Genomic DNA, 46,990 nt, shown 5'->3' with positions numbered 1-46,990 from the left:
GTCTTCACACCGAGGTGTGCGACCTGACCGACGAAGGCGCCGTCACGGCCCTCGCCGAGCGCGTGCACGCCACCGAGGGCGCCGTCGACGGCGTGCTGCACCTCGTCGGCGGCTGGCGCGGCGGTGGCGGCCTCCCCGGCCAGACCGACGCCGACTACCGCTTCCTCGAGGGGTCGCTCACCGCCCTGCGCCACGTGAGCCGCGCCTTCGATGCCGACCTGCGCACCTCCGAGGCCGCGCGACTCGCGGTCGTGTCGTCGACCGCGGTCGCCCGTCCGCTCGCCGGCGGCGCGAACTACGCCGCCGTCAAGGCCGCGACCGAGGCGTGGACGCGCGCGGTCGCGCAGGGCTTCGCCAAAGACGCCCGGGATGCCGGACGACCGCTGTCGGCGGCATCCACCGTCTTCCGCGTCAAGTCCCTCGCCGGCCTGGAGGACGCGCTCGCCCGCGCCTACGTCGGCCTGTGGGATGCGGATGCCGCATCCGTCAACGACACCGTCATCGACCTGACGGCGCGCTAACTCCTCAGATCCCGGCGGCGACCTCGTCGCCACGGGACAGACCTCGGCCGAGAGCGCCTTCCTGAGGAGTTCGTGCCGGCCGGACCGAACTAGATTGGACCTTCGTGACCACGATCCACGACCCGAACCTGCGCGGCTTCGCCTCCGACAACTACTCCGGCATCCACCCCGAGGTGCTCGCGGCGATCGCCGCCGCCAACGACGGCCACCAGGTCGCCTACGGCGACGACGTGTACACCGAGCGCCTGCAGGAGGTGATGGCCCGCCACTTCGGCGAGGGCGTCGAAGCGTACCCGGTGTTCAACGGCACCGGCGCCAACGTCGTCGGCCTGCAGTCGATGCTCCCCCGCTGGGGCGCCGTGGTCGCGGCAGGCACCGCGCACATCAACGTCGACGAGGGCGGGGCGCCCGAGCGGGTCGCCGGCATCAAGCTGCTCACCGTGCCCACCGACGACGGCAAGCTCACCCCCGAGCTCATCGACCGCGAGGCATGGGGCTGGGGCGACGAGCACCGTGCCCAGCCGCTGGTCGTGTCGATCACGCAGTCGACCGAGCTCGGCACGCTGTACACGCCGGACGAGATCACCACGATCGCCGACCACGCGCACAGCCTCGGCATGCACGTCCACATGGACGGCTCGCGCATCTCGAACGCGGCCGCGTCGCTCGGCGTGCCGTTCCGCGCGTTCACGCGCGACGCCGGCGTCGACGTGCTGAGCTTCGGCGGCACCAAGAACGGCGCGATGCTCGGCGAGGCCGTCGTGGTGCTCAACCCCGAGGCGTCGACGGGCCTGAAGTTCCTGCGCAAGCTCGACATGCAGCTCGCCTCGAAGATGCGCTTCGTGTCGGCCCAGCTGCTCGCGCTCCTGGAGGGCGACCTGTGGCACCGCAACGCTTCGCACTCCAACGCCATGGCGCAGCGCCTGCGCTCGGGCATCGAGAAGGGGCTGGCCGACGGCTCGATCCAGGGCGTCGCGTTCACGCAGCCGACCCAGGCGAACGGCGTGTTCGCCACGCTGCCCGACGGCGTCGCCGACCGGCTGCGGACGTCGTTCCGCTTCTACGACTGGGATGCCGCGAAGAACGAGGTGCGCTGGATGTGCTCGTTCGACACGTCCGAGAACGATATCGACGCCTTCCTCGCCGCGATCGCCCGCGAGACCTCCGCGGGCTGACCCGGACCCCTGCACGATCGGTCGGTTGTGCAGGGTGAGGCGGCGCTTTCGTCGCCTCACACCCTGCACGACTTCCGACGAGAAACGCCTGGACCTTTCGCAAGGTCCAGGCGTTTCGTCTGCGGGCGCCGGAGCCCCCTTCGCTCAACGACCGGGTCAGTCCTCGTCGGCCTCGGAGGCGTCGGATGCCTCGGCCTCACCGCCGGTCTCGGCCTCAGCCTCGGGCTCGTCCGACGCGGCTGCGTCGGCGCCGACCGCGGCGGACTCGACGGCTTCGACGGTCTCGTCGGCGGCATCCACCGGGGACTCGACGTCTGCGGCTCCCTCGGCGGACTCGCTCGCCGAGGCGGCCGCCAGCACGCCCTCGGGACGGATGAGCTCCTTGACCTCGGCCATGAAGCTCATGAGCTGGTGCTGCTGCCAGCGCAGCTGGCGCGTGCGGTCCTCGGCGTCGCGCAGCACCGAGTCGGAATGCGTCGTCACGAGCGACATGATGCGCTCGGCCTTCACGTGCGCCTGCTCGAGGTGCTCGCGGGCGCGCAGCTGCGCGTCGGCCTCGATCTGCTGCGACTGGGCGCGCATGAGGCGCTCGAAGTCCTCCGCCTTCACCGACACGCGCTGCGCGTGGTCGAGCGATGCGGCGACCTGCTCGTTGGCGTCCTGGGTGATGCGCTCGGCGTGCGCGACGGCCTGGTTGTGCAGCACCAGGAACTCCTGGTGTGCGTCGTCCTGGCGACGGGTGAGGGATGCCTCGAACTCGAGCGCGCGCAGACGCAGCTCGCGCACCGCCTCCTCGGCCTCGGAGCGGTCGCGGGCCGTCTCGCGGGCGACGGTCGAACGCAGGATCGCGGCGCCCTTCTCGGCCTCGGAGCGGATGGCGGCCGCCTCGCGCTCGGCCTGCGACACCTTCTCGGCGGCGTGCGCGGTCTCGCGCTCGATCCGCGCCTCGTGGGCGGTCGACTCGGTGTCGATCTTCAGCCGCACCTGCTGCGCGTCGTGCTGCGCCTGCGACACGATCGCCTCGGCCTCGGCGACGGCCGACGCGCGGCGGCTGGCGTTCTCTTCGCGGGCGGCTTCGAGCAGACGGTCGCCCTGCACGCTCGCGTTGCGGATGAGCAGGCTCGCCTGGTCTTCCGCGACGCGCAGCACCTCTTCGAACTTCTGGCGGTTGGGCGATTCGGTGGTAGCACCGACGAGCTCGTCGGTGAGGGCCTGGATGCGCTGCTCCGCGTCGTTCAGGCGGGTGGTGACCACCTCGAGCTCTCCGGCCAGACGCTCGGCCTCGCCTCCTTCTTCGGCACGCGCCGCGGCGGCCTTGTCGGCCGCCTGCTGCAGCTCGTCGCGGTGGCGGGCGTCGACTTCGTCGAGCTCGGCCTCGAGACGCTCGATCTCCGCCTCGCGCGCGGCGATCTTCGCGTCGAGCTCGGCCTGACGCTCGGCGATCGCCGCGTCGACTTCGGCCTGCCGTCGCTCGGCGGCCGCCTGCAGCTCCGCCTCCAGCCGCTCGGCCTTGGCGCGGCTCTGCGCGACCGCCGCGCCTGCGCGACGCTGGTGCTGCTTCAGCTGCGCGACCTCGTCGGAGGCGGCGCGCACGCGCGCATCGAGGCCGGCGATCGCGGCATCCACCTCTTCTTTGTCGTAGCCGCGGAAGGTGGTGGTGAAGCCGGAGCCGAACGCCGTCGTCGCGGGTTCAGTGATGAGGCTGTCGAAGGGGGACGGGTCTTCGGAGCCGGAGCTCTGGACGCCTGCTGCGTTGTCGGACATCTTGTGTCTTCCGCTTCTTTGCTGATCGCTGTGAGGGGTTTTTCGCGGCGTCGGCGAGCGTTCGGCGGAAGCGACGCGGTCACCGCCCACTCGGCGCGCCGGCGACCTCGTCGCCGGCGCGCGAGCAGCGAAGACCGCCTCGCCCTCGACGACACCGGGGGGTTGTGTCGGCAGGGTGACTGCGCATCGGGTAGCTGAACCTTACCCCGCGCGGCTGTGTCCGCGAAACGGGCGCTCCGGTCAGTCGCCGGCGAGCCAGTCGCGGTACGCGTCGAACGTCGACGGACGCCCCAGGAACGCCTCGACGAGGTCGTTCGCATCGCGCTCTCCACCGCGTTCCAGCACCTCCGTGCGGTATCGCAGCGCCGCTTCGGGATCCATGAGCCCGGCGCCGAATCCGCTCAGCAGATCCCGCGCGATCACGAGGCTCCACTGGTAGGTGTAGTAGCACGCGCCGTAGCCGGTGAGGTGGCCGAACCCGGCGTACGGGTGCAGGCCGCGCAGCGGCTGCACGGGACTCGTCGACGCGTACAGTCGCTCGGTCTCGGCCTGCAGATCCGCCGGACGGTCCACGTGCAGGCGGTACGACACGTTCGCGTGCCCGAGCTGGCGTCGCACCTCGAGGCCGCGACCGAACGCGTCGGCCGTCCGCATGCGGGCCACGAGCTCGGCCGGGATCGGCTCGCCCTCGGCGTTCACCGCGAAGGAGGCCAGGACGCCGGCATCCCAGGCCCACTCCTCGAGCAGCTGGCTGGGGGCTTCGACGAAGTCCCACTCGGTGGCGACGCCGCTGAACCGGGCGAAGCGGTGACGACCGCCCAGGATGTCGTGCACCAGGTGACCGAACTCGTGGAAGAACGTGACGACCTCGTCGTGCTCCAGCAGGCCGCGCGAGAAGTTGCAGAGCAGCGCCGCCTCGGGAAGCACCCGGTCGGTGACCCCGGGGGCGATCGGGAAGCACGCCGCGTGGCTGAACTTGCCCTCGCGCGGGTGCAGGTCGAGGTGGATGCGGCCGAGGCGGTCGCCGCCGCGCACGACGTCGTAGGTGCGCACGTCGTCGTGCCACGCCGGTGCCTCGACGGGCACGTACTCGACGTCGAAGAGGCGCCCGGTCACGTCGAGCACGCCGGCGGCGACGCGCTCGAACGGCAGGTACGAGCGCACCAGCTGCGCGTCCACGTCGTACTGCTCGTGCTTGATGGCCCCGAGCACGTGCCAGAAATCGGCGATGGTGACCTCGCCGGCGTCGGGCACGTCGCGTCGCAGGCGCTCCAGCAGCACCGGGTACTCCGCCTCGGCGGCGGGGAGGGATGCCGCATCCAGCCGATCCAGGAACTCCGGGATCGCCGAGCCCGAGCCGATCATGCGCGTCTCGGTCTCGTAGTCGGCCCAGTCCGCGTAGCCGAGCAGGCGGGCGCGCTCGGCACGCACCTCGAGCAGCTCCGCGAGCACGGCGTCGTTCTCGGGCCACGCGAGGTCGTTGTAGGCGCCCACGAGCGCGAGCCGGGTGGACCGGTCGGTGGCGTACTCGCGCACGGGCATGAGGTCGGGGTAGTCGGTCGACAGCGTGACCATCCCGTCGTCGTCGACCGGATGAGCGTCGACGAAGTCCTGCGGCAGGCCCGTCAGGCCCGCCGCGGGCACCCGGATCTGCCGACGTCCGTCGCGGATGTTGCGCGAGAACGTCAGCGACAGCTCGGTGTCGCGGTCGGCGAGCTGCCGCACGCGCTCGCGCTCGGCATCCGCCAGCTCCACGCCACCGCGGCGGAAGTCGCGCAGCACATGATGGAGCAGCCGCGCCTGGTCGTCGTCGAGGCGCTGCCCTGCGGCATCCGCGAACCCGCGCCAGAGCTCCCGGTCGAGCAGGCGCGCCGACGACAGCGACTCGACCGCCTGCACCTGCTGCTCGGCGACATCGCGCACGCCGGCATCGGGGTGCGCCTCGCTCACGATGTACGCCTCGTTCATGGCCTCGCTCAGCGCGATGTCGGCGTCGTTCCACAGATCGAGGCGCTCGGCGGCGGTCAGATCGGCCTCGGAGCGCAGGCGCTGGTCGACCTCGTGGACGAGGGCGATCCTGGCGGCGGGGCGCTCGGTGGCGAAGGCCGTCCACCCGTCGGCGTCGGCGGGGAAGGGAAGGGGTTCGGGGGTCACCCTGCGAGCCTAGGGCGCCGCCCCGACGATGCGCGAGGGATCGGGGCGGATGCTCAGCGCAGGGCGCCCACGCTGGCGAGCGCGAGCCGGACGAGCGTGCCGCGGCCGCCCTCCATCTCGGCGGCGAGGGCATCGGACGACGCCTCCTCGGGGGTCAGCCACGTCACCTCGAGCGCGTCCTGGCGCGGCTCGCACGTGCCCGTCACCGGCACGACGAACGCGAGCGACACGGCGTGCTGACGGTCGTCGTGGTAGGCGCTCACACCGGGCAGCGGGAAGTACTCGGCCACCGTGAAGGGCGTGGGCTGCGGCGGCAGCAGCGGGAACGCCATCGGTCCGAGGTCGTTCTCGAGGTGCCGGAACAGCGCGTCGCGCACCGTCTCGCCGTAGCGAACGCGGCCCGACACGATCGTGCGGCTGATCTCGCCGAGCGGCGAAGCCCGCAGCAGTAGGCCCACGGAGGTCACCTGCCCCATGCCGTCGGTGCGCACCGGCACGCCCTCGACGTACAGCATCGGCAGGCGGCGACGAGCCTCTTCGAGCTCGATGTCGCTCAGCCAGGCAGGGTTGGAGATGTTGCCGGCGGGCGGGCCGAACGGCTCGTCGCCCGCAGGTTCGGGGTCGGGAGTGCGCACGGACATGCCTCCTGTATACCCCGCGGAGCGCTCCCGTGCCGACCCCACCGCCGTGTGCGCGCGGATGGGAGGATGTCGGCATGACGGAAGCGCTCGTGCTCGATGCCGACGCCGTCCTGTGGTCGGCCGATCGTGAGGCCCTCGCGGGGCGGCACCTTCTGCTCCTGCTCCACGGCTACGGCGCCGACGAGCACGACCTCTACCCGCTGCGCGCGTACCTGCCCGAGGAGTTCGCCGTCGCGAGCCTGGCGGCCCCGCTCGTGCCGCCGTGGCCGGCGCCGGGGCGCTCGTGGTACCCGATCGACGGGCTCGACGGCCGCGACCCCTCACACGTCACCCGTGCGGCCGAGGCCGTCATCGCGTGGGCCGACGCGCACGCGGCGGGTGCGGCATCCATCGGTCTCCTCGGGTTCTCGCAGGGCGGCGCGGTCTCGCTGCAGGCGATGCGGCTCGAGCCGTCGCGGTTCGCGTTCGCGGTCAACCTCTCGGGGTACGTCACGCCGGGCGGACTGCCCCGGGATGCCGAGCTCGCCGAGCTGCGTCCCCCGGTGTTCTGGGGGCGCGGGACGAACGACGACGTGATCCCCGGGTTCCTGGTGGAGCACACGACCCAGTGGCTGCCCGAGCGCGTCGACCTCAGCGGCCGCGTCTACCAGGGCCTCACGCACAGCGTGTCGGAGGCGGAGCTCGCCGACGTGCGCACGTTCCTGGACAAGCGTCTCGACGACCTCGCGAAGGACGCCGGGGACTAGTCGTCGGCTGGACGCTGGTCGTCCGCGCCCGTCGGGGCGGAGCGTCGCTTCGCGGCAGCCGCCCCGAACACCGCGGCGAACGCCGCGCCCAGCCCGACACCGAGCGCGATGCCCACGCCGATGTTGCCGAGCGCGACGCCCAGCGAGGTGCCGACGGCGACACCGACGCCGATGCCACCCGCCAGGCCGGTGGCGTACGCGCGTGCGGCGGGGTGAGGAGCATCCGGGGGCGTGGGAGCGGTCATGTCCTCAGCCTAGGAACGGGCGGCCGCGGCCGTATCCCCCGCAGGACGGAGATCACGGAGGGCCCGGGCGATCGCCCGGGCCCTCCGCCCGCGCCTACTTGGTGACCTTGACCGTCACCGGCGCCGACGCCGTCTCGCCGTTGGCGTTGGTGAACACCGCGACCAGCGTGTGCGTGCCGACCGGCACGCCGGTGAGTGCGACGGACGCCTTCTGCGCGCTCGGTGTGGCCGCCGCGAGCGATCCGCTGCCGACGACCGCGCCGTCGAGCTCGAACCGGTAGGCGGTGGCGTTGGTGCCCCACCACAGGTTCGCGGTCGCCGTGAACGTGCCGTCGCCGTCGTGGTTGTCGTGGCTGACCACCGGCTTGCCCGGGGCCGCGGCCGTGACGATGACGCTGGTCGACGAGGTCTGCGTCACGCCCTTCGCGTTGATCAGCTCGGCCGTGTAGACGTACGTGCCGTTCGGCTTGCCGGTGAACGACAGCCCCGTCGTCTGCGACGTGCCCGTCGCGGTGAGCACCTTGGTCGCGACCAGCGTCCCGTTCTCGTAGAGACGGAAGATGCTGCCCGGGATGCCCCACCACAGGTTCATCACGACGTCGTAGTTCCCGTCGTGCAGGCCGTACTCCCAGCCGCTCGTGTTCGACAGGGTGCCCGCGCCCGGCTTCGCCTTGGCGGAGTCGGCCGGCACGACGAGGATCGTCGACGACGCCTCAGTCACCAGGCCCGCGTGGCTGGTCGCCTTCACGGCCACCACGACGTCGCCGGCGAGGCCGGAGAGGTCGACCGCCGCGTCGGGCTCCACCGACGTGCCGGCGACCGTGACCTCGAGCGAGCGGATGCCGCTCTCGGGGTCGTCGGCCGTGATGGCGAGCTGCAGCGGCTTGTCGGCCACCACGGTGCCCTGCGGCAGGCCCGAGACGACCGGAGCCGTCTCGTCGCCCGCCGGCGCCGCCGTGTATGCGATGCTCGCCTGCGGCACCTCGCCCATGCCGGCGCCCAGGTAGTAGCTGGTGTGCGGCGGCTGGTTGTAGGCGCTGTTCTGCGATGCGATCGACTGGCGGTACTGCGAGTCGTGCATCAGCGTCGGGATGCGCTCCTCGGTCACGTCGGTCGTCGTGAAGACACGCAGGGCGTCACCCGCGTCGGTGCGCACGATCAGCTCCTCGCGCCAGTCGCCCAGGATGTCGGCCTGCAGCGACGGGTTGCCCTTCGTCGTGTTGTTGGTCAGCGTGCCGTCGAGACGCGCGAGCAGCTCCTCCTGCTTGGTGGCGGGGTTCCACTTCGAGATCGTCGGCACACCCGTCGCCGTCGCATCGGTGTAGTCGTGGTCGAAGATCTCCTGCGACAGATCGCCGTCCCAGTTGATGACGAAGTTCGCCGCCGGGATGTCGGCCGACAGCAGGTCGCCGTGCTCGGACTTGAGCGAACCCGTCGGCGAGTTCCACACGTTGCTGCCGATGTTCCACGCCTCGGCACCCGGGCTCGTGGGATCGATGTCGCCGGCCGCGCCGCGGCCGGTGTCGGTCGTGGCCGCCGTCTTCCAGATGACCTCGCCGGTCTCGGCATCCCGCATCGTCGCACCGATGCCGCCGTTGCCCGAGACGTCCTCGTGCACCGCGAAGACCTCCAGCCCCGGGCGATCGGTGACGAAGTCGCCGACGTGCAGCGCATCGCCGTGACCGAGACGCGTGTTGTAGAGAACCGTGCCGTCGTCGTCGATGGTCATCGACCCGAACACGATCTCGTCGAGGCCGTCGCGGTCGACATCGGCCGTCACGAGCTGGTGGTTGCCCTGGCCCTCGTACTGCTTGCCGGCTACGTCGGAGTCGAACTTCCACCGTTCGACGAGTTCGCCGTCCTTCAGGTCCCATGTCGTGATGACGGTGCGGGTGTAGTAGCCGCGGCTGAACACGAGGCTCGGGTGCTCGCCGTCGAAGTAGCCCACACCGGCGAGGAACCGGTCGACGCGGTTGCCGTAGGCGTCGCCCCACGCGCTGACGCTGCCGCGCGGCGGGTCGTACGACACGGTGTCGATGACGCCGCCGGTGCGGCCGTCGAACACGCTGAGGTACTCGGGTCCGCTGAGGATGTAGCCGGACGAGTTGCGGTAGTCCGCGTTCGCGTCGCCGATGACCTTGCCGGTGCCGTCGGTCGTGCCGTCGGCCGTCTTGAACGACACCTCGGCGCGTCCGTCGCCGTCGAGGTCGAACACGATGAACTGCGTGTAGTGCGCGCCGGCACGGATGTTCACCCCGAGGTCCATGCGCCACAGGCGCGTGCCGTCGAGCTCGACCGCGTCCATGTACACGCGGCCCGTGTAGCCGGACTGCGAGTTGTCCTTGGAGATCGAGGGCGCCCACAGGAAGACGACCTCGTACTGCCCGTCGCCGTCGAGGTCGCCGACGCTCGCGTCGCCGGGGGCGTACGCGACGGTCTGCCCGTCCGGCAGCGTGACCGGCGCCGGCTTGTCGAGCGGGATGTCGAAGAACTGGTCGGCCCGAACGCCGAACTCGTCGGTGACGGTGACCTCGCGGTCGCCGACGAGGGCGGTCACGAAGTACGTCGAGGCGGCCGTGCCGTCGGCGTCGACGAAGTTGGTCGAGCCGGTGATGGGCTGGTCGGTGATGCGCACGCCGTCGCGGTACACCTGGAACCCGAGGTCGCGGTCGTCCAGGCCGAGCAGGCGCCAGCCGAGGTAGACCCCCTGGTCGACCTTCACGGCCACCGGTGCACGGTCGAGGTATTCGACCTGGCGGACGAGCGTGGTCGCGACGGCCGTGCTGTACACGGCGGACTCGGCCGACGCCCCACCGGCGTTGAGCGCGACGAGCTTGTACAGGTACGGGCGGGTGGTGAGCACGTCGCCGTCGGTGTAGGTCGGCCGGTCGACGGTCGCGACGAGCTGGAACGGCAGGTCGGCACGCGTCGAGCGGTACACCTTCCACAGCTCGGCGTCGCCCGGGTCGGTCCACGCGAGGGTGAGCGAGTTCCGCTCGATCGCGGCCGTCGCCACGCCGCTCGGCGTCGCGGGCTCGGCGACGGACTCGTCGACGACTGCGGCGGCGACCCGGCCGGATTGCCGCGACGTGCGGGCGTCCTTGACCGTCGCGACGGCGTACTCGTACGACTCGCCGAGCGCGACGCCCGTGTCGGTGAAGGCGGTGTCGCCGGTCGTGCGTCCGATCTCGGCGAGGTCGCCGCCCGGCGTCGCGCGAGACACGACGTAGCCGGTCGCGTCATCGACGGCGTTCCAGGCGAGCGAGACCGAGAGGTCGCCGGTCGCATGGACGCCGGTCACCGCAAGTCCCGCCGGCGCGGCGAGCTGGGACTGGACCCGGATGCCGTTGATGCGCCCGTCGCCCCCGGTCACCCGGATGTTCAGCTGGCCGTCGGCGACCGTGACCGCCGGGAAGTAGTGCTCGTCGATCACGCCGGTCGTGGTCCGCGGACCCGCGTACGCGGTGCCCTCGACGTCCCACACCGTGTTGTTGCTCGCGATGAGGTCGCCCGCCCACGTGGTCACCTCATAGGTGCCGTCGGGCACGTCGACGGCGAATGCCTGCGTGTTGCCGATGGTGAAGTCGCGGGCGACGACGTTGTCGCCGCCGCGATCGCGGAACCCGTTCGACGCGGGCGCCGTCGTGAAGCCGTAGCCGGTCGCGGCGGAGTACGCGCTGCCAGGGTTGATGCCGATCCAGCCGCTCACGACGGGCGTGGACGGCCCGCCGAAGTCGAACGACAGATCGACCGGCGACGAGGTGGCGGCCGCCGCCGGTGCGGCAGCGGCGAGGAGGCCGACGACGAGCGCGCCGCCGGTGAGGGCGGCGACGCGGCGACGCCAGGGGGAATGGGTGATCGGGAACGCACGGGATCTCCTTCGATCTGTTCGACGACGACGTCGGTGGGGCTCGACGATCCGGGGTCGAGAGGTGGGAAAACGCTTCCCGACTTGAATCGATACAATCCTGCTCGTGAGGACGGTCCGCCGTCAAGGGCGCGAGGAGATGTGACACGGCCGCGAAGACTCACTGGCGGCATCCAGCACCGTCCGCTATGGTGGCGGAGGCCTTGTTCCCTCGGTGAGGAAATCCATTGAAGTACTTCGACGCGACCGCGCTGTAATCGCGCTGATCCGTCGTTGCTCGACGCACCAGCGCTTGAAGATTTCGCGCTGGCCCGTCGATCGGCCGCTTCACCTCCCGCTCCGGCATGCCCGGTGACGAACGAGGATTCCGCGGTCCCCGGTGTCAGCGCACGACTGACACAGGAGGCTTCATGCCCGCCAACACCCTCACTCCCGCGGTCGTCCTCGACCGCGTCTCCTTCACCTGGGCGGACGGCACCGCCGCGCTCTCGGATGTCTCGGGCTCGTTCGGCACCGGCCGCACCGGCCTCGTCGGACGCAACGGCTCCGGAAAGTCCACGCTGCTGCGCCTCATCGCCGGCGACCTCACGTCGTCTGCAGGGCACATCACACGGACCGCGGATGCCGCCTACCTGCCCCAGCGACTGACCCTCGACGTCGACCGGCCCGTGGCCGATCTGCTCGGGGTGGGTGAGACGCTGCGCTCCCTCCGGGCCATCGAGTCCGGCGACGTCGACCCGCGCCACTTCGACGCGGTCGGCTCGGACTGGGACGTCGAGGCGCGCGCCCACGTGGCGCTCGCCGAGGCGGGCCTGTCCCCCGACATGCTCGACCGCCGCGTCGGTCAGCTGTCGGGCGGCGAGGCCGTGCTGACCGCGATCGCCGGCATCCGCCTGCGAGGCGCACCCATCGCTCTGCTGGACGAGCCGACGAACAACCTCGACCGCGAGGCGCGGGCGCGCCTGCACGACATGGTCCGTTCCTGGCGCGGGGCGCTGGTCGTCGTGAGCCACGACACCGCGCTGCTGGAGCTCATGGACGACACCGCCGAGCTGTACGCGAACGAGCTGTCGGTCTTCGGCGGCCCGTACTCGGAATGGCGTGCCTGGCTGGATGCCGAGCAGGATGCCGCCCGTGACGCCGAGCGCGCCGCGAAGCAGTCCCTCAAGCGCGAGAAGCGCCAGCGCATCGAGGCCGAGACGACGATCTCGCGCCGTAAGGCCATGGGCGACAAGGCGTTCGTGGAGAAGCGCGTGCCGAAGATCGTGGCCAACGGCCGGCGGATGGCCGCCGAGGTCTCGGCGGGCAAGCTGCGCGGCGAGAAGGCCGACCGCGAGGCATCCGCCCGCGAAGCGCTCGACGCTGCCGGGCGTCGGGTCCGCGACGACGCGTCGATGAAGATCGACCTGCCCGACCCCGGTGTGCCCGCGGGCCGCCGCATCGCCACCCTCGGCGACGGCGAGCGCTCGTGGGTGGTCCAGGGCCCCGAGCGGGTCGCGCTGATCGGCCCGAACGGCGCGGGCAAGACGACGCTGCTGGAACGTCTGCTCGACGCTGCGGTGAAGGATTCAGGAGACACGCCGGGTGGCACGCCCGAGCGCCGCGGCGATGGCCCGGATCTCCTGAATTCGGCACGGGGCGCCCTGCACACCGACCGCGTCGGCTACCTGCCGCAGCGGGTCGACGGGCTCATCGACGAGGAGTCCGTCCTCGACAACGTGGCGCCGGCGGCGCCGCAGGTCGGGATGGTCGAGCTGCGCAACCGGCTGGCCCGGTTCCTCATCCGAGGTGCCGCGGTCGAACGGCCGGTGGCGACACTGTCGGGCGGCGAGCGGTTCCGCGTGGCGCTGGCGCGGCTCATGCTCGCCGATCCGCCTCCCCAGCTGCTCGTGTTCGACGAGCCGACGAACAACCTCGACCTCGACACGGTCGACCAGCTCGTCGACGCCATCGCCGCCTACCGCGGCGCGGTGCTCGTCGTCAGCCACGACGACGCGTTCCTCGAGCGCATCGGCGTCACCCTGACGCTGGAGCTCGACCGCGAAGGCCACCTCACCGAGCGGTGACACGGGTCGCGGCATCCATTCGCTGAACGGATGGATGCCGCGGCCTGCGCCCCGGAGGATCTGGGGGTTCTCCCCCATGTGCGGACGGCCCCGGGCGGCCAGGATGGAAGACATGAACGCACTCATGAGACCCCGCCAGGGACGACTGATCGCCGGCGTCTGCGCCGCCGTCGCGAACCGCTTCGGCTGGAATGTGACCCTGGTGCGCATCCTCACCGCGATCGCCGTGATCTTCTTCGGCCTGTCGCTGTGGGCCTACATCATCCTCTGGATCCTCATCCCGAACGAGGGCTGAGCGGAGCGGGTCACGGGCTGACGAAGACGTCCGCGAAGATCGCGGCGAGCTCCTGAGGATCGCGTCCGCGTCGTTCGCCGCCTCATCCCCGGCTCACAACGATTCGGACACGTCAGGGCTTCTTGTTGTGACCCGGGGCGTTCCCGCTGTTGCCGGGCGCCGTCGGCGTCGGTGTGGGTTCGGGTTCGGGGTCGGGAGTGGGGGCGGGCACCTGGGTCTCCGGCGGCGCCGGCTCGGCGTCGGCGCCGGGTGCGGCATCCGCTTCGTCCACCGGCTCGACCGCCGGATCGGTCGTCGGCGTCGGCGCGGGCGTGGAGCGCGTGGGCGTGGGCGTGGGCGTCGCGACACGCTCCTCAGAGACGGGCGCCGGGTCGTCGGGCAGCATCTCGGGGCGCTGCGACACGGCGAAGATCGTCGTCACGACGACGATCAGCGACAGCGCGAGTGCGCCGCACAGCGCGCCCAGGCCGAACGTCTGGACGCGGCGCGAGCGCGACAGCTCGCGCACGGTGTGCACGGCGGCGGCACGGCGGGTGGGCGGCGCGACCGGCTCCGACCCGCTCGAAGGCGTCGGCTCCATCACGCTCCTCGGCGGTGAACGCGTGCGGGGGACACGCACGGGGAGTTTACGCGACGAGCCTCCGCGACGCCCTGGCCGGATGTCGGCGCAGGCGACGAAGATGGAGGGATGGGCGACGTCCTCGAGCGATTCGGTCCTGCCACGCAGGACTGGTTCCGCGGCGCCTTCCACGCCCCCACGGAGGCGCAGAAGGGTGCCTGGCAGGCGATCTCGGCGGGCAAGCACGCCCTCGTCGTCGCACCGACCGGGTCGGGCAAGACGCTGTCGGCCTTCCTCTGGGCCATCGACAGGGTGTTCCACGACAAGGCGGCGACGACGGCATCCACCGATCCCTCGCGCAAGAAGAAGCGGGATGCCGCACCGCCGGCCACCCGGATCCTCTACATCTCTCCGCTCAAGGCGCTCGGCGTCGACGTCGAGCGCAACCTGCGGTCGCCGCTGGTGGGGATCGGCCAGTCCGCGCGACGCCTCGGCCTCACCGTCCCCGACGTCACGGTCGGCGTGCGCTCGGGCGACACCCCGGCGGGCGACCGCCGCAAGCTCGTGCAGGCGCCGCCCGACATCCTGATCACGACGCCCGAGTCGCTGTACCTCATGCTCACCAGCCGCGCCGGCGAGACGCTGCGCGACGTGCACACGGTGATCGTCGACGAGGTGCACGCCGTCGCGGCGACCAAGCGCGGCGCGCACCTGGCGGTGAGCCTGGAGAGACTCGACGCGCTGCGGCGGTCGTTCACGCCCGAGGCGCCGCCGGCGCAGCGCATCGGGCTGTCGGCCACGGTGCGGCCGATCGACGAGGTGGCGCGGTTCCTGGGTGGTGCCGAGCCGGTCGAGATCGTCGCTCCGCGCGCGACCAAGGCGTTCGACATGAAGGTCGTCGTGCCGATCGGCGACATGCTCAACCCGCCGCCTCCGCCGAGCGCGTACACGTCGGACGACGGGGATGCCGCCTCGGCGGCCGACGACGAGCCGATCGACGAGGACTGGTTCGCCGACGGATCGTCGGGCCGCCGCGCCTCCGGCGCGGGCGAGACCGAGATGACCGGCTCGGTGTGGCCGCACGTCGAAGAGGCGATCGTCGACCGCATCCTGCAGCACCGGTCGACCATCGTGTTCTGCAACTCGCGGCGCCTCGCCGAGCGGCTGACGGGGCGGCTCAACGAGATCTACTCCGAGCGCCTCGGGCTCGTCCTTCGGCAGGCTCAGGAACCGATCCGGCCCCCGGCCGCGATGATGGCGCAGGCCGGTGCGACGGCGGGTGCGGACCCCGTGCTGGCCAAGGCGCACCACGGCTCAGTGTCGAAAGAGCAGCGCGCGCAGGTCGAGGAGGAGCTGAAGTCGGGCGTCCTGCGCTGCGTCGTCGCGACCTCGAGCCTCGAGCTCGGCATCGACATGGGCGCCGTCGATCTGGTGATCCAGGTCGAGGCTCCGCCGAGCGCGGCGTCGGGCCTGCAGCGCATCGGGCGCGCCGGCCACCAGGTCGGCGAGGTGAGCCGGGCGGCGCTGTTCCCCAAGCACCGCAGCGACGTGCTGCACACCGCGATCGTGACCGAGCGCATGCTGGCCGGGCAGATCGAGGCCATCGCGATCCCCCAGAACCCGCTCGACATCCTGGCCCAGCACACGGTGGCCGCCGCCGCGGTCGGTCCGGTCGATGTCGAGGGCTGGTACGAGACGCTCAAACGGAGTGCGCCGTTCCGCTCGCTCCCCCGCTCGGCATATGAGGCGACGCTCGACCTCATCGCCGGCAAGTTCCCGTCCGACGAGTTCGCCGAGCTGCGGCCGCGCGTCGTGTGGGACCGCGACCTCGGCGTGCTCACCGGGCGTCCGGGCGCGCAGCACATCGCGGTGACCAGCGGCGGCACGATCCCTGACCGCGGCCTGTTCGGGGTGTTCGTGGCGGGCGAGTCGCAGAACGCGCGCGTGGGCGAGCTCGACGAGGAGATGGTCTACGAGTCGCGCGTCAACGACGTGTTCACCCTCGGCACGACGAGCTGGCGCATCGTCGAGATCACCCACGATCGCGTCAACGTGCTGCCCGCGTTCGGCCAGCCGGGCAAGGTGCCGTTCTGGCACGGCGACGGCATCGGCCGCCCCGCCGAGCTGGGCGAGGCGCTCGGCAAGTTCTCGCGCGAGGTCTCGACCGCCAAGCCCGACAAGGCCGAGGCCCGGCTGCGCGAGGCGGGGCTCGACGAGTTCGCGCAGGACAACCTGCTCGCCTACCTCGCAGAGCAGCGCGAGGCCACCGGAACACTGCCCACCGATCGCCAGCTGACCGTCGAGCGCGGGCGCGACGAGGTCGGCGACTGGCGCGTCATCCTGCACTCCCCCTACGGCATGCAGGTGCATGCGCCGTGGGCGCTGGCCGTCAACGCGCGCATCCGCGAGCGGCTCGGTGTCGAGGGGTCGGCGGTCGCGAGCGACGACGGCATCATCGCGCGCATCCCGGATGCCACGGCAGAGCCTCCGGGGGCGGACCTGTTCGTCTTCGACCCAGACGAGCTCGACCAGATCGTCACGGAAGAGGTCGGCGGATCGGCGCTGTTCGCGTCGAGGTTCCGCGAGTGCGCCGCGCGCGCCCTCCTCATGCCCCGTCGCAACCCCGGCAAGCGGACGCCGCTGTGGCAGCAGCGCCAGCGGTCGGCGCAGCTGCTCGAAGTCGCGCGACGCTACCCGACGTTCCCGATCATCCTCGAGACGCTGCGCGAGGTGCTGCAGGACGTCTACGACGTGCCGTCGCTGCTGCGCCTCATGCGCGGCATCGGCGAGCGACGGATCCGCCTCATCGAGACCGAGCCGGCGCAGCCCTCGCCGTTCGCCCGCGACCTGCTGTTCGGCTACGTCGGCGCGTTCATGTACGAGGGCGATTCGCCGCTGGCCGAGCGCCGGGCCGCCGCGCTGTCGGTCGACCCCGCGCTGCTGTCGGAGCTGCTCGGCAAGGTCGAGATGCGCGAGCTGCTCGACCCCGACGTCATCGCCCAGTTCGAGCGCGAGGTGCAGCGCCTCGACCCGGAGCGTCGCGCCGGCGGCGTCGAGGGCGTGGCCGACCTGCTGCGGCAGCTCGGCCCGCTGGACGCCGCCGAGGTCGCTGCCCGCCTGGAGCCCGCCGCCGGTGCCGACGCCGATGCCGATGCCGATGCCGATGCCGACGCCGCGACCGCGGACGCGGCCGGCATTCATCTCGAGGCGCTCATCGCGTCGCGCCGGGCGATCCCGGTGACGATCGCCGGGGTGTCCCGCGTCGCCGCGATCGAGGACGCCGGGCGCCTGCGCGATGCGCTCGGGGTGGCGCTGCCGGTCGGCATCCCGACCGCCTTCCTCGAACCTGTGGCCGACCCGCTCGGCGACGTGATCGCGCGCTACGCCCGCACGCACGGACCCTTCCCGGCGGATGCCGCGGCCGACCGCTTCGGCGTCGGCATCGCCGTGGCGCGCCTGACCCTGCAGCGGCTGGAGGCGCAGGGGCGCGTCGCCTCGGGGTACTTCCTGCCCGAAACCTCGACGACGGCAGCCGCCGACGAGGCGGAGTGGTGCGACAGCGAGGTGCTGCGGCGTCTGAGGATGCGGTCGCTCGCGGCGATCCGCGGCAGCGTCGAGCCGGTGCCGCAGCACGCGTACGGACGGTTCCTGCCGGTGTGGCAGCACGTGACGCGCCCGCTGGAGGGCATCGACGGCGTGGCCGCAGTGGTCGAGCAGCTCGCCGGCGTGCCGATCCCCGCGAGCGCGTGGGAGTCGCTCATCCTCCCTGCCCGGGTGTCGGACTACACGCCGGCGATGCTCGACGAGCTGACCTCGACGGGCGAGGTGGTGTGGTCGGGGCACGGCGGGCTGCCGGGGCGCGACGGCTGGATCGCGCTGCACCCGTCCGACGCGCTGCCCCTGACGCTCGCCGTGCCCGACGACGCCGAGGCGATCGCACCGGGCTCGCTCGACGCACAGCTGCTCGCGGCGCTCGACGGCGGCGGCGCGTACTTCGCCGCACAGCTGCGACAGGCCACCGGCGCCGAGAACGAGCAGTCCGTGAACGAGGCGCTGTGGCGACTGGCGTGGGCGGGACTCGTCACGAACGACACGTTCGCGCCGGTGCGATCCTTGGTGTCGGGTGGGTCTCAGGCACACCGTGTCAGCAGGCGGACGCCGCGTGCCCGGCTGTACCGCGGCACGCCGGGCAGCATGAGCGTGGCGATGCGGTCGGTGTCGGCATCCCTTCCGGCGCGGTCGCCGTCGGCGGGCGGGCGGTGGTCGCTGCTGCCGGCGCCCGAGGCCGACCCGGCGCTGCGGGCCACGGCGACCGCGAGCCTGCTGCTCGACCGCTACGGCGTGGTCACGCGCGGCGCGGTGCAGTCTGAGGGCGTGCCGGGAGGATTCGCCCAGACGTATCGCGTGCTCGCCGGGTTCGAAGAGGCCGGGCACTGCCGCCGCGGCTACGTGATCGAGAAGCTCGGCGCGGCCCAGTTCGCCGCGTCGGCGACCGTCGACCGGCTGCGCGAGTTCGCGGGGCTCAGCGACCCGCCGCCGCTGCGGGCGGTGACTCTCGCGGCGACGGACCCCGCCAACCCGTACGGCGCGGCGCTGGCGTGGCCCGCGCTCGAGGGCGTCGGCCATCGTCCCGGGCGCAAAGCGGGCGCACTGGTGGTGCTCGTCGACGGCGCCCTCGCCCTGTACCTGGAGCGCGGCGGCAAGTCCGCGCTCGCCTTCACGGGCGACGAGGCCGTGCTCGCCGCGGCGACGCGCGACCTGGCCGGCACCGCGCAGGCACGCCGCCTCGACACGCTCACGATCGAGCAGGTCAACGGTGCGTTCGTCCACGGCACGGGGATCGGGCGCACGCTGCGAGAGGCCGGTTTCGTCGAGTCTCCCCGGGGCCTCACCCTGCGCCGCGTGACCGCCGGCGATGCCGTGCGGGGTGCGCGTGCCTGAGGGCGACACCGTCTACCAGGCCGCGCGACGGCTCGATCAGGCGCTCGCGGGCGCCACCGTGACACGGTTCGAGCTGCGCGTGCCGCAGGCGGCGACGGCCGACCTGCGGGGCGAGGTCGTGCACGGCGTGGCGAGCCGCGGCAAGCACCTGCTGCACCGCATCGGAACGTGGACGCTGCATTCGCACCTCAAGATGGAGGGCGAATGGCACGTGTACCGGCGCGGTGAGCGGTGGCGGGCACCCGGATTCCGGGCGCGGGCGGTGATCGGCGCGACGGCGCCCGACGGCACCGAGTGGGAGACGGTCGGCTTCGACCTCGCCGACATCAAGGTCGTGCCGACGGCCGACGAGGACGACCTCGTCGGCTACCTCGGCCCCGACCCGCTGGCCGACGACTGGGACCCCGCCGAGGCGGCCCGTCGCCTCCACGCCGACACCCGCGCGGTCCACGTCGCGATCCAGGACCAGCGCAGCATCGCCGGCTTCGGGAACGAGTACGCGAACGAGATCCTGTTCGTGCGCGGCATCCTCCCCACGACTCCGGCCGACGAGGTGGATGCCGCGGCCGTCGTCGACCTCGGCGCCCGCATGATCCGCGCCAACCGCGACCGCGTCGACCGGACCTTCACGGGCGACACGCGCCGCGGCCTCACCACATGGGTCTACGGGAGGGAAGGACGCCCGTGCCGGCGCTGCGGCACGCTCGTCCGACGCACCGCGCTGGGCGCGGACCCGACGCGCGAGCGCATCGTGTTCTGGTGCCCCAACTGTCAACAGTGACCGGCTCAGGTCACGATGGTGCAACGGACGATCTGTCGTCCGGATCCCCCGCCGACGGCATCCACGACACGACTTCTCGTTGAAACATCGCGGATTCCGCGGGTTCACGCACGCCCGGACGATCTGTCGCGCCGGTACCGCCCGGTGGCTCGGATCGTCCTGTTTCGCGCGTCGACGGATTGCACCCACGCACGCCGCGATATTGAATACCCCCACACCCGATAGGCCGCGCACCGCCGCACGGCCCGCGACACGAAGGACCTCACGAGTGACGACGTCCACAGGCACGGCGCCCGCCTCGGCGGCCATCCCGGCAGACCAGGTCCCCACCGATGGCGATGCGTCGCGCGGGGCGGTGCTGCTCTCGGGCATCACCAAGCGCTACGGCGATCAGCTCGCCGTCGACGACCTCTCGCTGACCATCCAGCCGGGCGAGTTCATCTCGCTGCTGGGTCCGTCGGGCTGCGGCAAGACGACGACACTGCGCATGATCGCGGGATTCGAGCAGCCGGATGCCGGCGACATCCGCATCTCCGGCCAGTCCGTGCTGGGCCAGCCGCCGTACCGCCGCAACGTCAACACGGTGTTCCAGGCGTACGCGCTGTTCCCGCACATGACGGTGGCCGAGAACGTGGCGTACGGCCTGCAGCAGCGCAAGATCCCGAAGGCCGAGATCCGCACCCGCGTGTCGGAGGCGCTCGACCTCGTGCAGATGCGTCAGTTCGCCGACCGCAAGCCCACGCAGCTCTCTGGCGGCCAGCAGCAGCGCATCGCGCTGTCGCGCGCACTCGTGAACCGTCCCGCGGTGCTGCTGTTGGACGAGCCGCTCGGCGCGCTCGACCGACAGCTGCGCGAAGAGATGCAGCTCGAGCTCAAGCTCCTCCAGTCGCGTCTGGGCATCACGTTCGTGTTCGTGACCCACGATCAGGGCGAGGCGCTCTCGATGAGCGACCGGATCGCGATCATGCGCCACGGCCGCATCGAGCAGATCGCCGACGCCGACACCGTCTACGCGCGCCCGGCGTCGGCCTACGTGGCGGCCTTCGTCGGCCAGCAGAACTTCTTCACCGGACAGGTCACCGCCGACGGTGCGGCGGTCGAGGCGCCCGAGGGCGTGGTCCGCGCCGCGTCCGCCGAGCTCGCCGGCGGCTCGCGCGGCCAGGCAGCGGTGCGTCCCGAGTTCGTGCGCATCGCGGCCGAGCAGAGCGCAGACGGCGGCGTGACCGCATCCGACGTCAACTCCGTCCGCGGCACGCTGCTGGGGGTCGCGCACCTGGGCGAGACGATGCAGTACCTGGTGCAGGTCTCGGACGACAAGAGCATCATCGCCCGTCGTCCCACGCCCGACGCGCCGTCGCTGGCCGTCGGCGACGCGGTCGTGTGCTCGTGGGATGCCGCGAACGTGCTGCTCTTCCCCGCCGACGATGCCGCGGCCGACAGCGGCTACGTCGCCCCGCCGGCCGCCTGACCTGACCCCCGCCTTCCGCACCCGAACACCAGGAGACACCGATGCCCGAGTCCCCGATCCGCATCCTCGCCAGCAGCGACGCCGTGCCCACGATCCGCCGTGAGCTGAGCCGTCGCGGGTTCCTCGGCATCGCCGCTGCGGCGGGCGCCGCCGCGATCCTCACCGCCTGCTCGCCCGGCGGCGGCACGTCCGCCGCACCCAAGGCGACGGGCGGCGCGCTGGAGAGCAAGCTGTCGATCTACACGTGGGGCGACTACGACAGCCCCGACGTGATCGACGCGTTCACGAAGGAGCAGGGGCCGACGGTCGAGCTCAGCTCGTTCAACTCCAACGAGGAGATGATCGCGAAGCTCACCGCCGCCAAGGGCACTGGCGGCTACGACATCGTGGTGCCGACGGGCGTCTACATCCAGCAGATGGTGCAGAACGGCCTGCTGCAGAAGCTCAACCTGGAGCTCATCCCCAACTTCAAGAACCTCGACGCGGCGTTCGTCGGCCGCGCCTGGGACCCCGACAACGAGTACTCGATCTGCAAGGACTGGGGCACGACCGGGTTCGTGTACGACAAGACCGTCATCACCCGCGAGCTCTCGACCTGGAGCGACTTCCTCGACGCCGCCCAGAACGAGGCCAGCGGCAAGACCTCGATGCTCGACGACGCGAGCGAGCTCACGGGCGCCTACTTCTGGGCCAACGGCATCCCGTGGACGACGACCGACGAGGGCGACCTGGACGCTGCCGAGGACTTCCTGGTGAACACGCTCGCACCGCACCTCGAGGCGTTCGACTCCTACCCCGGTGGCGGAGCCATCCAGCAGGCTTCTCACGTGCTGATGCAGGCGTACAACGGCGATGTCCGCCTCGCACTCATGGAGACCAGCGAGCCCGACCGCTGGCACTGGGTGCTGGCCGGCCCCAAGACCGAGATCTGGATGGACAACTGGTCGATCCCGACCGGCGCGCCGCATCCTGAGGCCGCGCACGCCTTCATCAACTACGTGCTCGACCCGGCGGCGTCGCTGCAGGAGCTCGACTACATCGGCTACCACACGGGCGTGGCGAACATCGAGCAGGCGGCCGCGGACGCGGGCCTGGAACTGCTGGACATGGTGTTCTTCACGCCCGAGCAGCTGGCCACGATGGAGGAGGGCGAGGTCAACGACTCGCTCGCGCGCGTCGTCGACATCTACAACAAGGTGAAGGCGGCAGCGGGTGCGTAAGAAGGCGGGCATCGCCCTCGCGTTCCCCGCCTGGGCCTGGCTGCTCTTCTTCTTCGTCATCCCGGTCGGCTACGTCGTCTGGTTCAGCTTCGGCTACAAGCCGGGCATCTTCGGCACCCACGCGAACGACGTGCTGTCGTTCGACCGCTACGTCGAGGTGCTCACGCCGACGTTCTTCGCCACGTTCCAGAACACGCTGTGGATCGGCATCCTGGGCACCCTGGCGTGCCTGGCCATCGGGGCTCCGGTGGCGTACTGGATGGCCGTCAAGGCGCCGCCGTCCAAGCGCGGGCTGCTGGTGGCCCTGGTGATGGTGCCGTTCTGGACCAACTTCCTGGTGCGCACGATCGGCTGGCAGATCATCCTCGCCCCCAACGGCTGGGTGTCGGGCGTCATGCAGACGCTCGGCCTCGGTCCGCTCGACATCCTGTACACGCGCCAGGCCGTGCTGCTCGGCGTCATCTACAACTACCTGCCGCTCATGATCCTGCCGCTGTTCGTCGCCTTCGACCGGGTGGGCCCGGCGCTGCGCGAGGCATCGAAGGACCTCGGCGCGGGCCGCTGGACCACGTTCCTGCGGGTCACGCTCCCGATCTCACGCCCCGGCGTCCTGGCGGGCGTGCTGCTCGTGTTCATCCCCCTGATGGGCGACTACATCACCGCGACGATCCTCGGCGGAGCGAAGGGCAACATGATCGGCCAGATGGTCGCGACGCAGTTCCAGACGGCGCAGAACTGGGCGCTGGGCTCGGCGATGGCGATCATGCTGATCCTCATCGTGCTGCTGACGACCGCGGTGGGCCTCGGGCTCGTGTGGCTCGTCGGCGTGCCGATGCGCCTGCGCAACCGTGTGGTGCTCGACCCGACGCCCGCCGCCGCGACGATGGCGGCGCCCGCCCCCTCGGCCGGAGGTGCCGCATGACCGCCACCGACACACGCACGATCCTGTCGGCCCAGAGCGCGGTGACCCCGCGCGCCAAGCGCAACCGCGGCGATCTCGGCTTCACGATCTGGGGCATCGCGGTCCTGGTGTTCCTGTTCCTGCCGATCGCGGTGGTGGTCGTCTACTCGTTCAACGTGGGGCGCCTGCTGACGTCGTTCACGCAGTTCGGCTTCGACTCGTTCGCCGCGATCGTCTCGAACGAGGTCATCCGCAGCGCGGTGCTGATCTCGGTGCAGACCGGCTTCCTCGCGGCGCTGCTCGCGTCGGTGCTCGGCACGCTCGCCGGCATCGCGATGGCTCGTCACCCCGGCAAGTGGGTGTGGTGGTTCCTGGTGCTGCTCCTGCTCGTCTCGGTGACGCCCGAGATCGTCGATGCGGTCGCGCTGCTGCCGTGGCTCGTGACGCTCGGGCAGGACTGGGGCATCGGCTTCTTCAACGACGGCATCTTCCGTCTCGTGATCGGTCACTCGCTGTTCTCGATCGCGGTCGTGTCGTACCTCGTGCGCGCCAGGCTCATCGGCCTCGACGCGCAGCTCGAAGAGGCGTCCGCCGACCTGTACGCGCCGCCGCTCACGACGTTCCGTCGCGTCACGCTGCCGCTCGCGATGCCCGCCGTGCTCGCCGGCTTCCTGCTGTCGTTCACGCTGAGCCTCGACAACACCGTCATCGCGGCGTTCGTCTCGGTCGCGGGCTCCACACCGTGGCCGGTGTACATCCTGGGCGCGGTGCGCACGGGCCTGCGCCCTGAGATCGCCGCGGTGTCGACGATCATGCTCCTGCTGACCCTCATCGCCCTGGCCGTCGTGGCTCTCGTGCTCAAGCGCGCCGGCGACTCGGCCGCAGACATCGCCCGCACCATGGCGGGCGGCTGATCGGGATGCCGCACGCCTAGGCGGACCGTCCGCCGGCGCGTTTGGTCTCGCTCGTCCTCGCTCGCTCAACGACCGGATTGCTCAGGGAGTCCCATGCCGTACGCCGACCTCGTGTTCACGGGCGGTCCCGTGTTCACCGCGAACACCGTGCGCTCGCGCGCGGACGCCGTGGCCGTCTCCGGTGGCCGCATCGTCGCGGTCGGCGGTGACGACGTGCGCGAGCTCGTCGGCCCTTCCACCGAGGTCGTCGACCTCGCAGGGCGGCTGCTGCTGCCCGGGTTCCAGGACGCGCACGTCCACCCGGTGTGGGGCGGGCTCGACATGCTCCGCTGCGACCTGTCCGCCCATGAGTCGGCAGCCGCGTATGTCGACGCCATCGGGCGGTACGCGCAGGATCACCCGGACGACGAGTGGATCCTCGGCGGCGGCTGGAGCATGTCGGCGTTCCCGGGAGGCACGCCGACGGCATCCCTCCTCGACACCGTCACGGGCGACCGCCCGGCGTTCCTGCCCAACCGCGACGGCCACGGCGCCTGGGTGAACTCGGCCGCGCTGCGCCTCGCGGGCATCGACCGTGCCACTCCAGATCCTGCCGACGGCCGCATCGAGCGCGATGCCGACGGCAGTCCGTCCGGCACGCTGCACGAGGGCGCGATGACGCTCGTGAACCGTCTGCTGCCGCCCGAGCCGGCCGAGCGCATGGTCGAGGCGCTGCTGACGGGCCAGCGCTACCTGCACTCGTTCGGCGTGACGGCCTGGCAGGACGCGATCGTCGGCTCGTACGGGGATGCCGGCGACCCGGGTCCCGCGTATCTCGCGGCCGCCGCCGACGGGCGGCTGACGGGCCGCGTCGTCGGTGCGCTGTGGTGGGACCGCACCGCGGGCCTGGAACAGATCCCGTTCCTGATCGAGCGCCGCGAGCAGTACCGCGGCGGCCGTTTCGCGGCGACCAGCATCAAGGTCATGCAGGACGGCGTGGCCGAGAACTTCACGGGCTCGATGCTCGAGCCCTACTTCGACGGTCACGGCCACCCCACCGACAACTCGGGCATCTCTTTCGTGCCGCCCGCGATCCTCAACGAGGCGGTGCCCCTGCTGGACGCCGCGGGATTCCAGGTGCACTTCCACGCGATCGGCGACCGCGCCGTGCGGGAGTGCCTGGATGCCGTCGAGCACGCGATCGCCCGCAACGGCCGCGGTGACAACCGCCACCACATCGCGCACATCCAGGTCGTGCATCCGGAGGACCTCTCGCGCTTCCGCGAGCTCGACGTCGCGGCGAACATGCAGTCGCTCTGGGCGACGTACGAGCCGCAGATGGTGGAGCTCACGCTGCCGTTCTTCGGCCCGGAGCGGTCGGCGTGGCAGTACCCCTTCGGCGATCTGCTGCGCGCGGGCGCGGTGCTGGCCGCCGGGAGCGACTGGTCGGTCTCGACGCCCGACCCGATGGCTGCGATCCACACCGCGGTCAACCGCACGGCCGCGCCGGGCTACGAGGAGGGCGAGTACGACGCGTTCTACCCCGAACAGGCGATCGACCTCGCGACGTCGCTCACCGCCTACACGGCCGGCTCCGCCTGGGTGAACCACTTCGACCACGTCACCGGTACGGTCGAGGTCGGCAAGTACGCCGACCTCGTCGTGCTCGACCGCGATCCGTTCGCCGGGCCCGCCGACCAGATCGGTGCCACCCGCGTGCTGCAGACGTTCGTCGAGGGCGAGCGCGTGTACGCGGCATCCGGCTCCTGAGACCCATCGGCCCCTGAGCCTGTCGAAGGGCACTTCGACAGGCTCAGCGACCGCGCGTGGGCTCAGCGACCGGACGCTCAGACCCTTGCGAGCTCCTGCAGCACGCCCGGGTGCTCGGGGGCCCAGCCGAGGTCGCGCGCCTCGGTGCCGAACGCGGCCTGGTCCAGCAGCAGCGCGTCGGCGAAGGCCGCGCCGAGGCGCGAGCGCGTGGCCTCGACGGACTCCGCGGCTGCGTCGGCCCCGGTGGCCTCGGCGACCTCGCGCACGGTCACCGGCGCGCCGTCGCTCGCGATCAGCCGTCCGACCGCGACGGGATGCGTCACCGCCAGCAGGTACAGCCGGGCGAGGTCGTCGACGTGCACCCACGTCCAGCGCTGCGACCCGTCGCCGACGAGGGTGAGGGCGCCGTCCGCCGTGCGCGGGGCGTCGACGATGACCGACAGCAGCCCCTTGCCGCGGCCGTAGACGACCGCCGGCACGACGATCGTCGCAGCCACATCCGATGCCAGCAGGCGGTCCTCGATCGGCACCCGCCACGCCACGAGGTCGACCGGAGCCGGTGCGTCGGAGCTGCGGATGCCGCCACCCGCGCCGTACTCCCAGATCCCGCTGGTCAGCACGAAGCGCCGATCCGTGCCGCCGTACGCGCGTTCGGCCGCCTCGACCACCGCGAGGTTCAGCCGTTCCGCGTCGTCCGACGCGGCGGTGTGGATCGCGGCATCCGTCCCCTCGAGCACGTCAGCGAGCCAGCCCGAGTCGTGCAGGTCCCCGACGACGGGCGTCGCGCCCTTCGCCGCGACGGTCGCGGCGGCCTGATTGCTGCGCACAGCGGCGATGACGTCGTGCCCGGCGTCGAGGAGGGTGTCGAGGACGGTGGAGCCGATATAGCCGGTCGCGCCGGTCAGTAGGATCTTCATGCCGTTCACGGTAGGGCCGACCCCGTCGGTTACTTCAACGGAACTTCCCCGGAGGTGACCCCGTATGACGACCGTCGAGTGGGACGTGACCAGCCAGGCCTGCCCGAGCCGGGTGATCTTCTCGCGCATCGGCGACCGGTGGACGATGTTCATCGTGCTCGCTCTGTCGGAGCGCACCATGAGGTTCTCCGAGCTCAAGGAGCGCCTCGGCCCGGTCTCGCCGAAGGTGCTCACCGAGACGCTGCGCGCCCTGGAGGCCGACGGCCTCGTCGAACGGCGGTCGTTCCCCGACTCTCCGCCGCGCGTCGAGTACTCGCTCACCGTGCTCGGACGCTCGCTGCTGGAGCCCATCGCGGCGATGAGGTCGTGGGCGGAGGAGCACGTGCCCGAGGTGCTGGAGTCGCGCCGGCGGGCGCTCGGCGCCTGACGGGCGCGACCTATGCTGGATCGGTGACCCGACTGCTCCTCCTCATCGACATCCAGCGCGACTACTTCCCCGGCGGACGTCACCCGCTCGTGGGATCGGATGCCGCCGCCGATGCGGCCGCGCGCCTGCTGGGGGCGTTCCGCACGACCGGTGAGCGGGTCGTCCACGTGCAGCACATCTGGGACGGTCCGGACGCCGCGTTCTTCGAGTCCGAGACGCCCGGCGTCGAGTTCGACCCGCGGGTGGCGCCGGACGGCGAGGAGCACGTGATCGTCAAGCATGAGCCGAACGCGTTCGTCGGCACCGGTCTGGAGTCGCTGCTGCGCGCGACCGAGGCGGACGAGATCGTCGTCGCCGGCATGATGACGAGCATGTGCGTCGACGCGACGGTGCGTGCGGCATCCGATCTCGGCTTCTCGCTCGCCGTCGCACAGGACGCGTGCGCCGCGCCCGACCTGACCCTGGGCGAGGTCACCGTTCCTGGCGCGCAGGTCCACACCGCGTTCCTCGCGGCCCTGCACGGCACATACGCGCGGGTGGCTCCGGTCGACGCGCTGATCGGCGAGCTCACCGCCGCCTGAGCCGCCCGACAATCCGTCCGGACGCCTTCGGAATCTCCGACACCGGCCCTCCCCGTCCGCACCGCCCACGGGCGAGGATGGGAGAAACCAACGCATCGGAGTTGATAACCGTGGGCACGACCGTCTTCGAACGACAGCGGCCGCAGGCATCCGTCATCCGGCACTCGCTCGCCGACACCAGACATTCCGTCTTCTGGCGCGACGACCTGCCCGATTCCCTCATGCCTGACCGCCCGCCGCTCGTGGGAACGCACCGCGCCGACCTCGTCATCGTCGGCGGCGGCTACACCGGCCTGTGGACAGCGCTGCTCGCGAGCGAGCGCACGCCCGGCGCCAAGATCGTCGTCGTCGAGGCGCAGCGCGTCGGGTGGGCGGCGTCGGGACGCAACGGCGGCTTCTGCGAGTCGAGCCTGACCCACGGTCACGAGAACGGCATGGCCCGCTGGCCCAAGGAGATGCCGCTCATCGACCGGCTCGGGCTCGAGAACCTCGACGCGATCGAGGCGTCCGAGGCGACGTACGGCATGGACTTCCAGTTCGAGCGCACCGGCCAGCTCGCTCCCGCCACCGAACCGCACCAGGTCGAGTGGCTCAAGGAGTGGGCCGCCGAAGGCGAGGACGGCGTCGTCTACCTCGATCAGGACGAGGTGCGCGCCTCGGTCGACTCCCCCACCTACCTCGCGGGCGTATGGGAGAAGGACACGTGCGGCATGGTGCACCCGGCCCGCATGGCGGCCGAGCTCGCGCGGGTCTGCGAGGAGCGCGGCGTCGAGATCTTCGAGCGCTCGCACGTGACGGGACTCGACACCTCGGGCCCGGGCGTCGTCGTGATCACCGAGCAGGGCCGGGTCGAGGCATCCCGAGCCGCCCTCGGCACCAACGTCTTCCCGTCGCTGCTCAAGCGGAACCGCCTCATGACGCTGCCGGTGTACGACTACGTGCTGATGACCGAGCCGCTGTCGGCCGAACAGCTGGCATCGATCGGCTGGAACGACCGGCAGGGCATCGGCGACCTGGCCAACCAGTTCCACTACTACCGGATCACCAAGGACAACCGGATCCTCTTCGGCGGGTACGACGCGATCTACCGATACGGCCGCAAGGTCGACCCGGCTCACGAGCACCGCCCGGAGACATGGGAGAAGCTCGCGAGCCACTTCTTCACGACCTTCCCCCAGCTGGAGGGCCTGCGCTTCACGCACCAGTGGGCGGGCGCGATCGACTCGTCGACGCAGTTCACCGCCTTCTTCGGCACCGCCCGCGAGCGCCGCATCGCCTACGCGGCGGGCTTCACCGGTCTCGGCGTGGGGTCGACGCGCTTCGCCGGCGAGGTCATGCTCGACCTGCTCGACGGCGTCTCGAACGAGCGCACGCAGCTCGAGATGGTGCGCAAGCGCCCGATCCCGTTCCCGCCTGAGCCGGCAGCCTCACTCGCGGTGAACACCGTGCGCTGGTCGCTCGATCGCGCCGACCACAACCTGGGCAAGCGCAACGTGCTGCTCAAGACGCTCGACGCGCTCGGACTGGGGTTCGACTCGTGATCTTCCCGGGAGTGGGAGTGGATGCCGCGACCCTCGCGATCCCGCTGCAGCCGCTGCCCGCCGACCAGGTGGTCACCGGCACGCCGTCGACGGGGTTCGTCGAGCTGACCGACACGATCGGCGTGTGGGAGCACACCGCCGGCACCTCGACCGACGTCGAGGCCGACGAGGTGTTCGTGGTCCTGTCGGGCTCCGCGACGCTGTCGTTCACGGACTCCACGCTCGCACCGGTCGACCTGCGCGCAGGTTCGGTCGTGCAGCTCGCCGAGGGCATGCACACGGTGTGGACCGTGCACGAGACCCTCCGCAAGGTCTACGTCGCCGGCTGACCCGCGAGCCATCCGATTGCGGGCACCGCGCTTCGTCTCGCTGGCGCTCGCTCAGCGACCGGGACCCCGGCTCCCGGTCGCTGGGCGAGCGAGGCACGAGCGAGACGAAACGCCCCAGCCGCACCAGCAACCCGACCCGGCCCCCGGTCGCTGGGCGAGCGAGGCACGAGCGAGACGAAACGCCCCGGTCCGAGAGCGACCTCGGCCGCCGGCATCCCCGATCCGGCAGGGCGGCGGGCGCGGCGGTGCGACCATGGAGGCATGCGTGCAGTCGTCTACGACGCCTTCGGCGTCGCGCCGGAGGTCCGTGATGTCGCGAGGCCGGCGGCGCCGGCGGGCGGGGTCGTCGTCGAGGTGCGGGCGACAGGACTGTGCCGCAGCGACTGGCACGGGTGGGCGGGGCACGACGACGACATCTCGCTCCCGCACATACCGGGTCACGAGCTGGCCGGAGTCATCGCCGAAGTTGGGCCCGGCGTGTCGGCGTGGGCGGTCGGCGATCGCGTCACGGTGCCGTTCGTGTGCGGCTGCGGACGGTGCGAGTGGTGCCTGCAGGGCGACGCGCAGGTGTGCCCCGACCAGACGCAGCCGGGGTTCACGCACGACGGCTCGTTCGCCGAGTTCGTCGTGCTGCACGCGGCCGACGCGAACCTCGTGGCGATCCCCGAGGCGGTGAGCTTCGAGGCCGCCGCGGCCCTCGGGTGCCGGTTCGCGACCGCCTACCGCGGCCTCGTCGGACGCGCCCGCCTCGCCGCGGACGAGTGGGTCACGATCGTCGGCGCCGGCGGCGTGGGCCTCAGCGCCGTCATGATCGCCAAGGCCCTCGGCGCGAGGGTGATCATCATCGACCGTCACCGGGCGGCGCTGGATGCGGCATCCCTTCTCGGCGCCGATCACACCGTCCTCGCGGACGGGCGCGACGTGCCCGCCCTCGTGCATGAACTGAGTCACGGCGGGACGCACGTGTCGGTGGATGCCGTCGGCAGCGAGCAGACCTGCGCGGACGCGATCCACAGCCTCCGCCGACGCGGACGCCACGTGCAGATCGGCCTGCTCCCGCCCGTCGAAGGCCACCCCCGGGTGCCGATGTCGCGCGTGATCGGCTGGGAGCTCGACCTGCTCGGCAGCCACGGCATGGCCGCGGGGGACTACCCCGGGATGCTGGCGCTCATCGCGTCCGGCGCGCTGCACCCCGAGTCCCTCGTCGAACGGGTCGTCGGGCTGTCGGAGGCCGCGGCACTGCTGCCCGCTTTCGACCAGGCGACGCCGGCCGGCATGACGATGATCGACCCGCGCCTGCCCTGACCGCGCAGGCACGCGCGATCAGCGCCCGGCGGACCTCCGCACCAGCAGCGCGAGGTGCAGGGCCGTCTGGGTCTCGCCGTCGTCGAGGTCGGAGCCGAGCAGCTCTTCGATCAGCGCGATGCGCTGGTAGAACACCGAGCGCGAGAGGTGCGACGCGGATGCCGCGGCCGTGCGGTTGCCCGGATGCGCCAGCATCGCCTCCAGCACGTCGAGCAGGTCGCCCGAGCGCGACAGGTCGTGCGAGATGAGCGGCGCGAGCATGCGTTCGCCGTGCTCGAGCACGCGGTGGTCGTCGCGCAGCGCGGTGACCAGCTGCACGAGCGGCCGATTCTCGGAGCGTCGCAGGTACGGACCACGACCCGAGCGGCGGCGCCGGCCGCCCGCGAGGTCGACGGCCTCGTGCACCGAGGCCAGCGCCGCGTCGATCCCCTCGGCGGCCCGGCCTACCGACACCACCACCCGCTCGATGTCGGCGGGGTCCACGAGCGCACGCACGAAGCCCAGCACCGCCGCGTCGTCGAAGTCGGCGTCCGGCGGCAGCGACATGAGCATCGTCGCACCGACGCCGCCGGCGGGGGCCGAGCCGGCGAGCGCTCGCCCGCGCAGGGCCCGGGCGGCGGCATCCGCCCGCTCCGTCGCGACGGGGGCACCCGAGATCACCAGGCCGTAGAGGCGCGACCCGCGCAGTGGGAGCCCGGCAGCCTCCAGGCGTGCGGCCGCTCCCCCGATCCCCGCGAACCGGCCGGCCAGCAGGCCGTCGACCAGGCGGCGGCGTCCGATGCGCGCCCACTCGTCGGCGTCGCCGTCGGCCAGGCGGCCCACGGCGAGCGCGATCGCGCCCTGCTCCAGGACGGCGGTGCGCCCGGCGGCGTGATCGGGGCCGGGGAGGGCGATGAGGTTACCCCACCGGACGCCGCGGGCCTCGACCGGCACGATGAGCCAGTCGTCGGCGTCCGGGGCCGCGCCGCGCTCACGACGGGCGGCGACGCGTCGGTGGGCCGAGCGGGACTGGAGCTCCCATTCGGTGAAGAGCTCCTCCTCCAGGGCGAGGGGCACCTCGGCGGCGACGACTTCGAACCCGAGGTTCTCGAGCACGATCGGGGCGCCGAGGGTCTGAGCGAGCTGGTGCACGATGAAGTCGGCGGGCGAGCCGCGCAGCACGAGGGCGGTGAACCGCTCGCGCACCTCGTCCCGGGCACGCAGGGCGTCGGTCTGGCCGGAGATGATGCGGCTGTGGACGGCCTCGGTGAGGGCCACGAACTTCACCTCGCGGTGAAGGACCACCAGGGCCAGGCCCCGCTCGCGAGCGGCCTCGACCACGACCGCGGGCACGTACCGGTAATGCGTGCCGAGCTCCAGCACGAGGCCGGCGAGACCGGCATCTCCGAGCTCGTCGATGAACCGGCGCAGGTCGGCGGGTTCGGCCGGCCAGGACGAGCCCGTCGACAGCAGCAGCTCGCCGCCGTCGAGCAGGCGGGCGACGCCGGCGCTGTCGGACACGTGCAGCCAGCGCACGCGCGCATCCAGCGCGTCATCGCCGACGAGCACCTCGGGAACCCCGTGGGCGACAGCGTCGAGCGAGATCACCTCGCGCACGGTCGGGAGGGTCTCATGTGCGGATCGATCTGTCGGACGATCCGTATGGATCGCTCGATCTTCGCGACGGTCGGGCACCGTTGCCGCCTCTTCTTCTCTGACAGGCTGGGACCCGTCAAGCCTAAGGGATCGTCACACGATCTGTCCGACGCCGAAGGAACCGCCCCGATGACCACCGTCGAAACCACTGCAGCGCCCGCTGTCGAGGCCACTGCCGTCCGCGTGATCCCGCACTGGATCGACGGTGCGGAGCACGCCTCGACGTCCGGCCGCACCGCCCCCGTCTACAACCCCGCGACCGGCGAGGTCACCGCGCACGTCGCGCTCGCCGACCAGGCAGAGATCGACGCCGCGATCGCGTCGGCCGAGCGCGGCTACCAGGAATGGTCGGGCTACTCGATCGCGAAGCGCCAGGCCGTGATCTTCTCGTTCCGCGAGCTGCTGAACTCGCGCAAGCGCGAGCTCGCCGAGATCATCACGTCCGAGCACGGCAAGGTCGTCTCCGACGCGATGGGCGAGATCCTCCGCGGTCAGGAGGTCGTCGAGCTCGCGTGCGGGTTCCCCCACCTCATCAAGGGCGCCTACTCCGAGAACGTGTCGACGGGCATCGACGTCTACTCGACCAAGCAGCCTCTCGGCGTGGTCGGCATCATCTCGCCGTTCAACTTCCCGGCCATGGTGCCGATGTGGTTCTTCCCGATCGCGATCGCCGCCGGCAACGCCGTCGTGCTGAAGCCGTCCGAGAAGGACCCGTCGGCCGCGCTGTGGCTGGCCGCGCTGTGGAAGGAAGCGGGCCTCCCGGACGGCGTGTTCACCGTACTGCAGGGCGACAAGCTCGCCGTCGACGGCCTCCTCACCAGCCCGGTCGTCGAGTCGATCAGCTTCGTCGGGTCGACGCCGATCGCCCAGTACATCTACGAGACCGCATCCCGGCACGGCAAGCGCGTGCAGGCCCTCGGCGGTGCGAAGAACCACATGCTGGTGCTGCCCGACGCCGACCTCGACCTCGTCGCCGACTCCGCCGTCAACGCGGGCTACGGCGCCGCCGGCGAGCGCTGCATGGCCATCTCCGTGGTGCTGGCCGTCGAGCCCGTCGCCGACGACCTCATCGGCAAGATCCAGGACCGCATCGCCCGGCTGCGGATCGGCAACGGCGCGGCCGGACTCGAGCCGGACGGCGTCGAGCCCGACATGGGGCCCCTGATCACCGGCATCCACCGCGCGAAGGTGTCGGAGTACGTCGACATCGCCGAGGCCGACGGCGCCGACATCGTCGTCGACGGGCGCGGGTTCCAGGTCGACGGACACGAGGGCGGGTTCTTCTTCGGCCCGACGCTGCTCGACCGCGTGCCGACCACCAGCCGCGCGTACACCGAGGAGATCTTCGGACCGGTGCTCTCGATCGTTCGCGTCGCGTCGTACGACGAGGGCCTGGAGCTCATCAACTCGGGCCGGTTCGGCAACGGCACCGCGATCTTCACGAACGACGGCGGCGCCGCCCGCCGCTTCCAGAACGAGGTGCAGGTCGGCATGATCGGCATCAACGTGCCGATCCCCGTCCCGGTCGCGTACCACTCGTTCGGCGGCTGGAAGAAGTCGCTGTTCGGCGACGCGAAGGCGTACGGCGTGCACGGCTTCGACTTCTTCACCCGCGAGAAGGCCATCACCAGCCGCTGGCTCGACCCCGCCACCCACGGCGGCATCAACCTCGGCTTCCCCCAGAACAACTGACCGAACCCGGTCGCTGAGCCTGTCGAAGCGCCCCTTCGACAGGCTCAGGGACCGAGTCGCGACCGGACCCCAAGGATCCTCATGACCGACACCCTCCTCACCGGCCCTTCGACGAGCGCAGGGACCGCCGACCTCGAGGCCGACGCGCGCGTGCGCGCGGACGACCGCGGGCACGTTTTCCACTCGTGGAGCGCGCAGGCGCTCATCGACCCGCTGCCCATCGCGGGCGGCGAGGGCTCGACGTTCTGGGACTACGCCGGAAACGCGTACCTCGACTTCAGCTCGCAGCTGGTGAACCTGAACCTGGGCCACCAGCATCCCGATCTCGTCCGCGCGATCCAGCAGCAGGCGGGCCGCCTCGCGACGATCCAGCCGTCGATGGCCAACGACGTGCGCGGCGAGCTCGCCCGCCGCATCGCCGAGGTCGCCGGCGACGGGTTCGAGAAGGTGTTCTTCACGAACGGCGGCGCCGACGCCAACGAGAACGCGGTGCGCATGGCGCGCCTGTTCACGGGACGCCGCAAGGTGCTGTCGATGTACCGCAGTTACCACGGCAACACGTCGACCGCGATCAGCCTGACCGGCGACCCGCGGCGCTGGCCGAACGAGCCCGCCGACGGCTCGATCGTGCACTTCCACGGCCCGTACCCGTACCGTTCGTCGTTCCACTCCGACAGCCCCGAGCAGGAGACCGCGCGCGCCCTCGAGCACCTCGAGCAGACGATCGTCCTGGAGGGTGCGAACACGATCGCCGGCATCCTCCTCGAGACGATCGTCGGCACCAACGGCGTGCTGGTCCCCCCGCCCGGATACCTCGCGGGCGTGCGGGAGCTGTGCGACAAGTACGGCATCGTCTACATCGCCGACGAGGTCATGGTCGGCTTCGGCCGCGTGGGCGAGTGGTTCGCGTTCCAGGCGTTCGACGCGCAGCCCGACCTCATCACCTTCGCCAAGGGCGTCAACTCGGGCTATGTGCCGCTCGGCGGCGTCGTGATCTCGGACCGCATCGCCGCGCACTTCGACACCGTGTCGTTCCCCGGCGGACTCACGTACTCCGGCCACCCGCTGGCGTGCGCGGCCGGTGTCGCGACGTTCGAGGTGTTCGAGCGCGACGGCATCCTCGAGCGCGTGCGCGACCTCGGGGAGCGCGTCGTCGAGCCCCGCCTGCGCGAGATCGCGGAGCGCCACCCGTCCGTGGGCGACGTGCGCGGCCGCGGCCTGTTCTGGGCCATCGAGCTCGTCAAGGATCGCGAGACGCGCGAGCAGCTCGTCCCGTTCAACGCGAGCGGAGCGGATGCCGCACCCGTCGCCGCGGTCGCCGCAGCGTGCAAGCGCGACGGCGTCTGGCCGTTCACGCACTTCAACCGCGTGCACATCGCGCCGCCGCTGGTCATCACGGAGGAGGAGCTGCTGCGCGGCCTCGACGTGATCGACCGGGCGCTCTCAGTGGCCGACGAGTACGTCGCGCGCTGAGCCGACCCGTCTCCGAAGCCCCGCATCCGCACGGATGCGGGGCTTCGGCGTGTGCGCCGAATCGTTCCGATGCGCGGGAATACACGGCCCCCGCCACACGTTGTCTCTATATCCAGCACCATGTGGTGTCGCAGGAGGGGACTGTGGGCAAGAACTACATCGACATCGAGAACGACCAGGGCGAGACGCTGCGCTACCGCAAGCACGTCAATGGTCGTGGCCTCATCGCGCACGGAGCGAAGGTGCACCCGAGCGCCGTCGTCGAAGCGGGGGCGTATGTCGAACCGGGTGTGCAGATCGCGGCCGGCGCGCATGTCGGCCGTGGCGTGTGGGTCGAGACGGACGCCGTCATCGGACCCAACGCCGTCATCGAGCCGCACGCGCACATCGGCCCGCGCGCCGCGATCGGCCCGAAGGCGAAGATCGGCGTCCGCACGCAGGTCGGGCACGACGCCCGCGTCGCCGGCGGGTCCCTCATCGGCGACGACGTGACCATCGCCGACGGCGAGCGCGTCGCCACCGACAGGCGGGGCCTGCGCCTGGCCGCCTGAACCCAGCTGCGCGTCTTGTCGCGTCCGTGGATGCCGCTAGCCTGACGCGATGGCGCGCACCCGGTCACGACGCACAGGGCTCATGCTCGCGGTGCTCCTCGTGCTGCTGACCGGTGTCGGCGTGGCGTGGCTGACCGGGTTCCCGCGGACGCACCCGTCACCGGAACCCGGCGGCCCGGGCGTGCCGTCGGCCACGGCCGCCGGCATCCCCTCGCGTCCCGATGATGCGGTCGCCCTCACCGTCACGTATGTGTTCGACGGCGACACGATCGAGGGCGCTGATCCGTCGACCGGCGAACGCACGCGGGTGCGGCTGATCGGCATCGACACCCCCGAGGGCACGCCCACGCCCGAGTGCTGGGCGGACGAGGCCCGTGCCCATCTCGCCGAGCTGCTCCCCGAGGGCGCCACGGTGTGGACCGCGCCCGATGCCGAGCCACGCGACCGGTACGACCGCTCCCTGCGGTACCTCTGGACCGACGATGGCCGATTCGTCAACTACGAGCTCGTCGCCGCGGGCGACGCCGCGGCGCTGCGCATCGCCCCGAACACGGCCCACGCAGAGCTGTTCGCCGCGGCACAGACGGAGGCCGAGGCATCCCGGGCAGGCCGCTGGGGCGCGTGCTGAGCCTCAGGCGAACGGGAAGAGCACGAACGCGATGAGCGGGAGCGTGCCCTGGATGAGCGCCGGCCGCAGGTACTTCAGGCCCGTCGTGACCAGCACGAGCGCGGCCGCGACCATCGAGCCCAGCGCGAACAGCACAAGGGCGATGCCGCCGCCGGCGTAGAACAGCACGATGCCGATCACCACGCCGATCGCGAGGAACAGGTTGTAGAACCCCTGGTTGTACGCCATGGGCTTCGTGATCTCTGCCGCGGCCTGGTCGGCGACGCCGAATCGCTTCCAGATCTTGGGCTGCGTCCACTGCACGCTCTCCATCACGAAGATGTACACGTGCAGCAGCGCCGCCAGCGCTGCGAAAACCGTCGCGAGAATCCCCACCATGAGCGAACGATATCGCCCCGGCTACGCTGATCGGTATGGCTAAGGGCGGGTCGGGCAAAGGACGTGGGCGGGATGCCGCCTCCCGGCGCTCCTCGGGCGGCTCGGCGTCGGCCGGCAAGGGCAAGCCGAAGCCCTCGCAGCCCCGCAAGGCGAAGCCCGCGCAGCCGCGTGCTCCGAAGCCCCTCCCGGTCGAGCCGCCGATGCCGGCGACATTCGCGCTCGGCGCCATCCCGGGCGCGACGCCCGGTCGCTGGATCGACACGTGGAACGATCGGATGCCGCACACCTCGCTCGATCTGGTCCCCCTCGACGTCGCCGATCAGCGTCGCCCGCTCGTCGATCGCGAGGTCGACGCGGCACTCGTGCGGCTGCCGATCGACAAGGACGGGCTGCATGTCATCCCGCTCTACGACGAGGTGCCCGTCGTCGTGACGGCGAGAGACTCCCACCTGACGGCGGCCGACGAGCTCGACGCCGCCGACCTCGTGGGCGAGGTGCTGGTGGTTCCGCGCGACGACGTGCTCGGCATCCACGTTCCCGGAACCGTCGAACCCCGCTTCGCTCCCCCGGCCGACACCGCTGAGGCGATCGCGACCGTCGCGGCGGGCGTCGGGATCGTCATCGTGCCGATGTCGCTCGCGCGCCTGCACCGTCGAAAAGACGCCGACTACCGGGTGCTGCGCGACGGCCCCACCTCGACGGTCGCCCTGGCGTGGGTGGCAGAGAACACGAGCCCCGCGATCGAGGCGTTCGTCGGGATCGTGCGCGGGCGCACCGCGAACTCGTCACGCGGCTGACGCCCGGGGACCGGTACGAGGGGCGCCGCCAGGTCCCCATGCGACGCCCCTCGAGGAACCGGCACCGAAGACCCGCATCCCCAGGTGCGGCCCCAGACGTCTTCTGCCCACGCGCCCGACCCCCCGGGAGGGCGGCATGAGCGGTTCCGAAGAGCAGGAGCACGCGTCACGCGGCCTGATACATCCGAGCCCGAGAATTCTCCGAGATTCTCAGAAGCCCGCGCCGTGCACCTGGAACGGCGCCACGATCCCGGTGCGTGCCGACGCGTCGGCGAGCGCGACGGACGGAGGGATGCCGGCGGCCAGCCCCTCGTGCATGGCCGCGAGCAGCTCGCACGCGTCGTCGTCGGCGACGACCACGGGCGCCGCGACGACGCAGCGGGCACCCGCGTGGAGCCACACCCGGGTCATGCCGACGGCCTCCTCGCCCCAGCGCACCGAGGAGCGGCCGACCTCGCAGGCGGAGAGCACGATCGTGTCGGGGACGTTCTCGATGAGGTCGATGTCGTAGCCGAAGAGGGTGCCGTCGGCGAGCTCCAGACCCGAGAACATCGGGTTGTCGGCGGAATGCCGCCCATGCGCGGCGATGTGCAGAACGTCGGCTGCGGCTGCTGCGCGCGTGACCTCTTCGATGCGTGCGGGATCGAGCACGACGGGGTCGCGCCAGGCGCCGGAGGCCGCGCTCACCTCCTCTGCCGCCCGAGGCACCCTAGGGCCCGCGGCGAAGGCCGCCGCACCGGGGCGCGGCACATCTCTCGCGAATGAAAGCCAGCGCGATGCCGACGCCGCGAGTGTGAAGACTCGGCCGTGCAACGCCGGCAGCATGGCCCACGGCACTCCGCTGAGAACTCCCGGCGCGGTGATGACAAGGCGACGGTCGTCCACCGCGCGCAGCACCGGCGCGACGAGAGCGCTGGAGAGGGCGGAGAGGCGATCGTCCAGCGAACGGCGGACGACAGCTGCCAGCGGCCCTCGCTGTACAACGGCCGCCATGTCGAGGTCTCCTCTGAGGCCCGACATCATCTGCCGGACCGAGCCCCAATCGCCCAGATCCACGAGCTGAGCGGAGTCTCGCTTGACGATCAGCGCGCTCAGCGTCTCGCCGGAATACACATAGGCGACCACGGCGGTCGAGTCGTCGAGACCCAGCTGCGCCTCCTCCAGCGTCGCGCGGTGGCGAACCGCGGCCGAGCGTGTGCTCGCCCATTGACGCCGGCGAGCGCTGTTGTGCAGCTCGACCGCTCGTGGGTTGGAGAGCCAGCCGTCACCATCGGCCCGCAGCATTCGGAGTTCCGCCAGTTCCGCCGCCAGATCCGGATCCGGCGGGGGGCGAAGAGGCACGACCTGAAGGCTCAGGTGCCGGGCTCGCTCGGACCACTCGAACACGACGTCCGGGCGTCCTGACTGCACCGCGGACTGAAGCCCGAGACCGACCAGCCCGTGCCCGTGCCACACGACGGACGTCTGGAGGTCGAGGCTCCCGAACTGACGCTGCCATCCGAACAACTCGTCGAGGCCCGCCCGGGCATACGCGCGAACTTCGGACTGTCGCCCCCTTTGCTGCGCTCGGGCGGCACGGACCTCGTGTGCCAGCAGCCGCACGTCCATCGAGGCACCCCCGGGAACGCGGGTGGCGGACGGGTACGTGGAGGAGCGACCATGACGGGCTGTCCACAGCTCGAACGAGAGGCGCAGCGCGACGGCGTCGTTGCGCAGACCCCCCGACTCGAGGGCCCGGGCCAGCGTCTCGACATCAGCAGCTCTGGGCGCCCTGCCCGCTTCGGGCACTCGGCGCCCGAAGCTGACGATCTGGCCGGCGGCCAGGCGTGCGCGCAGCACGAGCGCATCCGCACGCATGGTCCACGCCTCGTTGCTGAGGAGACGGAACCTGCGCGCTGCGCGCGCGGCCACTGCGCTCGCCCGCACCGGGTCATGGCTGAGGAGCGATCGTGCGAGCGCATACTCGGCCCGCGCACGCTCGAGCTTCATCCGGATGGATCCGAAGATCGTCGCGGCGGAGACCAAGAGCTCCTCCGCCTCCCGGATGAGTCCGGCATCGCGGAGCACCTCAGCCCGATCGGCATCACTCACCGCCGCCCCAGCCCGGGACGCTGCTGCGAGGGTCGGTCGCGCATCGGTCATCTGCGTCAAGGCGCCGACCAAATCACCACGGAGCAGGTCGATGTATCCGAGGTCGTGGCGAGCCTCCGCGGCGTCGACTCCGGCGCTGTGCGCCGCGTAGAGGCGGGCGGCCTCCGCCGTGTCGCTCCGCGCGCGGAGGAGATCTCGGCGCTGCATGCCGATGTAGCTGCGATTCTGCAGGAGCGTTGCCCGGACGATCGGGTCTTCGACGCTCGAGATGGCCAGACTGATCCACCGCTCTGCGTCGCCGAGCCGGCCGGCGAGTTGGGCGATCGTCCCCATCTGCCCCGCCACGAGGGCGCGGGTCGCGGGGCGCAGATCTGGTGACGCCCACACCTCCGTGCAGAGGCTCTCTGCGCGCACCAGGTCACCCGTCCGGGCGTACGTCACAGCGAGCGTGGCAGAGATCCGAGCCGCCAGATCCGGATCGTCCGTCAGCGCCGAGGCGCGCGTGAGCACGCGCTGAGCAGACCTCAGCTCGCCTCGATTCGCGAGCTCCACCCCCTCCTGGTGAAGCTGCAGCGCGGAACGCCCCATCAGCCCATCATGCCGCGCCGGCGCGCTCGTTCGTCAGTCACCCTCCGGCGTCCGTCGCGCGCGCTTCAACTCCGCTTTGACGCGCGTGCCCGCGCGACGTGATGCATCGATGCGCTCGTCCACATCGGCGAGGTCCCCCGCCATGAGTTTCGGAGTGAGTTCTCGCGCGATCATCCCGGCGACGTACGGCGCAGCGAAGGACGTTCCACTCCAGATGGCGTAGCCCGCCGACCGCGCGGCGCGGAAGTCGTCCGGGTCGATGGTCTCCCGTCGCAACCCATCGCGATCCGACCGGACATCCGCCTGCAGTCCGCCGTTGAGCGCAGGGAAGCTGCTGAGGACCGAAGCGCCCGGCGCGTACGTCGACACCCAGCCCCCGATGTTGCTGAACAGAGCGACCGTCCCGTTCGGGTTGAGTGCCCCCACCGCCAGATGCGGTGCGACGTTCGCGGAGTCGGGCGCGATGAAGTCATGGTCCGGCCACCTCCAGAGCGCTGCAGGGAACGACGGTCGGCTGGTCGCGTCGTTGCCGGCCGAGCACACCACCGCACACCCTTCACGGCGGGCGCGAAGCAGCAGCTCGGCCAGGGTCTTGTCGAACAGGCCGGTGTCGGGTGTCTCGTGATAGAAGCCGATCGACAGGTTGATGACGTCGATCCGCCGTCCTCCCCGACGAATCGGGCGAAGCATCGATTTCACCAGGGATCGGAGCGCCAGCAGGAAGTCGCCCTCGAGGACGTTGCCCTCGCTGTCCGCCACACGGATCGAGACCAGATCAGCCTCCGGGCACACCTGACGGATGATGCCCGCGATGAACGTTCCGTGGCCGGCCGACGAGTCCAGCCAACCGTCGAACGCGCCGGCCTGGTCGCCGAAGGTCTCCGGGTCGGTCAGCTTGTCGTCAAGCCCGATCACACGGTCGTCCAGCTCCGGGTAGCGCGTGACGATGGCGTCGGGCAACCAGGGATGCTGCCCGCACCCGGTGTCGAGCACGGCGACCACGGGTCGGCGCCCTCGCGCAGCGAGCGGAGCGGTCCGGATGGGCGCAGGTCCGACGTAACCCGCCACCTGGCGAGCTCCGCTGCCGATCTCCCCGTAGCTCTCGACCCCGTAGGTCTTGCCGCCGCCGAACGGGTACGTCTTCCCCCCGCCGAACGGGTTGGTCTTCCCCCCGCCGAACGGATTGGTCTTGCCACCGCCGAACGGATTGATCACGCCACCCGCATCATCGACGCTCAGCACGTGATCGAGCGAGACGCCGGTGATCTGCACGGGCGGACGCTCGCCACGGCCACGCGCACGCGCACGCTGCAGCAACCGCCAGGCGTCGATGGGCGGCACCGGCTGATCGTCGCGATCCGGACTGGGAGCCGGGAAGATCGCGACGCGATAGATGGTCGGAAGGTCGAACTCGGCCCGGCCCCGCCGGGCACGGTCCATCGCCGGCTCCTCCTCGGTCGGCCGACCGTCGAGAAGTCGCAACTCGACGCCCCATCCGAAGTCCGCCGCCGCCAACCGCAGGCGTTTCATCAGTTCCCTGACGTCCTCCGTGCTCGTGACCAGGAGGTGGTCCTTGGCGTAGTCGGTGGGAAATGCGTCGATCCCCGGGACCGTCTCGCTTGTCGGATCCAGGGGTACCCCACGTCCCCGGGCCGCCCGGTACCGATCACGCCAGGATCCGTCACCCGCAGTGCCCCGCCCGGGATCACCATCGCCGAGATTGCTCATGCTTTCCCCTTACACATAGCGGCTGCCGCGACCCCCAGGTCACGGCATCCGTTCCGGTACCGAAACTGCGTCAGACCTCGAACTGCGGGGTCTGGAAGTCGCGCAGCGCACCGTCGGCGTCGCGCACGACAAGACGTAGTCGCGCCACCCCTGGCGTGACCTCGTCGAAGGCGAACCGTCCGTGCTCGCCCGGGTCCGTGGCCCATTCGCGGTCGCCCTGGATCAGGCGGATCGCGAGGGCCGTGGCATCCACCCATCCGTCCACGCGACGACCGCCGCCCTCGGTGGCGGTCACGTGCACGAGCACGCTCGTCGTGCCGTCGCTGAACTGCAGGGTCGCGGTGTCGCTCTCGCCCCGCACGGCGGACAGCGTTCCCTCGACGAGCGTCAGCAGGGCGTACTCGCGTGACAGATCCTCGACCGCGACGGCGGCGACCATCCGGTCGACGAGGTCGGCGGGCACCGGATCGACGTCCTCCCACATGCGGCGCATGCGTGCGAAAAGCGCGGCATCGGCCGCGAAGTCCTCAGTCTCCATCGTGATCACCTCTCCATCCGTCGCCCTCGAGTACGGCGCGGAGCTTAGCGAGGCAGCGCTGGCGAGTCGGTCCGATGGACCCGACCGGCATCGCGAGATCTTCGGCGATGCGGGCATAGTCGGGACGGTCCTCGAACGCGACGATCCGCAGCAGGCGCTGGCATCGGTCGTTGAGCGTGCCGACCGCGTCCCACAGACGACGGGTCTCGTCGTCGTGCGCGGCCGTCTGCTCGGCGGATTCGTGGACCGGAAGGTGCGGTTCGAGCGACTCGGCCTCCGTGGCATCGGCTCGCCGATGCTGTTTGCCGACCCGCCACGCCTCACGGCGCGCGCACATCGTGAGCCATCCCGACACCGCGAGCGGGTCGTTGATGGTCTCGTGACGGCGCACGAGCGTCAGCCACGTCGTCTGCACGACGTCCTGCGCCAGCGCATGATCGAGCCCGTACGCCCTCACGACATGCCAGAGCGGCGGGGTCATGAGACGCACGAGCTCATCCATCGCACGGCTGTCGCCCTCGCGCCAGCGTACGAACAGCGCAGCCGCGCGCTCCCATCGCGCCGGCTCCACGGAGTCGACGGATGCTTCGGCGCCCGGCTGCGTCATAGCGCCAATTCTGTCCACACCATGCCCGAGCGCGATAGAGGGTTCTTGATACATCGATGCAGCGAATTTCTCCGGATGCCGCCGCGCTCGCCGCGCGACGGCCCCGCCGCCTAGAATTCGGGCATGACGTCCGCCGCGTTCCTCTACGTCTGCGTGCGCCCGCAGCTGGGCGCGGCCGCCGCCGAGTACGAGTCGTTCCGCACCGCCATGCACCTCGACGAGGGCGCGCTCGACCGGCACGATCTGGTGCGCGAGCCCCTCCCCGACGGCGCGTTCGAGCGGTACGCCGGCTTCGTCATCGGTGGCAGCCCGTTCAACGTCGCCGACCCCGAGTCGACCAAGACCGACGCGCAGCGCCGCCTCGAAGCGGACCTCGCCCGCATCGCCGAGCACACCGCCCCCGGCGACGGCCCGGCGGCCCTGTTCACCTGTTACGGCATCGGCATCGCGACCCGCACGCTGGGCGGCACCGTGAGCCGCGCCTTCCCCGAAGACACCGGACCCGTCGCGATCGACCTGACGCCCGACGCCGCCTCCGACCCGCTGTTCGGCGGCCTCGCGAACCGCTTCACCGCCCTGACCGCCCACAAGGAGGGCACCGAGACCCTCCCGGCCGGTGCCGTGCTGCTCGCGCGGAACCAGGGATGCCCCGTCCAGGCGTACCGCGTCGGCGACCGCCTCTACGCGACCCAGTTCCACCCTGAGCCGACCGCGAGGGCGTTCACCGAGCGCATGGCCGTGTACCGCGACGACGGCTATTTCGAGTCGAGCGACTACGACGCCATCGCGGGGCGCGTGCTGGCGGCATCCATCACGGAACCCGCCCGGCTGCTGCGCGCGTTCGCGACGCACTTCGCCGGCTGACTCACGCCCCGGCGGGCGGGTCGAGCAGCAGCGCCACGCGCTCGGCGAGATACGCCTCGAGCGGCATGAGGGCGCCGGAGACGCTCCAGCGGATGCTCGGGATGCCGTCGTGCAGCGCGAGCGGCGCCTCCGGGATCGAGGGGTCCAGTGCGTGCCAGCCGATGTGCACCGTCTCTCCCTCGGCGAATCCGCCCCGGTGCGCGGCGGCGGCGAGCTCGGAGCGCTGCCGCTGCGATTCGGCGGTGTAGCCGCGGCGTGCCTCCTGGCGTGCGCGGACGATGTCGCCGGTCGCGAGGACCGCATCGTCCGTGAGCAGCAGCGCACCCAGGTGCCACGCCGAGCCCCGACGCTCTATGCGCGGGGCCCGCGCCAGTCCGAGGATGCGCCGCGGCACGACCAGTTCACCGAGCGCCTCGCGCGGAGCGCCGGCCTCGCCCAGGCGTGCCCTGGCGCCGTCGATCAGATCGCGTGCGTTCACGCCATGTCGTCCTGCAGGGTCGGCGATGCCTGGAGCTTCTCGCCGCGGATCGACATCCCGATGAGCGGGAACAGCAGCACCGAGAGCATTCCGCCCGCCACGAGCACGGTCTGCTGGCTCGTCGTGAGGATGCCCTCGTCGACGCCGATCGCGGTGACCGCCACGATGATCGGCAGCCCGGTCGCGCCGAGGAGCGCGATCGACAGGCGATCACGACGCGTCGAGCCCTCGGGCGCGGCGAGCATCGACGGCAGGCCGCGCGCGAGGAACAGCATCACCAGCACGACGGGCACGAGGAGGAACAGGACGGGCTGCTCGATGAGCGACTTCAGATCGAACGTGATGCCGGTGTAGATGAAGAAGATCGGCACGAGGAAGCCGAACGCGACGCCCTCGATCTTGCTCTCGACGGCTTCGCGGTCGTGTTCGGACGCGTCGCGCATGAGGAGCCGCCAGATGATGCCGGCCGTGAACGCGCCGAGGAGCATGTCGAGGTCGAACACGATGCTCAGCACCACGAGTGCGGCGAGGATCAGCAGGACGACGCGGATCGCGAACTGCCCCGAGGTGTGCAGGGTGGAGCTGACGAACTCGTGCAGGGCTCCCTGCGGCAGCTTCGCCGCCAGCCAGATCGCGAACCCCGCGATGATCGCGAAGGCGACGAGCACGATCGTGGCCACCCCCAGGTCACGTCCGCCGAGGAACAGCGAGATGGCGATCAGGGGCCCGAACTCGCCGACGGCGCCGATCGCGGCCACAGCCTGGCCGAACGGGGTGCGCAGCTCGCCGGCATCCCGGAGGATCGGCAGCAGCGTGCCGAGCGCGGTCGAGCACAGCGCCACGCCGATGACGATCGCCGCTTCGCCGGGAGCGAGCACGAAGCCGGCCGCGACACCCACGACGAGGCTGATGAGCCAGCCGAGCGAGGCCCGCTTGCCGAGTCGGCCCCGGAAGGACGAGAACTGGATCTCGGTGCCCGCGACGAAGAACAGCATCGCCAGTCCGAACTCCGAGAGCGTGTCGACGAACCCGTTCGCTGTCGCCCAGCCGAGCACGGAGGGTCCGACGAGGATGCCCAGGACGAGCTCGAACACGACCACCGGGATGCGCACCCAGCGCCCGAGACCGCGAGCGAGCAGCGGCGCCAGCACCGCCAGCAGCGGGATCAACAGCAGGGTCAGCGGGTGCAGCTCTTCCACGCGAACAGACTAGCGAGGCACCCGCCGCCCCTCCGGCGTCAGGCCTCCAGCTGCCGCGGGGGCGGCGTGAGCTCGGCCCGGTTGCGGTAGTGGCCGAGGAGCGCCAGGATCACGCCGCCGGCGAACCAGCATCCCAGGATGATCCACTGGGGTGCGGTCGGAGCATCCGGGAAGTACATGACCGATCGCAGCAGGTTCGCGGACGCGCCCGGCACGAAGAACTGACCGACCGCACCCCACGGCTCAGGCAGGAACTGCGGCGGCGTGGCCGCTCCGGCCATCGGGTTGGCGATGAACATCGTGATGACCGCGCCGACCGCGATGCCGGGAGGTCCCATCAACGCCGCGAGGCCGACGATGAGGGCGGAGGTCGCGCTCACCCCCAGCCCGAGCACGGCGGCGTTCAGCAGCCAGTCCCCCGCAAGGATGCCGAACCACGTCTGCATCACGAGGGCGATCAGCGCGCCGGCGGCGATCCCGAACACCAGGAGTCCGACCAGCCGCCGGACGACACCCTGTACCAGCAGCGTCAGCACGATGCCCCCGAGCATGCCGCCGAGCACCATCGGGAAGACGGATGCCGCAAGACCGGCACCGGTCTTGTCGCCGTCGGCCAGAGGCACGAGGTCGGTGAC

Annotated in this window: 39 protein-coding genes (1 of these 39 running past the window's edge); 23 read left to right on the top strand and 16 right to left on the bottom strand. The window is 71.4% G+C overall.

What is annotated here, in order from left to right; genetic code table 11:
* Both ACFWJ8_RS17740 and ACFWJ8_RS17735 read left to right on the top strand, forming a co-directional pair.
* Positions 1-521, top strand: a 521-nt coding sequence (locus tag ACFWJ8_RS17740; RefSeq protein ID WP_378814027.1) for an SDR family oxidoreductase, incomplete at its 5' end; no start/stop codon positions are given.
* Between the two features lie 104 nt (positions 522-625).
* Complete coding sequence (locus tag ACFWJ8_RS17735) at positions 626-1,696, top strand: threonine aldolase family protein (RefSeq protein ID WP_378814025.1); 1,071 nt, start codon at positions 626-628, stop codon at positions 1,694-1,696.
* A 156-nt stretch (positions 1,697-1,852) separates the two neighbouring features.
* Here the strand turns inward: ACFWJ8_RS17735 and ACFWJ8_RS17730 are convergent, their stop codons facing one another.
* From ACFWJ8_RS17730 to ACFWJ8_RS17720, 3 genes are all read right to left on the bottom strand, one after another.
* On the bottom strand, positions 1,853-3,460 hold the full coding sequence (locus tag ACFWJ8_RS17730) for a hypothetical protein (RefSeq protein WP_378814023.1): 1,608 nt from the start codon (positions 3,458-3,460) through the stop codon (positions 1,853-1,855).
* Positions 3,461-3,700: 240 nt separating this feature from the next.
* Complete coding sequence (locus ACFWJ8_RS17725; RefSeq protein WP_378814021.1) at positions 3,701-5,614, bottom strand: M3 family metallopeptidase; 1,914 nt, start codon at positions 5,612-5,614, stop codon at positions 3,701-3,703.
* 53 nt (positions 5,615-5,667) lie between these two features.
* The gene (locus tag ACFWJ8_RS17720; protein WP_018171381.1) at positions 5,668-6,255 is read right to left on the bottom strand and encodes an NUDIX hydrolase family protein; all 588 of its coding nucleotides are present in this window, start codon (positions 6,253-6,255) and stop codon (positions 5,668-5,670) included.
* 74 nt (positions 6,256-6,329) lie between these two features.
* On the opposite strand from ACFWJ8_RS17720, the gene ACFWJ8_RS17715 reads away from it, so the two are divergent.
* Positions 6,330-7,001 (top strand): alpha/beta hydrolase, encoded by a 672-nt coding sequence (locus ACFWJ8_RS17715; RefSeq protein WP_378814019.1) that lies wholly within the window; start codon positions 6,330-6,332, stop codon positions 6,999-7,001.
* On the opposite strand, the gene ACFWJ8_RS17710 is transcribed toward ACFWJ8_RS17715, so the two are convergent.
* Together ACFWJ8_RS17710 and ACFWJ8_RS17705 are read right to left on the bottom strand one after the other, a co-directional pair.
* The gene (locus tag ACFWJ8_RS17710; RefSeq protein WP_378814017.1) at positions 6,998-7,246 is read right to left on the bottom strand and encodes a hypothetical protein; all 249 of its coding nucleotides are present in this window, start codon (positions 7,244-7,246) and stop codon (positions 6,998-7,000) included. The two genes, ACFWJ8_RS17715 and ACFWJ8_RS17710, sit on opposite strands and share 4 nt — an antisense overlap.
* 94 nt (positions 7,247-7,340) lie before the next feature.
* On the bottom strand, positions 7,341-10,991 hold the full coding sequence (locus ACFWJ8_RS17705; protein WP_378814029.1) for a hypothetical protein: 3,651 nt from the start codon (positions 10,989-10,991) through the stop codon (positions 7,341-7,343).
* 533 nt (positions 10,992-11,524) lie between these two features.
* Here ACFWJ8_RS17705 and ACFWJ8_RS17700 point away from each other — a divergent pair.
* Together ACFWJ8_RS17700 and ACFWJ8_RS17695 are read left to right on the top strand one after the other, a co-directional pair.
* Positions 11,525-13,180, top strand: a complete 1,656-nt coding sequence (locus tag ACFWJ8_RS17700) for an ABC-F family ATP-binding cassette domain-containing protein (protein ID WP_378814015.1) — start codon at positions 11,525-11,527, stop codon at positions 13,178-13,180.
* Positions 13,181-13,292: 112 nt separating this feature from the next.
* Positions 13,293-13,475, top strand: coding sequence for a PspC domain-containing protein (locus ACFWJ8_RS17695; protein WP_018171378.1), 183 nt, complete (start codon positions 13,293-13,295; stop codon positions 13,473-13,475).
* 112 nt (positions 13,476-13,587) lie between these two features.
* Here ACFWJ8_RS17695 and ACFWJ8_RS17690 read toward each other — a convergent pair whose 3' ends face one another.
* Positions 13,588-14,055 carry a hypothetical protein gene (locus ACFWJ8_RS17690; RefSeq protein ID WP_378814013.1) on the bottom strand — a complete coding sequence of 156 codons (468 nt, stop codon included), beginning with the start codon at positions 14,053-14,055 and terminating at the stop codon, positions 13,588-13,590.
* A gap of 108 nt (positions 14,056-14,163) precedes the next feature.
* Between ACFWJ8_RS17690 and ACFWJ8_RS17685 the strand changes: the two genes are divergently transcribed.
* The 7 genes from ACFWJ8_RS17685 to ACFWJ8_RS17655 all read left to right on the top strand — a co-directional run bounded on the left by ACFWJ8_RS17685 (position 14,164) and on the right by ACFWJ8_RS17655 (position 26,008).
* Entirely contained in the window at positions 14,164-18,975 is a 4,812-nt protein-coding gene (locus ACFWJ8_RS17685; protein WP_378814011.1) for an ATP-dependent helicase, read from the top strand.
* Positions 18,968-19,756 carry a DNA-formamidopyrimidine glycosylase family protein gene (locus ACFWJ8_RS17680; protein ID WP_378814009.1) on the top strand — a complete coding sequence of 263 codons (789 nt, stop codon included), beginning with the start codon at positions 18,968-18,970 and terminating at the stop codon, positions 19,754-19,756. Before ACFWJ8_RS17685 ends, ACFWJ8_RS17680 begins: the two co-directional genes overlap by 8 nt.
* Positions 19,757-20,024: 268 nt before the next feature.
* A complete protein-coding gene (locus ACFWJ8_RS17675) occupies positions 20,025-21,224 on the top strand; it encodes an ABC transporter ATP-binding protein (protein WP_378814007.1) in 1,200 nt (399 codons plus the stop codon).
* A 41-nt stretch (positions 21,225-21,265) separates the two neighbouring features.
* Positions 21,266-22,444: a spermidine/putrescine ABC transporter substrate-binding protein gene (locus ACFWJ8_RS17670; RefSeq protein ID WP_378814005.1), complete on the top strand. Its 1,179-nt coding sequence runs from the start codon at positions 21,266-21,268 to the stop codon at positions 22,442-22,444.
* The gene (locus ACFWJ8_RS17665; protein WP_378814003.1) at positions 22,437-23,366 is read left to right on the top strand and encodes an ABC transporter permease; all 930 of its coding nucleotides are present in this window, start codon (positions 22,437-22,439) and stop codon (positions 23,364-23,366) included. Before ACFWJ8_RS17670 ends, ACFWJ8_RS17665 begins: the two co-directional genes overlap by 8 nt.
* Positions 23,363-24,259 (top strand): ABC transporter permease, encoded by an 897-nt coding sequence (locus ACFWJ8_RS17660; RefSeq protein ID WP_378814001.1) that lies wholly within the window; start codon positions 23,363-23,365, stop codon positions 24,257-24,259. The genes ACFWJ8_RS17665 and ACFWJ8_RS17660 overlap by 4 nt, the downstream gene beginning before the upstream one ends.
* Before the next feature lie 93 nt (positions 24,260-24,352).
* Positions 24,353-26,008: an amidohydrolase gene (locus ACFWJ8_RS17655; protein WP_378813999.1), complete on the top strand. Its 1,656-nt coding sequence runs from the start codon at positions 24,353-24,355 to the stop codon at positions 26,006-26,008.
* A 77-nt stretch (positions 26,009-26,085) separates the two neighbouring features.
* Here the strand turns inward: ACFWJ8_RS17655 and ACFWJ8_RS17650 are convergent, their stop codons facing one another.
* A complete protein-coding gene (locus ACFWJ8_RS17650) occupies positions 26,086-26,925 on the bottom strand; it encodes an NAD-dependent epimerase/dehydratase family protein (RefSeq protein ID WP_378813997.1) in 840 nt (279 codons plus the stop codon).
* 64 nt (positions 26,926-26,989) lie between these two features.
* Between ACFWJ8_RS17650 and ACFWJ8_RS17645 the strand changes: the two genes are divergently transcribed.
* The 5 genes from ACFWJ8_RS17645 to ACFWJ8_RS17625 all read left to right on the top strand — a co-directional run bounded on the left by ACFWJ8_RS17645 (position 26,990) and on the right by ACFWJ8_RS17625 (position 31,108).
* Positions 26,990-27,352, top strand: a complete 363-nt coding sequence (locus ACFWJ8_RS17645; protein ID WP_378813995.1) for a winged helix-turn-helix transcriptional regulator — start codon at positions 26,990-26,992, stop codon at positions 27,350-27,352.
* Between the two features lie 23 nt (positions 27,353-27,375).
* Complete coding sequence (locus tag ACFWJ8_RS17640; protein ID WP_378813993.1) at positions 27,376-27,933, top strand: cysteine hydrolase family protein; 558 nt, start codon at positions 27,376-27,378, stop codon at positions 27,931-27,933.
* Positions 27,934-28,043: 110 nt separating this feature from the next.
* A complete protein-coding gene (locus ACFWJ8_RS17635; RefSeq protein WP_378813991.1) occupies positions 28,044-29,474 on the top strand; it encodes an NAD(P)/FAD-dependent oxidoreductase in 1,431 nt (476 codons plus the stop codon).
* A complete protein-coding gene (locus ACFWJ8_RS17630) occupies positions 29,471-29,803 on the top strand; it encodes a cupin domain-containing protein (protein WP_378813989.1) in 333 nt (110 codons plus the stop codon). The genes ACFWJ8_RS17635 and ACFWJ8_RS17630 overlap by 4 nt, the downstream gene beginning before the upstream one ends.
* A gap of 261 nt (positions 29,804-30,064) precedes the next feature.
* The gene (locus ACFWJ8_RS17625; protein ID WP_378813987.1) at positions 30,065-31,108 is read left to right on the top strand and encodes a zinc-dependent alcohol dehydrogenase family protein; all 1,044 of its coding nucleotides are present in this window, start codon (positions 30,065-30,067) and stop codon (positions 31,106-31,108) included.
* 18 nt (positions 31,109-31,126) lie between these two features.
* Here the strand turns inward: ACFWJ8_RS17625 and ACFWJ8_RS17620 are convergent, their stop codons facing one another.
* On the bottom strand, positions 31,127-32,704 hold the full coding sequence (locus ACFWJ8_RS17620; RefSeq protein WP_378813985.1) for a PucR family transcriptional regulator: 1,578 nt from the start codon (positions 32,702-32,704) through the stop codon (positions 31,127-31,129).
* A gap of 168 nt (positions 32,705-32,872) precedes the next feature.
* Here ACFWJ8_RS17620 and ACFWJ8_RS17615 point away from each other — a divergent pair, with 168 nt between their 5' ends.
* The 4 genes from ACFWJ8_RS17615 (at position 32,873) to ACFWJ8_RS17600 (ending at position 37,087) form a co-directional block, all read left to right on the top strand.
* Positions 32,873-34,435 carry a CoA-acylating methylmalonate-semialdehyde dehydrogenase gene (locus tag ACFWJ8_RS17615; protein ID WP_378813983.1) on the top strand — a complete coding sequence of 521 codons (1,563 nt, stop codon included), beginning with the start codon at positions 32,873-32,875 and terminating at the stop codon, positions 34,433-34,435.
* A gap of 81 nt (positions 34,436-34,516) precedes the next feature.
* Complete coding sequence (locus tag ACFWJ8_RS17610) at positions 34,517-35,908, top strand: aspartate aminotransferase family protein (protein ID WP_378813981.1); 1,392 nt, start codon at positions 34,517-34,519, stop codon at positions 35,906-35,908.
* Positions 35,909-36,051: 143 nt separating this feature from the next.
* Positions 36,052-36,459, top strand: coding sequence for a transferase (locus ACFWJ8_RS17605; RefSeq protein ID WP_345544836.1), 408 nt, complete (start codon positions 36,052-36,054; stop codon positions 36,457-36,459).
* 49 nt (positions 36,460-36,508) lie between these two features.
* Positions 36,509-37,087, top strand: a complete 579-nt coding sequence (locus ACFWJ8_RS17600; protein ID WP_378813980.1) for a thermonuclease family protein — start codon at positions 36,509-36,511, stop codon at positions 37,085-37,087.
* A gap of 3 nt (positions 37,088-37,090) precedes the next feature.
* Here ACFWJ8_RS17600 and ACFWJ8_RS17595 read toward each other — a convergent pair whose 3' ends face one another.
* Positions 37,091-37,465, bottom strand: coding sequence for a DUF1304 domain-containing protein (locus ACFWJ8_RS17595; RefSeq protein WP_378813978.1), 375 nt, complete (start codon positions 37,463-37,465; stop codon positions 37,091-37,093).
* A gap of 35 nt (positions 37,466-37,500) precedes the next feature.
* Here ACFWJ8_RS17595 and ACFWJ8_RS17590 point away from each other — a divergent pair, with 35 nt between their 5' ends.
* A complete protein-coding gene (locus ACFWJ8_RS17590) occupies positions 37,501-38,262 on the top strand; it encodes a LysR family substrate-binding domain-containing protein (RefSeq protein WP_378813976.1) in 762 nt (253 codons plus the stop codon).
* Between the two features lie 210 nt (positions 38,263-38,472).
* Here ACFWJ8_RS17590 and ACFWJ8_RS17585 read toward each other — a convergent pair whose 3' ends face one another.
* The 4 genes from ACFWJ8_RS17585 to ACFWJ8_RS17570 all read right to left on the bottom strand — a co-directional run bounded on the left by ACFWJ8_RS17585 (position 38,473) and on the right by ACFWJ8_RS17570 (position 43,814).
* Complete coding sequence (locus ACFWJ8_RS17585; protein ID WP_378813974.1) at positions 38,473-40,941, bottom strand: CHAT domain-containing protein; 2,469 nt, start codon at positions 40,939-40,941, stop codon at positions 38,473-38,475.
* Positions 40,942-40,974: 33 nt separating this feature from the next.
* Positions 40,975-42,669 carry a S8 family serine peptidase gene (locus ACFWJ8_RS17580; RefSeq protein ID WP_378813973.1) on the bottom strand — a complete coding sequence of 565 codons (1,695 nt, stop codon included), beginning with the start codon at positions 42,667-42,669 and terminating at the stop codon, positions 40,975-40,977.
* A gap of 70 nt (positions 42,670-42,739) precedes the next feature.
* A complete protein-coding gene (locus ACFWJ8_RS17575; protein ID WP_378813971.1) occupies positions 42,740-43,207 on the bottom strand; it encodes a hypothetical protein in 468 nt (155 codons plus the stop codon).
* Positions 43,197-43,814, bottom strand: a complete 618-nt coding sequence (locus tag ACFWJ8_RS17570) for an RNA polymerase sigma factor (protein ID WP_378813969.1) — start codon at positions 43,812-43,814, stop codon at positions 43,197-43,199. Before ACFWJ8_RS17570 ends, ACFWJ8_RS17575 begins: the two co-directional genes overlap by 11 nt.
* 123 nt (positions 43,815-43,937) lie before the next feature.
* On the opposite strand from ACFWJ8_RS17570, the gene ACFWJ8_RS17565 reads away from it, so the two are divergent.
* Entirely contained in the window at positions 43,938-44,678 is a 741-nt protein-coding gene (locus tag ACFWJ8_RS17565; RefSeq protein WP_378813967.1) for a GMP synthase, read from the top strand.
* A gap of 1 nt (position 44,679) precedes the next feature.
* Here ACFWJ8_RS17565 and ACFWJ8_RS17560 read toward each other — a convergent pair whose 3' ends face one another.
* The 3 genes in view from ACFWJ8_RS17560 to ACFWJ8_RS17550 are tightly spaced (at most 38 nt apart) and all read right to left on the bottom strand, a layout consistent with a single transcriptional unit that may run on beyond the window.
* Positions 44,680-45,156, bottom strand: coding sequence for a glutaminase (locus tag ACFWJ8_RS17560; protein ID WP_378813965.1), 477 nt, complete (start codon positions 45,154-45,156; stop codon positions 44,680-44,682).
* The gene (locus ACFWJ8_RS17555) at positions 45,153-46,355 is read right to left on the bottom strand and encodes a cation:proton antiporter (protein ID WP_345546274.1); all 1,203 of its coding nucleotides are present in this window, start codon (positions 46,353-46,355) and stop codon (positions 45,153-45,155) included. Before ACFWJ8_RS17555 ends, ACFWJ8_RS17560 begins: the two co-directional genes overlap by 4 nt.
* A 38-nt stretch (positions 46,356-46,393) precedes the next feature.
* A protein-coding gene (locus tag ACFWJ8_RS17550) for an ABC transporter permease (RefSeq protein ID WP_378813963.1) crosses the window boundary here: on the bottom strand, positions 46,394-46,990 show its 3' portion. Its footprint extends 534 nt past the window's final position; only the last 597 of its 1,131 coding nucleotides appear in the window; its start codon lies off the right edge, out of view; it ends in the stop codon at positions 46,394-46,396.

The sequence above is a fragment of the Microbacterium sp. NPDC058389 genome (assembly GCF_042722305.1).
In the GTDB taxonomy this organism is placed as follows: domain Bacteria; phylum Actinomycetota; class Actinomycetes; order Actinomycetales; family Microbacteriaceae; genus Microbacterium.
This window is presented reverse-complemented; position numbering and strand designations above follow the sequence as displayed.

Coding starts and splice junctions, on each gene's coding strand:
- ACFWJ8_RS17570 (WP_378813969.1), bottom strand. CDS start 43,814: ATGACGCAGCCGGGCGCCGAAGCATCCGTCGACTCCGTGGAGCCGGCG.
- ACFWJ8_RS17710 (WP_378814017.1), bottom strand. CDS start 7,246: ATGACCGCTCCCACGCCCCCGGATGCTCCTCACCCCGCCGCACGCGCG.
- ACFWJ8_RS17580 (WP_378813973.1), bottom strand. CDS start 42,669: ATGAGCAATCTCGGCGATGGTGATCCCGGGCGGGGCACTGCGGGTGAC.
- ACFWJ8_RS17685 (WP_378814011.1), top strand. CDS start 14,164: ATGGGCGACGTCCTCGAGCGATTCGGTCCTGCCACGCAGGACTGGTTC.
- ACFWJ8_RS17645 (WP_378813995.1), top strand. CDS start 26,990: ATGACGACCGTCGAGTGGGACGTGACCAGCCAGGCCTGCCCGAGCCGG.
- ACFWJ8_RS17590 (WP_378813976.1), top strand. CDS start 37,501: ATGGCTAAGGGCGGGTCGGGCAAAGGACGTGGGCGGGATGCCGCCTCC.
- ACFWJ8_RS17670 (WP_378814005.1), top strand. CDS start 21,266: ATGCCCGAGTCCCCGATCCGCATCCTCGCCAGCAGCGACGCCGTGCCC.
- ACFWJ8_RS17625 (WP_378813987.1), top strand. CDS start 30,065: ATGCGTGCAGTCGTCTACGACGCCTTCGGCGTCGCGCCGGAGGTCCGT.
- ACFWJ8_RS17565 (WP_378813967.1), top strand. CDS start 43,938: ATGACGTCCGCCGCGTTCCTCTACGTCTGCGTGCGCCCGCAGCTGGGC.
- ACFWJ8_RS17600 (WP_378813980.1), top strand. CDS start 36,509: ATGGCGCGCACCCGGTCACGACGCACAGGGCTCATGCTCGCGGTGCTC.
- ACFWJ8_RS17715 (WP_378814019.1), top strand. CDS start 6,330: ATGACGGAAGCGCTCGTGCTCGATGCCGACGCCGTCCTGTGGTCGGCC.
- ACFWJ8_RS17615 (WP_378813983.1), top strand. CDS start 32,873: ATGACCACCGTCGAAACCACTGCAGCGCCCGCTGTCGAGGCCACTGCC.
- ACFWJ8_RS17655 (WP_378813999.1), top strand. CDS start 24,353: ATGCCGTACGCCGACCTCGTGTTCACGGGCGGTCCCGTGTTCACCGCG.
- ACFWJ8_RS17730 (WP_378814023.1), bottom strand. CDS start 3,460: ATGTCCGACAACGCAGCAGGCGTCCAGAGCTCCGGCTCCGAAGACCCG.
- ACFWJ8_RS17650 (WP_378813997.1), bottom strand. CDS start 26,925: ATGAAGATCCTACTGACCGGCGCGACCGGCTATATCGGCTCCACCGTC.
- ACFWJ8_RS17660 (WP_378814001.1), top strand. CDS start 23,363: ATGACCGCCACCGACACACGCACGATCCTGTCGGCCCAGAGCGCGGTG.
- ACFWJ8_RS17610 (WP_378813981.1), top strand. CDS start 34,517: ATGACCGACACCCTCCTCACCGGCCCTTCGACGAGCGCAGGGACCGCC.
- ACFWJ8_RS17690 (WP_378814013.1), bottom strand. CDS start 14,055: ATGGAGCCGACGCCTTCGAGCGGGTCGGAGCCGGTCGCGCCGCCCACC.
- ACFWJ8_RS17700 (WP_378814015.1), top strand. CDS start 11,525: ATGCCCGCCAACACCCTCACTCCCGCGGTCGTCCTCGACCGCGTCTCC.
- ACFWJ8_RS17720 (WP_018171381.1), bottom strand. CDS start 6,255: ATGTCCGTGCGCACTCCCGACCCCGAACCTGCGGGCGACGAGCCGTTC.
- ACFWJ8_RS17695 (WP_018171378.1), top strand. CDS start 13,293: ATGAACGCACTCATGAGACCCCGCCAGGGACGACTGATCGCCGGCGTC.
- ACFWJ8_RS17595 (WP_378813978.1), bottom strand. CDS start 37,465: ATGGTGGGGATTCTCGCGACGGTTTTCGCAGCGCTGGCGGCGCTGCTG.
- ACFWJ8_RS17585 (WP_378813974.1), bottom strand. CDS start 40,941: ATGGGGCGTTCCGCGCTGCAGCTTCACCAGGAGGGGGTGGAGCTCGCG.
- ACFWJ8_RS17575 (WP_378813971.1), bottom strand. CDS start 43,207: ATGGAGACTGAGGACTTCGCGGCCGATGCCGCGCTTTTCGCACGCATG.